The sequence below is a fragment of the Microbacterium sp. LMI13-1-1.1 genome (genome assembly GCF_040815625.1).
Taxonomy (GTDB): Bacteria; Actinomycetota; Actinomycetes; order Actinomycetales; family Microbacteriaceae; genus Microbacterium; species Microbacterium forte.
The window spans coordinates 388,855-445,812 of record NZ_JBFPNL010000006.1 but is presented as its reverse complement, the minus strand read 5'-3'; the positions used below and the strand labels follow the sequence as shown (position 1 = coordinate 445,812).

At 68.2% G+C, this 56,958-nt stretch carries 50 protein-coding genes and 1 tRNA gene (2 of these 51 cut by a window edge); 12 read left to right on the top strand and 39 right to left on the bottom strand.

Annotated features, from left to right (window positions below):
* Positions 1-296 carry the final stretch of a sensor histidine kinase gene (locus tag MRBLMI13_RS15580; RefSeq protein ID WP_414685986.1) on the top strand. It extends 1,177 nt beyond the left edge of the window, so the window shows 296 of its 1,473 coding nt (coding positions 1,178-1,473); its start codon lies beyond the left edge, outside the window; its stop codon occupies positions 294-296.
* Between the two features lie 137 nt (positions 297-433).
* Here the strand turns inward: MRBLMI13_RS15580 and MRBLMI13_RS15575 are convergent, their stop codons facing one another.
* From MRBLMI13_RS15575 to MRBLMI13_RS15550, 6 genes are all read right to left on the bottom strand, one after another.
* Entirely contained in the window at positions 434-2,008 is a 1,575-nt protein-coding gene (locus MRBLMI13_RS15575) for an FAD-dependent oxidoreductase (protein ID WP_367823332.1), read from the bottom strand.
* 27 nt (positions 2,009-2,035) lie between these two features.
* Positions 2,036-2,893, bottom strand: a complete 858-nt coding sequence (locus MRBLMI13_RS15570) for an FAD:protein FMN transferase (protein WP_367823334.1) — start codon at positions 2,891-2,893, stop codon at positions 2,036-2,038.
* 16 nt (positions 2,894-2,909) lie between these two features.
* On the bottom strand, positions 2,910-3,380 hold the full coding sequence (locus MRBLMI13_RS15565; protein ID WP_367823336.1) for an FMN-binding protein: 471 nt from the start codon (positions 3,378-3,380) through the stop codon (positions 2,910-2,912).
* An 86-nt stretch (positions 3,381-3,466) separates the two neighbouring features.
* Positions 3,467-4,501, bottom strand: a complete 1,035-nt coding sequence (locus MRBLMI13_RS15560) for a ribose-phosphate diphosphokinase (protein WP_042537432.1) — start codon at positions 4,499-4,501, stop codon at positions 3,467-3,469.
* Between the two features lie 8 nt (positions 4,502-4,509).
* A complete protein-coding gene (gene glmU, locus MRBLMI13_RS15555; RefSeq protein WP_367823339.1) occupies positions 4,510-5,940 on the bottom strand; it encodes a bifunctional UDP-N-acetylglucosamine diphosphorylase/glucosamine-1-phosphate N-acetyltransferase GlmU in 1,431 nt (476 codons plus the stop codon).
* A gap of 1 nt (position 5,941) precedes the next feature.
* Positions 5,942-6,013 (bottom strand) — tRNA-Gln (locus MRBLMI13_RS15550).
* Between the two features lie 71 nt (positions 6,014-6,084).
* Between MRBLMI13_RS15550 and MRBLMI13_RS15545 the strand changes: the two genes are divergently transcribed.
* Positions 6,085-6,579, top strand: a complete 495-nt coding sequence (locus MRBLMI13_RS15545) for a MarR family winged helix-turn-helix transcriptional regulator (RefSeq protein WP_042537429.1) — start codon at positions 6,085-6,087, stop codon at positions 6,577-6,579.
* A gap of 18 nt (positions 6,580-6,597) precedes the next feature.
* On the top strand, positions 6,598-7,521 hold the full coding sequence (locus MRBLMI13_RS15540; protein WP_197065946.1) for a pseudouridine synthase: 924 nt from the start codon (positions 6,598-6,600) through the stop codon (positions 7,519-7,521).
* Here the strand turns inward: MRBLMI13_RS15540 and MRBLMI13_RS15535 are convergent.
* The 7 genes from MRBLMI13_RS15535 to MRBLMI13_RS15505 form a co-directional block, all read right to left on the bottom strand.
* A complete protein-coding gene (locus MRBLMI13_RS15535; protein ID WP_309690064.1) occupies positions 7,508-8,167 on the bottom strand; it encodes a methionine ABC transporter permease in 660 nt (219 codons plus the stop codon). The genes MRBLMI13_RS15540 and MRBLMI13_RS15535 overlap by 14 nt on opposite strands.
* Positions 8,167-9,210, bottom strand: coding sequence for a methionine ABC transporter ATP-binding protein (locus tag MRBLMI13_RS15530; RefSeq protein ID WP_367823342.1), 1,044 nt, complete (start codon positions 9,208-9,210; stop codon positions 8,167-8,169). The genes MRBLMI13_RS15535 and MRBLMI13_RS15530 overlap by 1 nt, the downstream gene beginning before the upstream one ends.
* A gap of 98 nt (positions 9,211-9,308) precedes the next feature.
* A complete protein-coding gene (locus MRBLMI13_RS15525; protein ID WP_367823344.1) occupies positions 9,309-10,229 on the bottom strand; it encodes a MetQ/NlpA family ABC transporter substrate-binding protein in 921 nt (306 codons plus the stop codon).
* 91 nt (positions 10,230-10,320) lie between these two features.
* On the bottom strand, positions 10,321-12,120 hold the full coding sequence (locus tag MRBLMI13_RS15520) for a Na+/H+ antiporter (RefSeq protein WP_367823346.1): 1,800 nt from the start codon (positions 12,118-12,120) through the stop codon (positions 10,321-10,323).
* A 123-nt stretch (positions 12,121-12,243) separates the two neighbouring features.
* Entirely contained in the window at positions 12,244-14,055 is a 1,812-nt protein-coding gene (locus tag MRBLMI13_RS15515; RefSeq protein WP_367823348.1) for an ABC-F family ATP-binding cassette domain-containing protein, read from the bottom strand.
* 39 nt (positions 14,056-14,094) lie between these two features.
* Complete coding sequence (locus tag MRBLMI13_RS15510; RefSeq protein ID WP_367823350.1) at positions 14,095-14,244, bottom strand: hypothetical protein; 150 nt, start codon at positions 14,242-14,244, stop codon at positions 14,095-14,097.
* 657 nt (positions 14,245-14,901) lie between these two features.
* Positions 14,902-15,645, bottom strand: coding sequence for an alpha/beta fold hydrolase (locus tag MRBLMI13_RS15505; protein ID WP_367823352.1), 744 nt, complete (start codon positions 15,643-15,645; stop codon positions 14,902-14,904).
* A 103-nt stretch (positions 15,646-15,748) separates the two neighbouring features.
* Between MRBLMI13_RS15505 and MRBLMI13_RS15500 the strand changes: the two genes are divergently transcribed.
* From MRBLMI13_RS15500 to MRBLMI13_RS15485, 4 genes are all read left to right on the top strand, one after another.
* Positions 15,749-17,086 carry an HNH endonuclease signature motif containing protein gene (locus MRBLMI13_RS15500; RefSeq protein WP_367823354.1) on the top strand — a complete coding sequence of 446 codons (1,338 nt, stop codon included), beginning with the start codon at positions 15,749-15,751 and terminating at the stop codon, positions 17,084-17,086.
* Between the two features lie 154 nt (positions 17,087-17,240).
* Positions 17,241-17,768: a hypothetical protein gene (locus MRBLMI13_RS15495; RefSeq protein WP_367823356.1), complete on the top strand. Its 528-nt coding sequence runs from the start codon at positions 17,241-17,243 to the stop codon at positions 17,766-17,768.
* A 281-nt stretch (positions 17,769-18,049) separates the two neighbouring features.
* On the top strand, positions 18,050-18,616 hold the full coding sequence (locus tag MRBLMI13_RS15490; protein WP_367823358.1) for a hypothetical protein: 567 nt from the start codon (positions 18,050-18,052) through the stop codon (positions 18,614-18,616).
* Positions 18,617-18,820: 204 nt separating this feature from the next.
* Complete coding sequence (locus MRBLMI13_RS15485; RefSeq protein ID WP_367823360.1) at positions 18,821-19,747, top strand: hypothetical protein; 927 nt, start codon at positions 18,821-18,823, stop codon at positions 19,745-19,747.
* 146 nt (positions 19,748-19,893) lie between these two features.
* Here MRBLMI13_RS15485 and MRBLMI13_RS15480 read toward each other — a convergent pair whose 3' ends face one another.
* From MRBLMI13_RS15480 to rsmA, 7 genes are all read right to left on the bottom strand, one after another.
* The gene (locus MRBLMI13_RS15480; RefSeq protein ID WP_042537406.1) at positions 19,894-21,015 is read right to left on the bottom strand and encodes a sugar-binding protein; all 1,122 of its coding nucleotides are present in this window, start codon (positions 21,013-21,015) and stop codon (positions 19,894-19,896) included.
* 60 nt (positions 21,016-21,075) lie between these two features.
* Positions 21,076-22,431 carry a multiple monosaccharide ABC transporter permease gene (gene mmsB, locus MRBLMI13_RS15475; protein WP_042537404.1) on the bottom strand — a complete coding sequence of 452 codons (1,356 nt, stop codon included), beginning with the start codon at positions 22,429-22,431 and terminating at the stop codon, positions 21,076-21,078.
* Positions 22,428-23,948 carry a multiple monosaccharide ABC transporter ATP-binding protein gene (gene mmsA / locus MRBLMI13_RS15470; RefSeq protein WP_042537456.1) on the bottom strand — a complete coding sequence of 507 codons (1,521 nt, stop codon included), beginning with the start codon at positions 23,946-23,948 and terminating at the stop codon, positions 22,428-22,430. Before mmsA ends, mmsB begins: the two co-directional genes overlap by 4 nt.
* 155 nt (positions 23,949-24,103) lie before the next feature.
* Positions 24,104-25,117 carry a LacI family DNA-binding transcriptional regulator gene (locus MRBLMI13_RS15465; RefSeq protein WP_367823363.1) on the bottom strand — a complete coding sequence of 338 codons (1,014 nt, stop codon included), beginning with the start codon at positions 25,115-25,117 and terminating at the stop codon, positions 24,104-24,106.
* A 99-nt stretch (positions 25,118-25,216) separates the two neighbouring features.
* A complete protein-coding gene (locus MRBLMI13_RS15460; RefSeq protein ID WP_367823365.1) occupies positions 25,217-26,149 on the bottom strand; it encodes a 4-(cytidine 5'-diphospho)-2-C-methyl-D-erythritol kinase in 933 nt (310 codons plus the stop codon).
* Positions 26,150-26,162: 13 nt separating this feature from the next.
* Complete coding sequence (locus MRBLMI13_RS15455) at positions 26,163-27,230, bottom strand: aldo/keto reductase (protein WP_079113229.1); 1,068 nt, start codon at positions 27,228-27,230, stop codon at positions 26,163-26,165.
* Between the two features lie 9 nt (positions 27,231-27,239).
* Positions 27,240-28,109: a 16S rRNA (adenine(1518)-N(6)/adenine(1519)-N(6))-dimethyltransferase RsmA gene (rsmA, locus tag MRBLMI13_RS15450; RefSeq protein WP_309690095.1), complete on the bottom strand. Its 870-nt coding sequence runs from the start codon at positions 28,107-28,109 to the stop codon at positions 27,240-27,242.
* A 56-nt stretch (positions 28,110-28,165) separates the two neighbouring features.
* Here rsmA and MRBLMI13_RS15445 point away from each other — a divergent pair, with 56 nt between their 5' ends.
* Positions 28,166-29,443 (top strand): MFS transporter, encoded by a 1,278-nt coding sequence (locus tag MRBLMI13_RS15445; protein WP_228385542.1) that lies wholly within the window; start codon positions 28,166-28,168, stop codon positions 29,441-29,443.
* Here MRBLMI13_RS15445 and MRBLMI13_RS15440 read toward each other — a convergent pair.
* The 9 genes from MRBLMI13_RS15440 to MRBLMI13_RS15400 all read right to left on the bottom strand — a co-directional run bounded on the left by MRBLMI13_RS15440 (position 29,425) and on the right by MRBLMI13_RS15400 (position 40,626).
* Positions 29,425-30,294 carry a TatD family hydrolase gene (locus MRBLMI13_RS15440; protein WP_367823368.1) on the bottom strand — a complete coding sequence of 290 codons (870 nt, stop codon included), beginning with the start codon at positions 30,292-30,294 and terminating at the stop codon, positions 29,425-29,427. The two genes, MRBLMI13_RS15445 and MRBLMI13_RS15440, sit on opposite strands and share 19 nt — an antisense overlap.
* 2 nt (positions 30,295-30,296) lie before the next feature.
* Positions 30,297-31,889 carry a methionine--tRNA ligase gene (gene metG, locus MRBLMI13_RS15435; RefSeq protein WP_367823370.1) on the bottom strand — a complete coding sequence of 531 codons (1,593 nt, stop codon included), beginning with the start codon at positions 31,887-31,889 and terminating at the stop codon, positions 30,297-30,299.
* 38 nt (positions 31,890-31,927) lie between these two features.
* Complete coding sequence (locus tag MRBLMI13_RS15430) at positions 31,928-33,469, bottom strand: molybdopterin-dependent oxidoreductase (protein WP_367823372.1); 1,542 nt, start codon at positions 33,467-33,469, stop codon at positions 31,928-31,930.
* 43 nt (positions 33,470-33,512) lie between these two features.
* Positions 33,513-34,682, bottom strand: a complete 1,170-nt coding sequence (locus MRBLMI13_RS15425; RefSeq protein WP_042537386.1) for a glycoside hydrolase family 1 protein — start codon at positions 34,680-34,682, stop codon at positions 33,513-33,515.
* A gap of 32 nt (positions 34,683-34,714) precedes the next feature.
* Positions 34,715-36,436, bottom strand: a complete 1,722-nt coding sequence (locus MRBLMI13_RS15420) for an ABC transporter ATP-binding protein (protein ID WP_367823374.1) — start codon at positions 36,434-36,436, stop codon at positions 34,715-34,717.
* A gap of 5 nt (positions 36,437-36,441) precedes the next feature.
* Positions 36,442-37,356 (bottom strand): ABC transporter permease, encoded by a 915-nt coding sequence (locus tag MRBLMI13_RS15415; protein WP_056373462.1) that lies wholly within the window; start codon positions 37,354-37,356, stop codon positions 36,442-36,444.
* Positions 37,353-38,333 (bottom strand): ABC transporter permease, encoded by a 981-nt coding sequence (locus tag MRBLMI13_RS15410; RefSeq protein ID WP_367823376.1) that lies wholly within the window; start codon positions 38,331-38,333, stop codon positions 37,353-37,355. The genes MRBLMI13_RS15415 and MRBLMI13_RS15410 overlap by 4 nt, the downstream gene beginning before the upstream one ends.
* The gene (locus MRBLMI13_RS15405; RefSeq protein ID WP_367823378.1) at positions 38,330-39,994 is read right to left on the bottom strand and encodes an ABC transporter substrate-binding protein; all 1,665 of its coding nucleotides are present in this window, start codon (positions 39,992-39,994) and stop codon (positions 38,330-38,332) included. Before MRBLMI13_RS15405 ends, MRBLMI13_RS15410 begins: the two co-directional genes overlap by 4 nt.
* A gap of 179 nt (positions 39,995-40,173) precedes the next feature.
* Positions 40,174-40,626, bottom strand: coding sequence for a MarR family winged helix-turn-helix transcriptional regulator (locus tag MRBLMI13_RS15400; RefSeq protein WP_367823380.1), 453 nt, complete (start codon positions 40,624-40,626; stop codon positions 40,174-40,176).
* Between the two features lie 62 nt (positions 40,627-40,688).
* Here MRBLMI13_RS15400 and MRBLMI13_RS15395 point away from each other — a divergent pair, with 62 nt between their 5' ends.
* Entirely contained in the window at positions 40,689-41,057 is a 369-nt protein-coding gene (locus MRBLMI13_RS15395) for a VOC family protein (RefSeq protein WP_079113237.1), read from the top strand.
* Positions 41,058-41,065: 8 nt separating this feature from the next.
* Here MRBLMI13_RS15395 and MRBLMI13_RS15390 read toward each other — a convergent pair whose 3' ends face one another.
* The 3 genes from MRBLMI13_RS15390 to rsmI are packed head-to-tail and all read right to left on the bottom strand — an operon-like array spanning position 41,066 to position 43,669.
* The gene (locus MRBLMI13_RS15390; RefSeq protein ID WP_367823383.1) at positions 41,066-42,181 is read right to left on the bottom strand and encodes a LacI family DNA-binding transcriptional regulator; all 1,116 of its coding nucleotides are present in this window, start codon (positions 42,179-42,181) and stop codon (positions 41,066-41,068) included.
* Between the two features lie 49 nt (positions 42,182-42,230).
* A complete protein-coding gene (locus MRBLMI13_RS15385; RefSeq protein ID WP_367823385.1) occupies positions 42,231-42,851 on the bottom strand; it encodes a class I SAM-dependent DNA methyltransferase in 621 nt (206 codons plus the stop codon).
* On the bottom strand, positions 42,851-43,669 hold the full coding sequence (gene rsmI / locus MRBLMI13_RS15380; RefSeq protein ID WP_367823387.1) for a 16S rRNA (cytidine(1402)-2'-O)-methyltransferase: 819 nt from the start codon (positions 43,667-43,669) through the stop codon (positions 42,851-42,853). Before rsmI ends, MRBLMI13_RS15385 begins: the two co-directional genes overlap by 1 nt.
* Positions 43,670-43,717: 48 nt before the next feature.
* Here rsmI and MRBLMI13_RS15375 point away from each other — a divergent pair, with 48 nt between their 5' ends.
* Positions 43,718-45,271 (top strand): dolichyl-phosphate-mannose--protein mannosyltransferase, encoded by a 1,554-nt coding sequence (locus MRBLMI13_RS15375; protein WP_367823389.1) that lies wholly within the window; start codon positions 43,718-43,720, stop codon positions 45,269-45,271.
* A gap of 4 nt (positions 45,272-45,275) precedes the next feature.
* Here MRBLMI13_RS15375 and MRBLMI13_RS15370 read toward each other — a convergent pair whose 3' ends face one another.
* From MRBLMI13_RS15370 to hisC, 3 genes are read right to left on the bottom strand one after another with little or no spacing between them, the layout of a single operon-like run.
* Positions 45,276-45,755 (bottom strand): Lrp/AsnC family transcriptional regulator, encoded by a 480-nt coding sequence (locus tag MRBLMI13_RS15370; RefSeq protein WP_042537365.1) that lies wholly within the window; start codon positions 45,753-45,755, stop codon positions 45,276-45,278.
* 2 nt (positions 45,756-45,757) lie between these two features.
* A complete protein-coding gene (locus tag MRBLMI13_RS15365) occupies positions 45,758-47,167 on the bottom strand; it encodes an amino acid permease (protein ID WP_367823391.1) in 1,410 nt (469 codons plus the stop codon).
* Positions 47,164-48,237 carry a histidinol-phosphate transaminase gene (gene hisC / locus MRBLMI13_RS15360; protein ID WP_367823393.1) on the bottom strand — a complete coding sequence of 358 codons (1,074 nt, stop codon included), beginning with the start codon at positions 48,235-48,237 and terminating at the stop codon, positions 47,164-47,166. The genes MRBLMI13_RS15365 and hisC overlap by 4 nt, the downstream gene beginning before the upstream one ends.
* Positions 48,238-48,434: 197 nt before the next feature.
* On the opposite strand from hisC, the gene MRBLMI13_RS15355 reads away from it, so the two are divergent.
* On the top strand, positions 48,435-48,653 hold the full coding sequence (locus MRBLMI13_RS15355) for a hypothetical protein (RefSeq protein ID WP_367823395.1): 219 nt from the start codon (positions 48,435-48,437) through the stop codon (positions 48,651-48,653).
* A gap of 4 nt (positions 48,654-48,657) precedes the next feature.
* On the opposite strand, the gene MRBLMI13_RS15350 is transcribed toward MRBLMI13_RS15355, so the two are convergent.
* The 4 genes from MRBLMI13_RS15350 to MRBLMI13_RS15335 form a co-directional block, all read right to left on the bottom strand.
* The gene (locus MRBLMI13_RS15350; protein WP_367823397.1) at positions 48,658-50,457 is read right to left on the bottom strand and encodes a thioredoxin domain-containing protein; all 1,800 of its coding nucleotides are present in this window, start codon (positions 50,455-50,457) and stop codon (positions 48,658-48,660) included.
* 37 nt (positions 50,458-50,494) lie between these two features.
* The gene (gene msuE, locus MRBLMI13_RS15345) at positions 50,495-51,064 is read right to left on the bottom strand and encodes an FMN reductase (protein WP_042537450.1); all 570 of its coding nucleotides are present in this window, start codon (positions 51,062-51,064) and stop codon (positions 50,495-50,497) included.
* 76 nt (positions 51,065-51,140) lie between these two features.
* Entirely contained in the window at positions 51,141-51,977 is an 837-nt protein-coding gene (locus tag MRBLMI13_RS15340) for an aldo/keto reductase (protein ID WP_042537356.1), read from the bottom strand.
* Positions 51,974-53,161, bottom strand: coding sequence for a heparan-alpha-glucosaminide N-acetyltransferase domain-containing protein (locus tag MRBLMI13_RS15335; RefSeq protein WP_367823399.1), 1,188 nt, complete (start codon positions 53,159-53,161; stop codon positions 51,974-51,976). The genes MRBLMI13_RS15340 and MRBLMI13_RS15335 overlap by 4 nt, the downstream gene beginning before the upstream one ends.
* A 25-nt stretch (positions 53,162-53,186) precedes the next feature.
* Between MRBLMI13_RS15335 and hrpA the strand changes: the two genes are divergently transcribed.
* Positions 53,187-56,958 carry the 5' portion of an ATP-dependent RNA helicase HrpA gene (hrpA, locus tag MRBLMI13_RS15330; protein ID WP_367823401.1) on the top strand. It continues 116 nt past the right edge of the window, so 3,772 of the gene's 3,888 nt are visible here — the first part of the coding sequence; the start codon lies at positions 53,187-53,189; its stop codon lies off the right edge, out of view.

Here is a 56,958-nt window from a genome sequence, read left to right as displayed (position 1 = left end):
CCCCCGCGGGCACCTCGATCACGCTCAGCGTGAGTCGCGAAGGTGATGAGGCCGTGTTGCGGGTGCACGACGACGGGCCCGGTATCGACCCCGGCGTGCGCGATGAGCTCTTCGCCCGGTTCGCGCGTGGCGACAGCTCCCGCGCTCGTCAGACCGGCGGCACCGGCCTCGGACTGGCCATCGCGAAAGCGATCGTCGAGGGCCACGGCGGCCACCTCACCGTCGCCAGCCAACCCGGCGACACGACGTTCACGGTGCGACTCCCCCTGAGCCCGGCCACTGCATCCACCGGCTGACGTCCCGTCCCCAAGGCTGCGGGGTCAAAAGAACATCGGAAACAGGCGATCCCGGTGCGTTTTTGACCCCGCAGGACATGCCTCGGAGTAGACGGACCGGACGGACCAGACGCGACGGACGGGAGCGGAACCCCGGCTCAGTACCCGGCGAAGGCGTCTGTCGTGAGGGAGCGCGCCTTCTGCAGCGCGGGAGCGAGGTCGGCGATGAGCCGGGGAGGACCCGAGATGTACGAGTGCCGCTCGCCGATGTCGGGAACGTGACGCTCGAGGCCTGCGGCGTCGAGACGCGCGCCCTGCGCCCAGGTCCAGTGCGTCGGAAGGTTCGCAGGCTCATCGCGCGTGAAGACGATGACGCGCGCGCCGGTGGCGGCCAGCTCGTCTCGGAAGGCCAGCTCCGAGCTCTCCGAGGCCACATAGACCAGCACGATGTCACGCTGCTGCTCCGTGAGCTGGAGTTGCCGCAGCTGCGACACGAACGGCGTGACGCCGATGCCTGCGGCGACCATCAGGACGGGCGTCTCCGAACGCGGGAGGAGGAAGTCGCCCCACGTGCCCGTCACGGCGAGAGCTGAGCCCGGTTCCGCTGCAGCCAGTGCGCGCTTGTAGCTCGACGGATGCTTCTGATCGCCGTCCTTGTAGGCGATGCGGAGCGTCGGGAGGTCTGCCGGGGCCGAGACGATGCTGAACTCACGGCGGGTTCCGCGGGCATCCGGTCGGGCGTGCGGCACATCCAGTTCGAGGTACTGCCCCGGAAGGAATCTCAGCTTTCCCTGTGCGCGGAACGTCAGCTCCTGAGCGGTCGGCGTGATGAACTGCCGCTTCTCGAGCACGAGCCGCACCGACCCTCGCAGCGCGAAGGCGAACGCGAGCAGGTTTCCGATGAGCAGCGCGCGCTCCTGCCCGAGGGTGAAGAGGCCGCCGATCGCGATCGGCCACCCGGCGAGTGCTCCGACGAGAACCGCCACCGAGAACTGCTGCCACCGGCGCGGCGGCAGAGTCAGCGGTTCGGAGAGCATGAACGCTCCGAGGAACAGGAACGGGGACTGCAAGATCGCGAACGAGAGAGCGGCGCCGGGATCGAAGGCGATAGAGAACTCCTGAGCCTGCACGGCCTGCCGCAGCATCGCGACAGCGATCGCGACGATGAGGAAGACGACGACGACGCGCACCTTCTCGGTGCGCCAGAGGACGACGAGTCCGAGAATCAGGACGGGGACGAAGAGCGACGGTGTGCCGACCCACCACGACGAGGACGTCCCGAGCCACTCGAAGGCACCGAAGGATCCGAGGATCGACACGACGGCCGCACCGAAGGCGGCGGGGTTGAGGACGTGCCGACCCCGCCACACGATCAGATACTTCGACAGGCTCGCCACGACTCCGGCGATGGCCAGCCCGAGCAGGGCGTTCGGCTCGATGCCGGGGCGGAGTACGAAGAGCAGGATCAGTGCCGTCACCAGCGAAGACTCGATGCGCCACGGCAGCCGCAGGATGCGCTGGGCCGCCGCATCCACCAGCGATATGACCAGCGCAAGCACGACGAAGGACGCGGTGATCTCGAGCGGTGTCGGCGAGACGATCACGCCGAGAGCCGACAGCACCACGGCGATGAGCCCCAGCGCGAGCAGGGCGAACAGCACCAGACGGTACATGGAGATGCCGCCGAGCAAGGCGAGAACCCGCTGCCGCAGCGCGGTGATGGAAGTGATCACAGGTCTACTCTTCCCTACTTCGATGCCTCATCGGCGGGTGGTGAACAGCTGTGCGGGGCAGCCCGGCGAACGCTCGGCGCGTCCGTCGGTCGTCATACGCACCCACTCGACGCCCCACGATGCGGCGAGCTCGGGGCCGCCGTCGAAGAACAGGGCGGTCGCGACGGCATCCGCTCGCATCGCCTCAGGGGCGATCGCCCACGTGGCCGCCCAGGTGCGGACCGGCACCCCGGTGCGAGCGTCGAGCACGTGGTGGAGTCCATCACCCCACGCTCGGCGATTGATCGCCGAGGCACAGAGCGCGGCATCCTGCAGTTCGATCACGCCGATCGCTTTCGTCGGATCGTACGGATGCTCGAGTCCGACCCGCACCACGTCTCCGCGGACTCTCATGTCACCTCCGGCATCGACCACGAGGTCACCGGGCACGTCGGCGAGCACCCCGGCCACGAGATCGACCAGACGCCCTTTGCCGAGTGCCCCGACGTCGAGAAGAGCCGGCGCGGATGCCGTGGCCTCCCCCGCCGTCCAGCGCACCCGATCGGTCCAGTCTGCCGGGGCGGCGATCGGGGAGCTCGCGACGAGCGAGTACGACGCGTCGTAGCCGAGGGCATCCAAGCTCTCCGCGACGAGCGGGTTCACCGCCCCGGAGCTCGCCCTCGACAGGTCGCGGTAGGCGTCGAGCATCGCGCCCGCATCGGGAGACGAGATCGAGCCGCCGTCTCGGCCGACACGGGTGACCGATGAGTCCTCTCGGAACCGCGACCACTCCCGGTCGAATCGCTCGATCTCGGCCCCGACGCGTTCACGGTCGTCCGCGCCGAGCTGGTGCGACGTCTCGATCTCCCAGAGTGTGCCGATCGCGTCGAAACGCCAGATCGTCATGCCGTGGTCAGGCGCCTCAGGCGGCCGCCTGCTCCTTGATCGACTCGACGGCCTCGTTGAACCCGCCGCTGGTGAGCGACGAGCCCGCCACACGGCTGACCTCGATGTCGTCGAGGGACTTGCCCACGACCTCATCCGCGATGCCGCCGATGAACTCGCCCTGGTACTGCTCGCTCTCGCGGGCCTGCGGGTCTCCGGTCACCTCGACATCCGTCACCAGACCGTCGGCGACCGTGAGGGTCACGCTGATCGTCTCGACCGTCTCGGGGGTCTGGTACGAGCCGTCGGCGGTGTAGGTGCCGTCGGTGTAGTCGCCGCCGGCCGCCGCTCCGGAATCGGTCGATTCGCTGCTCGTGTCGGTCCCGGTGTCGGTCGACTGGTCTTCGGCGTCAGCCGTGCCGGAGCACCCCGCGAGGACGAGCAGTCCTGCGACGCCGGCCAGGGCTGCGCCCTTGCGAACAGAAGTCGGTACAGTCGTGCGGATCATGATGGTCCTCCCGGCCTTGATCGGTGTGTGTGATTCGACCGTAGGGACAGCATCTATGCGCGGGCTGTGTCCGAAGTATGGGTCGCCTAAGCGTCGCCGCCGAACATGCTCGTGACGGATCCGTCTTCGAAGACCTCGTGGATCGCGCGGGCGAGCAGCGGGGCGATCGGGAGGATCGTGAGCTTGTCCCACTGGCGCGACTCGGTCAGGGGGATCGTGTCGGTGATCACGACCTCGTCGATCGACGCGTCCTGCAGACGCTCGGATGCCGGGTCGCTGAAGATCGCGTGCGTCGCGGCGACGATCACGCGATGCGCACCGCTCGCCTTCAGCGCCTGCGCCGCCTTCACGATCGTTCCGCCGGTGTCGATCATGTCGTCGACGAGGAGGCAGGTGCGCCCCTCGACGGTGCCGACGATCTCGTGCACGGAGACCTGGTTGGCGACCTTCGGGTCGCGACGCTTGTGGATGATGGCGAGCGGTGCCCCGAGGCTGTCCGACCAGGTGTCTGCGACGCGGACGCGCCCCATGTCGGGCGAGACGACGGTGAGGATCTTTCGGTCCTCGGCGCTCAGCGTGCTCTTGAAGTACTCCATCAGCACGGGCTTGGCGAAGAGATGGTCGACGGGGCCGTCGAAGAATCCCTGGATCTGGGCGGCGTGCAGGTCGACGCTCATGACGCGGTCTGCACCGGCCGTCTTGAGCAGATCGGCGACGAGGCGGGCACTGATCGGCTCACGGCCGCGGCCCTTCTTGTCCTGACGCGAGTACGGATAGTAGGGGGCGACGACCGTGATGCGCTTGGCGGAGGCGCGCTTCGCGGCGTCGATCATGATGAGCGTCTCCATGAGCCACTCGTTGACCGGCTCGCCGAAGGTCTGGATGAGGAACAGGTCGCAGCCTCGGATCGACACCTCGAACCGTGCGTAGATCTCACCGGATGCGAAGGTGCGGTGCTCGGTCGGCACGACCTCTGTTCCGAGTGATGCGGCCACCGCTGCGGTCAGCGCGGGGTGCGATCGACCACCGGCGACCACGAGTCGCTTCTTGGTCTTGGCTACGAGACCCGGAGCGATGCCGTTGTCCCTGTCCAGATCGACCGTCTTCTTCTTGCGCGCCATCGTTCTGCCTACTCCGCCACTCGGGATCGGGCTGCGGCGTCTGCCGCGCCCGTGCCTGCCCTGTTCTTCTCGACCCAACCCTCGATGTTGCGCTGAGGGGCGACGCTCACGGCAAGGGAGCCGGCAGGGACATCCTTGCGGACGACAGCGCCAGCACCTGTCTTGGCGCCGGCTCCCAGCCTAACGGGCGCGACGAGGGTCGTGTGCGACCCGGTGTGCACCTCGTCTTCGACGATCGTTCGGTGCTTGTTCACATCGTCGTAGTTCGCCGTGATCGTGCTGGCGCCGAGGTTGACGCCTCGACCGATGGTCGCATCGCCGACGTACGACAGGTGCGGGACCTTGCTGCCTTCGCCGATCTCGGCGTTCTTCGTCTCGACGTAAGCGCCGATCTTGCCGCGGGCCCCGAGGACGGTGCCGGGGCGCAGGAACGAGAAGGGGCCGACGGTGGCCTCGGCGCCGATGACCGCGAGCGTGGCATCGGTGCGGCGGACGATCGCGTCTTCACCGACCTCGCAGTCGACGAGGGTCGTGTCGGGGCCGATGATGGCACCTTCGGCGATCGTCGTGGCGCGCAGGATGTGGGTGTTCGGGAGGATCGTGACGTCGGGCGCCAGGGTGGCGTCGTCGTCGATCCAGGTCGTCGCCGGGTCGATCACGGTGACGCCCTCGAGCTGCCAGCGCCGCACGATCCGGCGGTTGAGCAGACGACCGACCTCGGCGAGCTGAGCGCGATCGTTGACGCCGTAGGTGACCGTGACGTCGGAGACGACGGATGCCGCCACACGGCTGCCGTCGCGGCGGAGCAGCCCCGGAACGTCGGTCAGGTACATCTCGCCCTGCGCGTTGTCCACGCCGACGGACGGCAGGTACTTGCGCAGCGTCGCGACCCGGAACACGTACATGCCCGCGTTGATCTCGCTGACGGAGGCCTCGTCTGCCGTGGCGTCCTTCTGCTCGACCACTCGGTCGACACCGCCGTCTGCGTCGCGGATGACGCGGCCGTAGCCGGTCGGGTCGTCGACGACGGCGGTCATGAGTGTCGCTTCGGCGTCCGCCTCGCGGTGCGCATCGAGGAACGAGCGCAGCGTGTCGGCATCCGCGAGCGGGCAGTCTCCAGAGAGCACGAGCACGTCGCCGTCGAAGTCCGCGGGGAGCGCATCGACCGCGACCTGCACCGCTCGGCCCGTGCCGGGAACCTCGTCCTGGTCGATGAAGACGGCATCCGGGTAGTCCTCGGCAAGGGCGGCGACCACCTGGTCGCGCTCGTGCCGCACGACGACCTCGACGTGGTCCGCCTCGAGGCGACCGGCCGTCGTCAGGACGTGCCCCACCAGTGGGCGCCCGCCGATCGGGTGCAGCACCTTCGGCAGGCGCGAGCGCATGCGGGTTCCCTGGCCTGCGGCGAGGATGATGATCGCGAGATTGTTCCCAGTCATGCTCCGCCGCCAGGACTCGAACCTAGACCTAACAGCTCCAAAGGCTGTCGTGCTGCCATTACACCACGGCGGACCGCTGCTCCCGAGGGAGCCGCGGGTCAAGTCTGCCACGTCCGCCTGCGTGCTACCGGCGATAATGGACGGATGACTGAGGCGGATGAGGTTGATCGGATCGTCGGCGCCTGGAACACCCAGCGACCCGACCTCGACTTCTCACCCCTCGAGGTGCTGTCGCGGATGGATCGCCTGACCCGGCTGCTCGACCGCGCTCGTCGCGACGTGTTCCGCCGGAGCGATCTGGAGGCCTGGGAGTGGGACGTGCTGTCGGCGCTGCGCCGCGCCGGGGCGCCCTTCCAGCTCTCCCCCAAGCAGCTCCTCCAGCAGACGCTGGTGTCGAGCGGCACCATGACCAATCGCATCGATCGTCTCGTCGGGCGTCGTTTCGTGCGGCGTGAGGGCGACCCTGCTGACGGCCGCAGCGTGCTCGTGACGCTCACGGATGATGGGCGGATCCGGGTGGATGCCGCGATCACGCGTCTGGTCGACGTCGAGGACGACCTGCTGCGGGCCCTGTCGCGCGGCGACCGCGATCGCCTGGCTGCGCTGCTGCGCAAGCTGAGCCTCAGTTTCGACGCATGAGGAACTGACGACATGGCGATGCTCTCCCCTCTTCCCGTGCGCGACGGCGTCGGCGCCACGCGCCTGCACGTTCCGATGAGCGGCGACTGGCCGACGGTGGGCGCCTACATGATCGACCGCTTCTTCCACCTCGACCCCGAAGGTCTGCTCAGCCGCTTCGACCGCGGCGAGATCGTGGCCCGCGACGGCACTCCCCTGGCGCGGGACACGCCTCTGGGCGTCGAGGAGTTCATCTGGTACTACCGCGATCCTCCCGTCGAGACGCGCCTGCCGGTCGAGATCGAGGTCATCCACCAGGACGACGATCTGGTGGTCATCGACAAGCCGCACTTCCTCCCGACGATCCCCGGCGGGAAGTTCCTGCAGAACTCCGCGCTGATCCGCCTCCGCAACCTGCTCGGCAACGACGAGCTCGCACCGATCCACCGACTCGATCGCGCGACAGCCGGGGTGCTGATGTTCTCGGCGCGTCCGGCCACGAGAGGCCCGTACCAGCTGCTGTTCGAGACCCGACAGGTGCAGAAGGTCTATGAGGCGGTCTCCGCCCGTCCGGCCGACTGGGAGGCGGCGCGATTCCCCCTCGTCTACCGCAATCACATCGTGAAGCTGCGCAACGAGCTGAAGGTCCAGGTCGACGACGAACGCGAGCCCAACGCCGAGACGCTGATCGAGGTCCTCGGTGCCGACGAGCGCGTCGTGCACACGCTGCTGCGCCCGCACAGCGGAAAGATGCATCAGCTGCGGGTGCACCTCGCCGCTCTGGGCCTCGGCATCCTGAATGACCCGTTCTATCCCGAGCTGCGCGGCGAGCGGCCGGATGACTTCGATCACCCCATGCAGCTGCTCGCGCGCGAACTGCACTTCATCGATCCGCTGAGCGGCGCGCCGAGGGTGTTCTCCACGACGCGCACGCTGCAGGAAGCGCCGGTCAGCGGCGCATGATCTTGCGCGCGAGCCTCGTTCCGAGGATCTGCACGAGGTGCACGAACACCACGATCAGCACGATGGCCGTCCACATGACAACAGGCTCGAACTGCCGGAAGCCGTAGATCTGGGCGAACGCGCCGAGACCACCGCCGCCGATGAGACCGGCCATCGCCGTCATGTCGATCAGCGCGACCACGATGAAGGTGTAGCCCAGGATGAGCGGCCCGAGGGATTCGGGGATCGCGACGGTGAACAGGATGCGCCAGGGGCCGGCACCCATAGAGCGCGCGGCTTCGATCACGCCGGGCGGCACCGAGACGAGGTGCTGCTCGACGATGCGGCCGATCGCGAAAGACGCCGCGAGCGCGATCATGAACGCGCCGGCAGTCGTGCCGATGCCGGTGCCGACGACCACGCGGGCGAAGGGCTGTGCAACCGCGACGAAGAGCACGAACGGGATCGGCCGGAAGAAGTTGACGCCGAGGTTCGCGACGAGTGCCACACCGCGGTTCTCAGCCAGGCCACCAGGGCGAGTGACGTACAGGATCACGCCGATCGCCAGTCCGAGGATGCCGCCGAGCAGCAGCGCGAACGAGGTCATGTACAGCGTCTCGAGCGCGGCTTTCCAGAGCTCGGGCCACAGTTCGTTCAGACGATCCATCAGCTGGCCTCCTCTCGGGCGATCTCGGTGACTTCGACGCGTTCACCGATCGCCGCGAGCGCGGAGTCGACGGCCGTTTCGTCGCCGCGGATCGCGAGCGTGAGATGGCCGAATGCCCGACCACGGATGTCGTTGATCCCGCCGTACACGAGCTCGAAGTCGAGTCCGGCGGCAGCGAGGTCGAGAAAGACCTGCGCCTGCGATGAGTCGCCGTCGCGGAACGAGAAGGTGGCGAGGCGGCCCCGGTGCCGCTCGCGCAGCACGCCGAGCTCGGCCGGTGAAGGGATTCCCTTCACGACCGTGCCGACGAAGCGCTGCGACGCGGGGTTCTGCGGGGCGGAGAAGACGTCGAACACGTCACCCTGCTCGATCACGCGACCGTTCTCCATGACTGCGACCTTGGTGGCGATGGTCTGGATGACGTCCATCTCGTGTGTGATGACTACGATCGTGACGCCCTGCTCCCGGTTGACGCGTTTGAGGAGGTCCAGCACCTCGTGCGTCGTCTGCGGGTCGAGCGCGCTCGTCGCCTCGTCTGCGAGCAGGATCGCTGGGCGGGTGGCAAGAGCACGGGCGATGCCGACGCGTTGTTTCTGCCCGCCGGACAACTGCTCGGGGAAGGCCTTGGCCTTGTCGGCGAGCCCGACGAAGCCGAGGAGCTCAGTGACGCGAGCCTCGATGTCGGCCTTGGACCAGCCGGCGAGCTTGAGCGGATAGGCGACGTTGGCCCTGACGCTGCGCGAGGCGAACAGATTGAACTGCTGGAAGATCATGCCGATGCCGCCGCGAATCCGCCGCAGCTCTTTCTCTTTCAGCGACGTGATGTCTACGCCGTCGACGGAGATCGTCCCGCCTGTCGCCGGCTCGAGGGCGTTGATCAGGCGGACCAGCGTCGACTTGCCCGCACCGGAGTAACCGATGATGCCGAAGACGTCGCCTTTCTCGATCGACAGGGTTACGTCGTCGACGGCGATGATCTCGGGATCCCCCGGGGTGCGGGAGGGGTATGCCTTGGACACGTTGGTCAGGCTCACGATGGGCATTGTGCTGCTCCGGTGGGGTGTCGGGAGACGACGAATCGGGTGACGCGCGATGCGCCACCCGATTCTCGCATCAGTCGGCAGTGATCCTCCCGACAGGCTTATTTCTTGTCTGCGGCGTCCTTCTGAACCTTCGCGAGTGACTCGACCAGATCCGCCACCGGAACCTGGAGGGGAACCGCGACATCGCCCGATGACTCCTGAAGGCCCGCCTGCACGTCCTCGTTCGTCTGGAAGATCTCGACCAGCTTGAGGTACGTCTCGTTGTCGGCATCCTCGGCGCGGGCGGCGAAGATGTTCACGTACGGCAGCGCACCGGCATCCTCAGGGTCGTCCTGTGCGATCGCGTCATCGAACGACAGGCCTGCGTCCTCGACGAAGTCGTTGTTGATGATCGCCGCGGCCACGTCGGGCAGCGAGGTCGGGATCAACGCGGCCTCGAGCGCGGTGATCTTGACCTTCGACTTCTCGGTGTCGACCTGCGCCAGGTCGGAGTACGGGGTGCCGCCGTCCTTCAGCTCCACCAGACCGGCCTGCTGCAGCACGTTGAGCGCGCGCGCCTGATTGGACGCGTCGTCCGGAACGGCGACGGTCTCGCCCTTGCGGATGTCTTCGACGTCGTCGTACTTCTGGGAGTACAGACCCAGCGGGTAGATCGCGGTGGAGCCGATCGGCGTCAGGTCAGAGCCCGAGGCGTTGTTGTACTCGGCGAGGTAGACGATGTGCTGGAACTGGTTGAGGTCGATCTCGCCTTCGGTGAGCGCGGGGTTCGGCTGCTCGTAGGAGCCGAAGTCGACGAGCTCGACCGTGATGCCCTCTTCAGCGGCCGCCTCGACGAAAGGAGCCCACTGGGCGTCACCCTTGCTGACGACTCCGACCTTGACGGTCTCGTTCTCGGAGTCGCCGCCGCCTGCGCCGGCGTCGGATGATGCGGTGGCGCAGCCTGCGAGTGCGACGAAGAGCGGGACCGCGGCGAGCGCGGCGATGACGGATGTGGTCCGACGGGATGCTGTGATGGACATGAGTGTTCGGGTTCCTCTCTTGGGGGACTCGAATACGTTAGGCAGGGCGACGCAGTGCGCGACAATCGAGCGTCACAGAGCGTCACAGCTCTCAGTCGTAGTCCTCGATGCCCTGCAGCCTGACCTGCTCCAGGTCGAGTCGCGCCGAGATGCGACGCACGACGAGGTCGTCGACGGTGCCGTCCCTGCGCAGCCCGAGCAGCACCTCGCGCTTGCGGTCGAGGAGGGCGAGCTTGAGACGCGTGTGCTCCTCGTGGCGCAGCAGCGGCGAGCGCTGCATGACGTCGACGTCGACCGACGTCGCGAGCATCTGCAGGGTCCTCACCTCGCCCTCTGTGCCGTCTTCATCGTCGACGATGCGCGTCGCATCCGGCATCCGCACCGTCGTCGGCGCAGCATCCGCTCCTGCGTCCCCCGTCTCGGATATCGAGCCGCGGCCGAGGGGATCCGGCTCGTCGAGCATCACATCGAGCGCCTGCGCCTCGGCGTCGACGATGGCCTGTTCGCGGGCCAGGGCGCGCGCGTTCGAGAACTCGAGCATCTGATATCCCTCGGCGCGCACCTTGTCGCGGATCTCCTGTCCGACGCCGTGCTCGACCGCGAGGTCATCGAGGGCTGCGAGTGCCGCGCCCGAGATGGTCCGCTCGGCCAGCTCGTACTCCTCGTCTTCGGCGTGGTCGACCGGGAATCGGGCCCAGCGTACGATGGCCGGAAGGAGCGGCCCCTGCACGAGCAGGCTCAGCAGGATCACCCCGGCGGTGACGAAGACGATCTCGTCACGCCCCGCGATCTCGCCTTCGGTCGCACTGGCGGCAGGCACGGACAGCGCGATCGCGAGCGAGACCGCACCTCGCATGCCTGCGACGGTCGACACCGCCATCGAACGCGCCCGCGCACCGCGCGACGGGCGCGCGGGGTTGCGTCGCTGGAACGGGGCGTTCATCACCTGGAAGAGGTAGCGCACGACGAGCAGCGTCATCCACACGGCCAGCGTGATCAGCACCAGGCGGCCGATCGCCGCGGCCGAGATCTCGTGCGCGACGAACTGCACCTCGAGCCCGATCAGGACGAAGAGCGCGCCGTTGAGCAGGAAGACCCCGAAGGGCCAGGCCGCCGCGACCTGACGTCGAGACGAGGCGGTCGTCACCCGAGGCGACACATAGGCGACGATCAGGCCGGCGACCACGACGGCGAGGACGCCGGACGCGTGCACGATCTCGGCCAGCAGGAACGCCGAGAACGGGATCAGCAGAAGTGTGACGTTGATGACGATCGTCGAGGAGGTGCGACGCAGCAGTAGGTATCCGAGCGCGGCGACCACGACACCGGCGGCGATGCCTCCGACGTACGAGGTGAGCACCGACATGGTCACCGACAGCGGCGTCACGTTGCCCCCGAGGGCCAGCGAGATGGCGATCGCATAGAGCACCAGGGCGGTGCCGTCGTTCGTCAGGCTCTCCGCCTTGAGCTTCATGAACATGCGCGTCGGCAGCAGGCGTCCGAGGGCGGCGACGGCCGTGGCGTCCGGTGGGGCGACGGCAGCGCCGAGAATGAGGGCGGTCTCCCACGGCATCCCGAACAGCAGCCCGATGCCGGCGACGGCGAAGGCGGATGCCACGACGAGCAGCGTGCTCATCGGCAGGATGTAGCGGAAGTCGCGGCGGATCGACCGCAACGACGTGGTCAGGCTCTCCCAGAACAGCATCACCGGGAGGAACAGCAGCAGCACGGTCTCCGGCGGCAGCTGGATCTCGCGCAGCTGCGGCACGAAGCCGAGCAGCAGCCCCAGGATGACGAGCACGAGCGGCAGTGCGAGCCGCACACGCGGCGCGAGCATCGTGCCAACGAGGATCGTGAGTCCGATCAGGACGGTGACCTCGAGTCCTTCCATCTGAACCTCCCGGGTACCGCAGGATCAAGCTGTGCGATCCCAGATGGCATCGAACCCCGCCCAGAGCACAGCGCATCGCACTGCCACCGTATTCCCGCTACGGCCGAATGGCGAGACCCCGAATCAGTCGAGTTCTTCGGTCAGCTCGAACCAGCGGAGTTCGAGCTGCTCGATCTCCGCCTGCTGATCGCTGATCGCCTTCATCTTGTCGCCGAGGCCCGCGAAGTCGGACTGGTCGTGTTCCGCGAGAGCGGACTTCGCCTTGTCGACCTGCTGGGTGAGCTTCTGGATGCGGCGCTCGAGCGACGAGACCTCCTTCTGCGCCGAACGCAGGGCGGCGCCGTCGAGGCTGGAGGCCGTCTTCTCGGTGTTGACGGCAGTCTGAGACTTGCCGGGCGCCGAGGTCTGCAGCTGACGCAGCCGCAGGTATTCGTCGACGCCGCCGGGCAGATGCCGAAGGTGGCCGTCGAGGATCGCGAACTGCTGGTCGGTCACGCGCTCGAGGAAATACCGGTCATGGCTGACGACCAGCAGGGTTCCCGACCACGAGTCCAGGAGATCCTCGATGGCCGCGAGCATGTCGGTGTCGAGATCGTTGGTCGGCTCGTCGAGGATCAGCACGTTGGGCTGGTCGAGGAGCACGAGCAGCAGCTGCAGTCGCCGCTGCTGGCCTCCCGAGAGATCCTTCACCGGGGTGGAGAGCTGCGCGGAGTCGAAGCCGAGCCGCTCGAGCAGCTGCCCGGGCGTGAGCTCCTGCGCCTTCGAGCCCGACCCCATCGTGTACGAGGTGCGCAGCCGCGAGATCACGACTCGCACCGGCTCGCGCCGCACATCTTCGAGTTCGTCGAGGCGCTGCGTGAGCGTCTTGACCTTCACGGTCGAGCCGCGCTTCACGCGGCCGACGGTCGGCTCGACGGTGCCGGCGATGAGGCCCAGCAGCGTCGACTTGCCGGCGCCGTTGACGCCGAGGATGCCGGTGCGCTCCCCCGGCGCGATGCGCCATTCGACGTCACGCAGCACCTCTCGCGTGCCGCCGTCGACGGTCGGATAGGTGACTCCCACGTCGAGCAGGTCCACGACGTCCTTGCCCAGGCGCGACACCGCGAGCGACTGCAGAGAGATCTTGTCGCGGATCTCGGGCACGTCGGCGATGAGCTCGTTGGCGGCGTCGATGCGGAACTTCGGCTTCGCGGTGCGAGCAGGGGCGCCTCGGCGCAGCCACGCGAGCTCCTTCTTCGCGAGGTTCTGTCGCTTGGCCTCGGTGGCGGCCGACATCCGGTCGCGTTCGACGCGCTGCAGAATGTATGCGGCGTACCCGCCCTCGAAGGGCTCGACGATACGGTCGTGCACCTCCCAGGTCTCGGTCGAGATCTCGTCGAGGAACCATCGGTCGTGAGTCACGACCATGAGCGCTCCGGAGTTCGGGCTCCACCTCTTCTTGAGGTGCCCGGCCAACCAGGTGATGGCTTCGACGTCGAGATGGTTGGTGGGCTCGTCGAGCGCGATGACGTCCCAGTCACCCGTCAGCAGCTTGGCGAGCGAGACGCGACGACGTTGACCACCGCTGAGAGAGCCGATCTCGGCATCCCACGGCAGGTCCTTCAGCAGTCCCTCGATGACATCACGGATGCGGGGGTCGCCCGCCCACTCGTATTCCGGGGTGTCTCCGACGACCGCGGCGCTGATCGTGAGGTCGTCGCTGAGGGTGTCGGCCTGGTCGAGGACGCCGATGGTCGTTCCGCCGCGCACCGTGACGCGGCCCGAGCTCGGCTCCTTGAGGCCTGCCAGCATCCCCAGGAGGCTCGACTTGCCGTCGCCGTTGCGGCCGACGATGCCGATGCGGTCACCTTCTTCGATGCCGAGGGTCACGGAGTCGAAGACGACCCTCGTCGGATATTCGAGATGAAGGGCTTCTGCCCCGAGAAGATGTGCCATATCACTCCCCAGGGTAGTCGGGCACGCTGGGTGAGCCGGTCAGCTGAGCGCTGCGGTGACAGCGGAAGCATGGCGCGCCTCCATCTCGGCATCCCAGACGCCCAGGAGCTGGAAGGTCGCGATGCGGAACACGAGGGCGCGGATGATGTGCTGGCGCCCGTCTGCTCTCTCGTCTGCGAGCCTCAGCATGTCCGCCGGTGCGAGACGATGCCAGCACGCGGCATCGGCCAACACGATCGCGTCGGCGAAGCCAACCCGGACGCCAGTAAGGAGCCCAGTCGATGATCACCGGGGGTTGCCCCCGTTCGAACATCACGTTGCCGAGAAGATCGCCGTGGATGATCTGGGCCGGGGCGGTGACGGGGCGGAAGGCGGCAGCGAGTCGCCGGAGTGTGTCGCCGGGCGGCAGGTCTTCTTCTTGCCAGGCGATCCTGTCCGACCGCGCCCAGGGGTCGCGTGCGGCATCGAGGACGTCCGGACGATCGATGTCTGCGACAGCTCCATGAAACGCCGCGGCGGTGGCGAGCACGTCGGACACGCGGGTCTCATCCGTGTGACCGGGCAGCCACTCCCAGGCCTCCCAGCCGGCGATCGTCCACGCTCCGGATGCCGACGGGATCGGGCGCGGCGTGCGGAATGCCGAGGTGTGCGGCAGATGCGCGAGGACGTTCGCCTTCCACAGCGTCTCGCCGTCTCCGGCCGAGGGGCGCAGGACTGTGTCGGCCGCGCGCCAGGTGAGACCGCGGCCTCCGGGGAGGTTCCGGAGGTCCTCGTGATCCGCAGCGGGGATCCCGAAGTCCGCGAGCACCGCGTTCGAGGGTGACATCGCGGTCGTCTGATCCGAGGCTATGACAGCGCGTGCGGTGGCGGTGGCGGTGGGCCGAAGAGTTCGGGGAGGGACGCGGTGAATGCGTCGAAGTGGCTGTACCAGATGGTGTGCGCGGCCCCGGGGATGCTGCGGACATCAGCGCCGTTCGCCGCGAATCTGCGGGCGTCGTCGTCGCTGACCCATGCGCTCGGTTCTGCCCGCAGGACGATCGAGCCGGCTTCGGGAAGCCAGGAGTGATCCGTGTCGCAGGAGATCGACACTGTCGTCGCCGGGTCGAAGAGTGCGGCGGCGCGAGCCTCCACCTCGGCATCCTGCGCGGAGTAGAAGGGGCGGGATCTGAGCAGATCTTCCGGAGACAGGCGCGCTCTGCGGTCGCGTGCATACTGCGCCGTGAGAGCCGCGCGGTCGTGTCCCCCGGTCAGACAGAGCGCCGAGTCGACATACACAGACAGGTCGGGCTGCAGCATCTCGGCGGACGCGGCGAGAACGGTCGCGCCGTAGGAGTGGCCGATGGCTGCGAGTGGGCGCCCGGGGGCGAGGTGCCCGACCGTCTCGACCACCGAGGCCGCGGCACGCGCGACCGTGAGCTGCGGGTCGCGCTCCGACAGGCCGTGACCGGGCAGATCGAGAGCGATCACGCGGTGGCCGTTGGCTGTGAGCGGCGGGATCAGGCGCCACCAGCTCTCGGACGACCCCATCATTCCGTGCAGCAGGAGCACCGTGCCTGGGCCTGTTCCGGTGTCGATCGCGTGGAGGAGCATCCCGTCAGTGTTGCACGCTTCCGTTACTCTTCCGTGATCATATCCAGATCGGAATGTTTCGTATTTATCTTCGAATGTCGGTGGTCTCTGATCTACTTATGACATGACAGCACTGCTCGACGCGACGGACGCACAGATGGCGACACTCGCCGATCTCGTCGACGCGCTGCAGGTCGCGGAGGCGACGCTGAGCAGCATGAGCGCCGCACGCGACGGGCTGCTGGCCATCGCCGGACGACTGGCGGTGGACATCGCCAAGCAGGGCGATCACCCCGACAGAGGCGACCACTCTCTTCGCACCGTGGCTGCCGAGATCGGTGCAGTGCAGCGCGTCAGCGATCGCACGATCGAGCGCCGGATGGCGGCCGCAGAGCTGCTGGTCGACCAGTTTCCGGCCGTGTGGGCGGCGCAGGGGGCTGGGCGGATCAGCTCGGCTCATTCTCGGGTGATCGTCGACGCGGGGTCGGGTATCGAGTCGCCCAGCGATCGTGAGAAGTACTCCGCGGTCATCCTTCCGATCGCCGAGGCGGAGTCGCCCAACCGTCTGCGCACCCTGGCGCGACGAGTGGCCGAGCGGTTCGCTCCGACGACGGTGTCGGAGAGACACCGTCGAGCGAGGTCTCAACGACGCGTCTGGGTGACGGATAGCGAAGACGGGATGGCGGCGCTGCACACGCACGCGCCCGCCGCGCTCGTCCACGGCATGTTCGACCGTCTCTCGCAGATGGCGCACGCACTGCGCAACGAGAACCTTCGCGCGAGGCGACAGGCAGCTCGCGACGGCAGCGAGTTCGAGCCGGACGATCGGACGGTCGATGAGATCCGTGCCGATCTGCTCGCCGATCTCGTGCTCAGCGGGCAGCCGACAGGTCACGACAGCGAAGACGGGCTGCTCGGTGCCATCAACGCCCGGATCGAGATCACTGTTCCGGTGACGACGCTGATGGATGATGACGCGCACGCCGCGCCTGATGCCGATGCGGCACCGCCGGCCGAACTCGATGGGCGGACCCCGATCGATGTCGACACGGCGCGCAAGATGGCAGGCCAGACGAAGGGGTGGGACCGAGTGCTGACGCATCCGATCAGCGGTCGAGTCCTCGCGGTCGACCGGTATCGACCGAGCCGTCACCTGCGCAGGCATCTGCGTGCGCGTGACCAGCGATGCCGCTTCCCCACCTGCGGGATCGTGGCTCGCAAATGCGATCTAGACCACAATCATGCTGCCTCGACGGGTGGCGCGACCTGCGAGACGAACCTCGCGTCCTTCTGTCGCCGACATCATGTTCTGAAACACCACTCCCCCTGGCACGTCGAGCAGAAGCCAGGCGGAGTCGTGGAGTGGACGAGTCCCACCGGCCGAACCTATGTCGACACTCCTCCTGCACCGAACACGGTGACGTTCACCGTGACGGAGGATGCTGTGCCCGCGCCGTTCTGAGGTGTGCGCTCATGCTGGTTCTGACCTGTGGAGAACTGCGACGCGGTCGAGCAAGATTTCACTACGGTGGCGCGGTGACCCCTCCTCGCTCGCGACCCTTGCCGACGCTCCCGACTCGACCGACATCAACAGCTGCCCCCGGGATGAGACGGCGATGACGACGCATCGGAGAAGTGCGGGTGTCGTGATCGTCGGGCTCACGCTGGGCCAGGTGCTCGGGTGCGCTCCGGCGCCTGCCCCTGCTCCCACGCCGACACCCGCCTTCGCCAGTGAGGCGGAGGCATTCGCGGCAGCGGAAGAGGTGTACCGGGCGTACTTCGACGCCCTAAGCGCTCGGGTGCGTGGTGAATCAGAGCCAGACCCACAGGAATTCCTCACGTCGAGCGCGCTCGAAAGTGACATCGACGCTCAGAGGTCACTGCGCGAATGGGGGTTACGGGCTAGCGGAGAAGCAAAGATCTTGTCGTTCCGCGGCACCGAAGCAGGCGGTGACGAGCCGACCACGACGGTTGAAGGGATCGTGTGCATAGACGTATCCCAGTTTCGAGTCGTTGATGCGGGTGGCACCGACGTAACGCCTCCTGACCGAGGCGACGTTGTTGCGCAGCATGTGGAGTTCGCCGGCGACGGCAATCATCTACTTATCGCTCACGAGGATTCCGCAGACGAGGAAGCGTGTTGATCAGTGCAGTGACAGCGTTGATGACGCTCATGCTTATGCTGGCCGCACCAAGTGCCCCTGCCGAGCTTGCTTCGGCCTGTACCACGTCGTCGCAGATGATGGGCCTCTGCGGCTCAACCGATGGCTCGTCTCTCACGATCTCGGGCACGCAACAGCAGCCGAGCACAGATCCTGGCACGAACTCGCGCAAGAGCAACGGCAGACCAGGCAGCCCAGGCGGTCCATCCGGCCCCGGCACGCCGTCGGGGCCGAGCCAGGAGGCGATCGATCTCGCGGCGTGCATGGACGACTCGGGCACCACGCGATGCGCACCCCGTCCGAACAGGCCCGCAGCCCCGGCGACCACCCCGCCGGCGACGGGCACTCCGACGATCACCATCTCCGACCTCGCGCGGTTCGCCCCGGCATCCGTCCTCGCCACCGCCGAACCCGGAAACGTCGGGATCGCTGGGATGCCGACCAACTTCACCGGTGCTGCGACACCGCAGATCCAAGGCGGCGAGCTGTTCGGCGTGCCACTGCGCGTGCGATTCGTCCCGGCCGGATACGACTACACCTACGGCGACGGCAGCTCCGCGACGCTGACAACGCCGGGGCAGACGTGGGAGGCGCTCGGCCAGGCGCAGTTCACACCGACCCCGACCAGCCACGTCTACCGCGAACCCGGCGTGTACCCGGCCCGGGTGGACATCCGATACACCGCGCAGGTGGACCTCGGCGGCGGATGGATCGACGTTCCCGGGCAGCTCACCACCAGTGGCGCCACGCAGGAGATCCGCATCCTCGAAGCCCGCACCGCGCTCGTCGCCCACACCTGCGACGAGAACCCGGCCGGCGTCGGCTGCTGAAGGACGCACCACAGCAGCACGCCAATAAGGAAGACCCCCTAACCCCGAAGGTCCGAGCGGCCCTGTTCTGCCAGATGGCTGATCGCTTTCTCGTGCGACTCGACGATCTCGAGGAGGTTCGGCCTTCCGAGAGCGAGTTCGCCTACGGCGCTCTGCTCCTCGAGAGGCAGCCGCCGACCGATCCCCTCCGCCTAAACTAGACAGGTGCCATGGAGTCGCCGGGTGTTCTCGCTCTCACTAGCCGACCGCAAGGCAAAGCTGGTGCAGTCGAGAAGGCGACCCGGTCGCTTCGAGCTCAGCGTGGATGGAATTGCGCAGTCCGTCGTCTCGATCACCGAACCCACCTCCCTCGAGTACAGCTACACCCAACACATCGCCCGCGCAATGGATGCCGCCGCCGAGCCGAAAGCGCCGCTGTTCACCGTGCATCTGGGGGCCGGAGCACTCACGCTGGCACGCTACGTCCAGGCGACGCGCGCCGGATCACCTCAGCTGGTGGTGGAGTTCGAACCCGCGCTCTACGCCGCCGTCATCGACGCGCTGCCATTGCCTCCCGGGTCTGACATACGAGTCATCCTCGGTGACGCTCGTACGGTCGCGGACGCCGCTTTTCCGAATGAGAAGACACCGCCGGTGCAGTCATCTCCGTCCCCCGGACTTGACGACGCAGTGAGTTATCGCACCGCAATCGACACCGATTGGGTGGAGGCGTGCTTCACCGTCGTCGATCTCTGGGATGCCGCCGTCATCCGGCATCGTGTGGCCAGCCAGGAGTTCTACCGCCGGGTCGCCGCGCGCTCCGCAGCAGCGGGCGTGGTCGCCGTGAACCTGCTCGACGGGCATCCGTTCGAATACTCACGACGACAGGCCGCGACCCTGAGCACCGTGTTCGATCACGTCGCTGTCGTGCTCGACACAGAGCCGGAGGATGCGGAAGGGCCACTCGGCAACGTCCTCATCTTCGCGAGCGATGAGCCGCTGGACAAGGTGACCGCCTCCGTTTTGCTCGACACACCGCGACCTCATCTCCTCCGCGATGGCGCTCTGACGTCGTGGATCGCTGAAGCGCGCATCATGACAGATGCCGACGGCACAGACTCTCCCGATCCCGACGACCCCCTCTGGGGCTAGCGCACCGTGTGCGGACGTCCTCCGACAGGACGTCCGCTTCCCGCCAGCGGCTCGCCCGCGCGAGGTGTGAAAAGTCGACCCGACATGGCGAAGAGCCGCCCGGACCCGAAGGTCCGGACGGCTCGTCGTTGTTCGAGCGGAATCGCTTACTGGTACGACTTCACGATCTCGAGGAGGCTCGGCACGTTGGCGTACGCCTCAGCGGCGTTCTCCTTCGTGACGATGATCGGGTCGAGCAGGTATGCCGGAACGATCTTCGCGCCGTTGTCGTACGACTCTTCGTCGTTGACATCGACGGTCTCGCCTGCCTGCAGCTGGCCGACCATCTTGATCGACTGCTCGACGAGCAGCGCGGTGTCCTTGTTGATCGTGGAGTACTGGATGCCCTCCATGATCGACTTCACCGACTCGACCTCGGAGTCCTGACCCGTGACGACCGGAACCGGCTTGCCGGCCTGCTGCACCGACGTGATGATGGCGCGAGCAAGGGTGTCGTTCGGCGACAGCACACCGTCGACCACCGTGTCACCGCTGTACGACGAGGTCAGCAGCGTGTCCATGCGGTTCTGCGCGTTCTCCGGAAGCCAGCCCTCGGTCGCGGTCTGCGCGATCTCGGTCTGACCGGACACGACGACGAGGTTGCCGTTGTCGATCTCCGGCTGGAGCACATCCATGGCACCGTCGAAGAAGACCTTCGAGTTGGCGTCGTCCGGCGAGCCCGAGAAGAGCTCGATGTTGTACGGAGCCTCGTGGCCTGCGCGCTCGGCGAGTCCGTCGAGCAGAGCCTGGCCCTGCAGCTGGCCGACCTTGAAGTTGTCGAACGCGACGTAGTAGTCGACGGCCTCGGTGTTCTCGATCAGACGGTCGTACGCGATCACGTACGCGCCGGCATCCTTGGCGGCCTGCACCTGGGTGGCGAGCTGCTTGCCATCCTTCGCGCCGATGATGATGACCTTGGCACCGTTGGTGACCATGGCCTGGATCTGGTTCTGCTGCTCGGCGACCGTGTTGCTCGCCGGAGCGTACTGCACGTCGGCCTTGAAGCCGGCCTCTTCGAGGCCGTCGGTGAAGAGCTGACCCGCGAGGACCCAGTTCTCACTGGTCTTGTCGGGAAGCGCGACACCGATCGGGGAGCCTGCTTCGAAGCCTGCTTCGGCCTCTTCGCCGGATCCCGTGTCGGTTCCGCCGCCGCGCTCACCGGAGCAGCCCGTGAGTGCGAAGGCAGCCGTCGCGACGAGCGCTGTCGCTGTGACGATGATCTTCTTCATGTGATCTCTTTCTGTGTGATGTGACGGATTCTGCGTGCGAGCACTGCGCGGAGATTCCGCTTACTCGGCCCTTGTCTTGTCGACGGGAGGGGCTTGGTAAGTCCTGTTGGGTTCGAACGTCTCGGTGGCCGGGTCCTGCTGGCGGCTCGAGCGACGCATCATGAAACCGATGAGAGACGGGCGGCCCTGCTGCTTGTTCCAGACGTCGATGCCGACCGCGAGCAGGAGCACGAGGCCCTTGATCATCGAGACGACGTCGGCACCCTGGCCGAGCAGAGCGAGACCGTTGTTGAGGAACGCCATGACCAGACCACCGATGATCGATCCGATCACGGTGCCGATGCCACCGGCGACGGCGGCGCCACCGATGAACACGGATGCGATGGCGTCGAGCTCCCAGCCGGTGCCGTCGTTCGGTCCGGACGCCTGCGAACGGGCGACGAAGATCATGCCGGCGAGGGCGGCCATCATCGACATGTTCATCATGACGAAGAAGTCGACCCAGCGGTCCTTCACACCCGAGAGGCGGGCTGCCTGACGGTTGCCACCCACGGCGTAGATGTGACGGCCGAACACGGTGTTGCGAGTGATGAACGAGTAGATGATGACCAGGGCGAGCAGGATCAGACCGGGAACCGGGAAGCTCGTGCCGGGGCGACCGGTCGCGAACATCCACGCCGCGGCGAGGACGACGACCGAGAGCAGCACGACCTTGACCACGCTGACCCACAGAGGCGCACTGTCGGAGCCCATCTTGTGCTGCTGGCGACGGGTGCGGATCTCCCAGAAGACCAGCCACGCCACGGCGACCAGGGCGAGGAGCATCGTCGGAACGTTGAAGTCGAGCGGAAGCCCGACCTCGGGCAGATAGCCGGTGCCGATCACCTGGAAGCCCTTGGGCACCGGAATCGTCTGAGCGTCGCCGATCCACTGCTGCGCGCCGCGGAAGAAGAGCATGCCGGCGAGCGTCACGATGAACGCGGGCACCCCGACATATGCCACCCAGAATCCCTGCCAGGCACCCACGAGGGCACCCACACCGAGGCCGAGGAGGATCGCCGCCGGCCAAGGGAGGTTCCAGTCGGCCATCGACTTCGCGACGATGATGCCGGTGAACGCCGCCACCGAGCCGACCGACAGGTCGATGTGCCCCATGATGATGACCATCACCATGCCGATCGCGAGGATCAGGATGAACGAGTACTGGTTGATGACGTTGATCAGGTTGCCCGACGTCAGCGTCGCGCCGTTCGGCCCGTTGCGCAGCAGCGTCAGGATCTCGAAGAGGGCGATGATGACGATGAGGCTGCCCAGGATGCCGAACTGGCGCAGCGACGAGGTGCCGTTGCTTCCGAACATCTTGCGGATGTCGCCGAAGTGGAAGCCGCGCTTCGTTGTCGTGAGGTCGGTGGTCATGCTGATGCTTTCTGAGTCGCGGAGGTCATGCTGCGCATGAGGGCCTCGGGTGTCGCCTGGTCGGCCGGGATGCAGTCGGTGACCCGACCTTCAAAGACTGTGTAGATGCGGTCGGAGATGCCGAGCAGCTCGGGCAGCTCGCTGGAGATGACGATGACTCCCTTGCCCTGCGAGGCGAGCTCGTTGATGATCGCGTAGATCTCGTACTTCGCCCCCACGTCGATGCCGCGGGTGGGCTCGTCGAGGATCAGCAGGTCGGGGTCGGTGAACATCCACCGCGCCAGCACGACCTTCTGCTGGTTTCCTCCCGAGAGCTTGCCGACGCCCTCTTCGACGCTCGGCGTCTTGATGCGCAGCGCCTTGCGGTAGCGCTCGGCGACCGAGTACTCCTCGCGCTCGTCGACGACGCCGCGCTTCGAGATCTTCGACAGCTTGGCCGCCACGACCGACCGCTTGATGGTGTCGAGCAGGTTGAGGCCGAGCACCTTGCGGTCCTCGCTCACGTACGCGAGTCCGTGCTTGATGGCGGACGAGACGTCGGGGATCGAGATCTCCCGGCCGTCCTTGATGATCTGTCCGCCCTGGAAGTTGCCGTAGGAGCGGCCGAAGATGCTCATCATGAACTCGGTGCGGCCCGCGCCCATCAGCCCGGCGATGCCGACGACCTCGCCGCGGCGGACGTTGAGGTTCGATCCCTTGACGACCATGCGCTCGGAGACGGTCGGGTGCTGAACCCACCAGTCCTTGACCTCGAAGAAGACCTCCCCGATCTCGGGGGTGCGGTCTGGGTATCGGCTCTCGAGCGAGCGTCCGACCATCCCGCGGATGATCCTGTCCTCGTTGATCTCACCGCGCGAGATGTCGAGCGTCTCGACCGTGCGACCGTCGCGGATGATCGTGATCTCGTCGGCGATCTGCTCGATCTCGTTGAGCTTGTGGCTGATCATGATCGACGCGATGCCCTTGGCCTTGAGACCCAGGATCAGATCGAGCAGGTGCTGCGAGTCGTTCTCGTTCAGTGCGGCGGTGGGCTCATCGAGGATGAGGAGCTTGACGTCCTTGTTGAGGGCCTTGGCGATCTCGATCAGCTGCTGCTTGCCGACACCGAGCGTCTTGATGGCCACGTCGGGGTCTTCACGCAGGCCGACGCGAGCCAGCAGCTCGACCGTGCGCTGGCGCTGTGCGCGCCAGTCGATCTTGCCGAAGCTGCGGATCTCGTTGCCGAGGAAGATGTTCTCGGTGATCGAGAGCTCGGGGATCAGCGCGAGCTCCTGGTGGATGATCGCGATTCCGGCCTGCTCGCTCGCCGCGATGTCGCGGTAGCGCTGCTCCTCGCCGTAGAGCAGGATGTCCCCCTCGTACGTGCCGTAGGGGTACACGCCGGAGAGGACCTTCATCAAGGTCGACTTCCCGGCGCCGTTCTCCCCGCAGATCGCATGGATCTCGCCTGCGCGGACGGTGATGGACACGTCGGACAGCGCCTTGACACCCGGGAACTCCTTGGTGATGCTGCGCATCTCCAGGATGGGGCCTGACACGACCGGCAACGTTGCTGTGGTGCTCACAAGATCTTCCTCGCGACGGGCGGTCACCTTCGATGTGACCGTTCACATTGGATTACATAGTCTACGCTCGCCGAGACGCTGTCAAGACCACGAGCCAAATTGTGGCTCTATCGAGGTGCGGACGATTCCCTCGTGCGCAGGGTGGTCTGGAGCGGCCCGAACTCGGGCACCTGCTCACCCCGGATCTGCGCGAGCAGGATCCGCACCGCCCGACGCCCGAGCTCGGGGAAGTCCTGATGCACGGTGCTCAGAGTCGGCGCGACATGCGCGGCGACGGGGATGTCGTCGAAGCCGACGACGCTCACATCCTCGGGCACGCGGACGCCGGCATCCCGGAAGCCGTGCATCAGACCGATGGCCATCTGGTCGTTCGCGACGAACACGGCCGTGAAATCGCGGCGGCGCGACAGTTCCTTGCCAGCGAAGTAGCCGAAGTCGGCCGTCCAGTCGCCGCGGATCGGCGGGAAGGTAGGAAGATCGGCTTCGCGCAGCGCGTCCAGGTACCCGCGCATGCGCGATTCGGCCTCGATCCAGTCCTGGGGCCCGGCGATGTGGATGATGTCGCTGTGACCGAGCCCGATCAGATGCTCGGTGGCGGCGCGGGCACCGGCGACCTGGTCTGCCGACAGTGTCACCCCGTCGGAGCCCGAGGCGGTCTGCAGCGACACGAACGGCATCTCGACCGCCATGCCCTTGAGCACATGGAAAGCCCGCACCTGCGGGGCGAGCACCACGATGCCGTCGACCTGCTCGCGCGCCAGCTGGCGCAGGGCGTTGCCGATCGCCTCCGGCGTCGTGGCCGAGAGGTTCAGCGTCGAGACCGAGTACCCCTCCTCGCGCGCGGCATCCTCGATGCCGACGATCGAGGACGTGGGTCCGAACTCCCCCACGGTGGCCGCGAGGATGCCCAGCATGTTGGACCTGCTGGTCACCAGTGCCCGGGCTGCGAGATTGGGCCGGTAGTCGAGCACCGCGATGGCGTCGAGCACCTTGGCCTTGGTCTCGGGACGGATGCTCGCGTGATCGTTCAGCACCCTCGAGACGGTCTGGTGCGACACCCCCGCAAGTCGAGCGACGTCGCGGATGCTCGGCATCCGGGCACGCTCGGAGGCAGTCGACATCACAGACCTCCTTGTATGTGCACGGTCACATCGTCACTTCATTATGTACGCCAGGCGCGCCGAACGCACGTCGCCGACGTGAGGGGGCGGCGGGGCGGGTCAGGCGAGGATGCGCGCGCCCGGCACCGGGCCATGCACGTGCAGCGACTCGAGCCCGTGCTCGCGCAGCAGCGACTGCACTTCCTGCGCACCCTCGGGGCTCGCGCAGAGGAGTGCGACGGTGGGCCCTGAACCGGACACGATCCCCTGCAGCGCACCGGCATGGATGCCACGCAGGATCGTCGTCTCGAGTTCCGGCCGCTCGCGCAGGGCGGCTTCCTGCAGGTCGTTGTAGATGCTCTCGGACAGCAGATCCGGGTCTCCCGAGCGCAGCGCCTGCAGCACGGGCGCCGGAACCTCGAGCGACAGCGGCGGATCGTCGGCGAGCGCGCCCTCGGCATCACGCAGGGCATCGAGCCGCGCGTACACGACCGGCGTCGACAGGCCCTCGTCACTCGGGACGAGCACCCAGTCGAAGCGTCCCCTCGCCAATGCCGGGTTCAACTGGTCTCCCCGACCGGTGCCGACGGCGGTGCCGCCGTGCAGCGCGAAGGGCACATCGGCACCGAGGCGTGCCGCGAGCTCGTGCAGGCGCGCCGTCGAGAACCCGGTGCCCCACAGCGCATCGCAGGCCACGAGGGCGGCAGCGGCATCCGCGGACCCGCCTCCCATTCCTCCGGCGACCGGCACGCTCTTGCGGATCTCGAGCGCCACCCCGCCGCCGTACTCGGCTGCGGTCGCGAGCAGCTTCGCCGCCCGCATCGCGAGGTTGCGGTCGTCCAGCGGCACCGTGTCGGGATCGTCCACGCCCGACACCGTGATCGAGAAGTCGTCGGCGTGCCGGGCGATCACGTCCTCATAGAGCGACACCGCCTGGAACACGGTCGCCAGCGCGTGGTACCCGTCGTCGTGACGGCCGCCCACGCCCAGGTAGACGTTGATCTTGCCTGGCGCGCGCACGTGCACGGAATCGACGGGGGCGGCGAAGCTCATCTCGGTGTTCCCGTCACAGCTCCGTGGACGACGCCCACAGGTCGACGTCGATGGCGCCGGCCGCCTCATCGATGCGGCTGAGCTCGTCGGCCGTGAATGCCGGTCCGTTGACGGCGGCGATGTTCTCGTCGAGCTGCTCGGGGCGCGATGCCCCGACCAGTGCGGAGGCGACCACCGGGTTGCGCAGCGTCCACTGGATCGCCATCTGAGCCAGCGACTGCCCCCGCCCCTCGGCGATGGCGTTGAGCGACCGGAGCGTCTCCACAGCGGCATCCGACAGCGGAGCATCGGGCAGCGACCCGCGCTTCTGGGCCCGGGCTGCGGTGCCGTCACCGAGGTACTTGTCGGTGAGGAGCCCCTGTGCCAGCGGCGTGAAGGCGATCGCGCCGACGCCGGACTGCTCGAGCTTCTCGGTGAGCCCGTCTTCGACCCAGCGGTTGAGGATCGAATAGGCGGGCTGGTGGATGACGAGCGGGGTGCCGAGCTCGGTGGCGACGGCGACGGCCTCGGCCGTGCGCTCGGCGCTGTACGACGAGATGCCCACGTAGAGCGCCTTGCCCTGACGCACGAGTGTGTCGAGTGCTCCGATGGTCTCGGCGACCGGGGTCACCGGGTCTGCACGGTGCGAGTAGAAGATGTCGACGTGGTCGAGACCCATGCGCGTGAGCGACTGCTCGGCACTCGCGAGGATGTACTTGCGGCTCCCGAGGTCGCCGTACGGCCCCGGCCACATGTCCCAGCCCGCCTTCGACGAGATGATCAGCTCGTCGCGATAGGGGCGGAAGTCCTCGGCGAAGATGCGACCGAAGTTCTTCTCGGCGGAGCCGTAGGGCGGCCCGTAGTTGTTCGCGAGGTCGAAGTGGGTGATGCCCCGGTCGAACGCGTGACGCAGCAGTGCGCGCTGGTTGTCGAGCGGGATGTTGTCGCCGAAGTTCCACCACAGGCCCAGCGAGATCGGCGGCAGGTAGAGCCCCGAGGAGCCGACCTGGCGGTACTCGAACTGCTGGTAGCGGCTCTCGTCGGCAGCGTACGGCCGGTGGAGCTCAGGGACATTGGGACGGAAGCGGGGAGACTCGGTCACCGTGCCAGGTTAGCCGGTGATGACGGTGTCTTCGATCTGGGCGACGTGCCGCGCAATACGGTGATAGTCGTCGACCGTGAGATCCTCGCCGCGGGCGGTCGGCGCGACTCCTGCCGCGATCAGGATCTCGGATGCCGCGGCCGAGCTGCCGAAGAGCTCGGACAGCGCCTGACGCAGCATCTTGCGGCGCTGGTTGAAGGCGGCATCCACGATCTTGAAGGTGAGTCGGCGTTCATCCTCCGTGCCGCGCTCGCCCTCCGACCGGTCGAAGCCGACGAGGAGGCTGTCGACGTTGGGCACCGGCCAGAAGACCTGACGGGACACGGTGCCCGAGAGCCTCCATTCGCCGTACCAGGCCGCCTTGACGCTCGGGGTGCCGTAGATCTTCGACCCTGGCTTGGCCGCGATGCGCTCGGCGACCTCGGCCTGCACCATCACGACGCCGCGCTTCAGGTACGAGAAGTTCTCGAGGAAGTGGAGCAGCACGGGGACGGAGACGTTGTAGGGGAGATTCGCGACCAGCACGGTGGGTTCGCCGGGCAGCTCGGTGATGCGCAGCGCGTCGGCATCGACGACCGTGAGCCTCTCGGCGGGAACGCCGTGCTCGACCGCGGTCTGGGCGAGTCGGGCTGCGAGCCGGTGGTCGATCTCGACGGCGGTGACGGATGCCCCGGTCTCGAGGATCGCGAGGGTGAGCGAACCGAGCCCCGGCCCGACCTCGACGACCCGCTCCCCCGGCTGCACGCGGGCGGCGTGCACGATCTTGCGCACGGTGTTCGCGTCGACGACGAAGTTCTGTCCGAGCTTCTTGGTCGGGGTGACGTCGAGCTCAGCGGCGAGGCGGCGGATCTCGGTGGCGCCGAGCAGGGTGACTGTCATTGCTCCATTGTCCCCCACCCCTCACCGGTGTCCGAACCCGCCAGTAGTCTTCTGTGGTGCCCTCCCTCGGTGAACTGATCGCGCCCCGTCGGATGGGCAGGGATTTCCGCTGGCTGCTCGCATCGTCGTGGACGAGCAACGTCGGAGACGGCGTCGCTCTGGCGGCCGCTCCCCTGCTCATCGCCTCGATGACGTCATCGCCGATCCTCGTCGCCGCCGGCGCGATCATGCAGTTCCTTCCGTGGCTGCTGTTCGGGCTGCACGCCGGTGCGATCGCCGACCGGTTCGACCGCCGACGCCTCGTGATGTTCGCCAACGCGGCGCGGGCCGTGGTGCTCGCAGGCCTCTGCGCGTTCCTGCTCACGGGTACGGCGAACATCTGGATCGTGCTCGCTGTGGCCTTCCTCTACGGCACGGCAGAGGTCTTCGTCGACACGGCGGGAAGCACGCTGCTGCCGATGCTCGTGAAGCCCGCCGATCTGGGCATCGGCAACGCGCGTCTGCAGGCCGGGTACCTCGTCGCGAACCAGTTCGCGGGTCCTCCGCTGGGAGCCTTCCTCTTCGCCGCGGGCACGGCCTGGCCCTTCCTGCTCGAGGTCCTCTGCGTGCTCCTCGCGGTCGTGCTGATCTCGCGCATGGCCCGCACGCCGGTGCCGCCCCGGGCGACGGGCGACGCCGAGAAGACGCACGTGCACACCGACATCGCCGAGGGCCTGCGGTGGCTCTGGCAGAACCCGCCGGTGCGGATGCTCGTGCTCATCATCCTGGTCTTCAACGTGACCTGGGCGGCCCCCTGGGGCGTGCTCGTGCTCTACGCCACCGAGCACCTGAACATGGGCGCCGTCGGCTATGGAGCGCTGACCACGGCCTCCGCCGCCGGTGGCATCCTCGCCACGCTGTGCTTCGGGTGGCTCGAACGACACGTGTCGTTCGCGACGCTCATGCGTGTCGTGCTGTCTCTCGAAGTGCTGATGCACCTCGCCTTCGCGCTCACCAGCACCGGGTGGGTCGCGCTCGTGATCATGTTCGTCTTCGGCGCCTACGCGTTCATCTGGGGCACGATCTCGACGACCGTCCGTCAGCGCCTCGTGCCGCCCGAGCTGCAGGGCCGGGTCGCCTCGGTCAACATGGTCGGCGTGTTCGGCGGCATGGTGATCGGACAGGCACTGGGCGGCGTGATCGCGCAGTTCTGGGGTCTCACCGCTCCGTGGTGGTTCGCGTTCGTCGGCGCTGCGCTCACACTGCTGTTCGTGTGGAAGCCGATCTCGCAGATCGTGTCGGCGAAGCCGGTCTCCGACACGCAGGCGATCGAGACTCAGTCGAACGAGCCGTAGACCTGCAGGGTGTTCGCGGCGAGCTGGGCAGAGAGCTCGTCGACCTCGATGCCGAGCTCGGCGGCCATGAACCGCACCGTGATCGGCACGAGATACGGGGCGTTCGGCCTTCCGCGCAGCGGCGTCGGGGTGAGGAACGGCGCGTCGGTCTCGACCAGGATGCGATCCAGCGGTGTCACCTTCAGCGCGTCGCGCAGATTCTGTGCGTTCTTGAACGTGACGTTGCCCGCGAACGACAGGTGATATCCGGCATCCGCACAGATCCGGGCCATCTCGTCGTCACCCGAGAAGCAGTGGAACACGGTCCGGTCGGGGGCACCCACCCGCGTCAGCGTCTCGAGAACCGCGTCATGCGCGTCGCGGTCATGGATCTGCATCGCGATGCCATGCTTCTTGGCGAGCGCGATGTGCGCCTCGAAGGACTCGAACTGCGGTGCTCGGCGCTCGGGCTCGGTGCGGAAGAAGTCGAGCCCCGTCTCGCCGATCGCCCGCGTGCGGGGGTGCGCGGCGAGCTCGTCGATCACCGCGATGGCCTCATCGAGGCGCCCCTCTTCGGCGTAGGCAGGCGCGTCGTTCGGGTGGATCGCGACAGCCGCGAGCACACGGGAGTCCGATTCCGCCGCCTCGACCGCCCACCGAGAAGACTCGATGTCACCCGACGCCTGCACCACGCCGGCGATGCCCACGGCCTGGGCCCGATCCAGCTGCTCGGTCAGAGACAGCGGCTCATCGCCGTCGAGGATCTCGAGATGCGCGTGGTTGTCGTACACGGGCACGGAGAGCGGCTCGGGGGCCGCCGGATACCGCAGGTTCTTGCGTCCCTCGCCGTCTCGCTGCTGCACGTACGTCATGCTCAGGCGTTGGACTCCACACGCGGGAACAGCGGGCTGAGACCGTTTACGCTGGTTCCGGGGCGCAGCGCTCCCCAGGCTCCGGCCTTACGGATCGGCTGATCCTGCAGACGTCCGAGGCTCTCGGCAGCGCCGAGGGCGACCCAGAGCTTCTCCGTCGACTGCGGCATCACCGGCGAGAGCAGCACCGCGAGGGCACGCAGGCCCTCGGCGCAGGTGTAGAGCACCGTGCCCAGACGGCCGCGCTGAGCCTCGTCTCCGCTGTTCGCCTGCTTGGCCAGCGCCCACGGCTCGTTCGCGGTGATGTAGCCGTTCAGGGCGTCGACGATGGTCCAGATCGACGAGATGGCCTCGTCGATGCGGAACTGCTCGATCGCGGCATCCGCGTTCGACGCCGCATCCGCGACGATCCTCTGGATCTCGAGATCCTTCTCGGTGTAGTCGGCGGGGGCCGGCACGATGCCCTCGAAGTACTTCTCGATCATCGCCGTGGTGCGCGAGGCCAGGTTGCCGAAGCCGTTCGCGAGCTCGGCCTGGTAACGGGCCGAGAGGTCCTCCCACGAGAACGACCCGTCCTGACCGAACGCGATCGCGGAGAGGAAGTAATAGCGGTACGCGTCGGAGCCGAAGACGTCGGTGATCTCGGTCGGTGCGATGCCGGTGAGCTTCGACTTCGACATCTTCTCTCCGCCGACCAGCAGCCAGCCGTGCGCGAACACGCCCTTGGGTACGTCGAGACCGGCGGCCATCAGCAGCGCGGGCCAGATCACCGCGTGGAAGCGCAGGATGTCCTTTCCGACCACGTGATAGGCGGGCCAGCGGCGGTCGAACGTCTCCTGATGGGAGCCGTACCCGACGGCGGTGGCGTAGTTGAGCAGCGCGTCGACCCACACGTAGATGACGTGCGACTCGTCCCACGGCAGCGGGATGCCCCAGTCGAACGTCGAGCGCGAGATCGAGAGATCCTTCAGCCCCTGGCTGACGAAGGAGACGACCTCGTTGCGCGCGGAGTCGGGGCGCACGAAGTCGGGCTGTGTCTTGTAGAGCTCGAGCAGGCGGTCCTGGAACTCGCTGAGCTTGAAGAAGTAGTTCTTCTCCTGCAGGAGCTCGAGGGGCTTCGAGTGGATCACGCACACCTTCAGACCCTCGAACGGACCTGTGCCGTCGACGATCTCGGACTCGGGCTTGAACTCCTCGCAGCCGACGCAGTACAGCGCCTCGTACTCGCCCGCGTAGATGTAGCCGCGGTCGTACAGACGCTGGAAGAACGTCTGCACGTTGGTCTCGTGGCGCTCCTGCGTGGTGCGGATGAAGTCGTCGTTCGCGACATCGAGGGTCTTCAGCAGCGGGAACCACGCCTCGGTGACGAGCTTGTCGACCCACTCCTGCGGGGTGACGTTGTTCGCCGCCGCCGCGCGGAGCATCTTCTGGCCGTGCTCATCGGTGCCCGTGAGCATCCACGTGTCATCGCCGCCCTGACGGTGCCAGCGCGCGAGCGCGTCGACCGCCACCGAGGTGTACCCGTGACCGATGTGAGGCACATCGGAGGGGTAGTAGATGGGCGTGGTGATGTAGAACGATTCGCCTGCGGGCATGGGGACAATTCTAGGTGGGATGCAGGGGGTCGTTACGCTCAGGCGACCGAGACCTCGATGCGATGCCACCCCTGAGCGCCGTCGGGCACGACGTCGGCCGGATTCGAGGTCTGCGTCTCGCCGTCGGCGCTGATCGCCCGGCACTCGATCGTGTGCGCTCCGCTCTCGGCCGACCAGTCGAGACGCCACTGCACCCAGGTGTCGTCGGAGATCGCGGTGGCGAGCTCGGCCCGACGCCACGCACCGTCGTCGATCCGCACCTCGACGCCCTCGACTCCCACATGCTGCTGCCATGCCATGCCGGCGATCACGGCGTCACCCGCCTCGATCCGAGTCCCGCGACGGGGCACGTCGATGCGCGACTGCAGCTTGATCGGTCCGCGCTCCGACCACCCGCGGTCGGTCCAGTACGCGGTCGCCCGGTCGAACCGCGTGACCTCGAGGTCGGTCACCCACTTGGTCGCCGAGACATAGCCGTAGAGCCCCGGCACCACCATGCGCACCGGAAAACCGTGCTCGATGGGCAGCGGATCACCGTTCATGCCGACCGCGAGCAGGGCGTCGCGGTCGTCGGTGAGAGCCTCGAGCGGTGTCGAGGCCGTGAATCCGTCGGACGAGGTCGACAGCACCATGTCGGCGTCCGGGTCGACGCCCGCGCGCGCGAGGAGCTCGCGGACCGGATGCCCGAGCCACAGGGCGTTGCCGATCAGGTCTCCGCCCACCTCGTTCGACACGCACGCGAGCGTCACATGCGACTCCTGCATCGGCAGGGCGAGCAGTTCGTCCCACGTGACCACGATCTCTCGGTCGACCATCCCATGGATGCGGATCGACCAATCGGCCGGGTCGATGCGCGGCACGATCAGAGCGGTGTCGATGCGGTAGAACTGCGCATTCGGGGTGACGACGGGCGCAAGCCCCTGGATGTCGAGTTCGGCGGCGACCGGCACTGCCGGGGCCGGCGTGGCGGCCTTCGGCAGGCGCAGTGTGGACCGCACCGCCTCGATCGACCGGGTCACGCCGCGGGCCGCGTTGCCGATGGCGAGCGCCACGATGCCGGTGGCTGCGACACCGACGGTCCACAGGAGGAACTGTCGGCGCTCCTCATGCTCGGCGCGGAGATACGGCACCGGGTGCACCTTGCGCATGAGCAGCCGCAGCGCGACGACCGCCGTCACTCCCGCGACGAGGCCGGGGAGCCAGGCGAACGGCCCCGCACCAGGACGGATCATCGCGGCCACCAGAGCGAGCACGCCGAGAGCAGCGAGGATCGTCGACCCCACTCCCGCCCGGCGGGATTCCAGGATGCCGGCGAGCGCCGCCACACCTGCCAGCACGATGGCGATCCCGGTGAGGAGCGCAGCCTTGTCGCCGGTGCCGAACAGCGCGATCGCGGTGTCCTTCGCCCAGCTGGGCGCGAGGTCGATGAGCCCGCTGCCGATCACGGCGAACGGACTCGCGCTCGGTTCGACGATGGCGGCCACCAGCTCCGCCAGGCCGACCGCGACGACCGCCGCGCTCAGCCCGGCGGCCGCCGATCGGAGCCTGTCACCGCGCGTCGTACGGGTTGCATGGCTCATGATCCGAGGGTAACCCCGGGGCAGAGCCCCGGGGTCGTCCGGCTCAGAGCCCGTTACGACGCGCGACCTCGCCGAGCCAGGCGAGCGACGGCTTCGGCGAGCGCTCGAACGTCTCGTGGTCGAAGCCGATCAGGCCGAAGGTCGGACGGAATCCGCTCGCCCACTCGTAGTTGTCGAGTGCACTCCAGTGCTGGTACGCCTTCACCTCGATGCCGTCGGAGATCGCCCGGTGCAGACCCTCGAGTGCGCCCTGCGTGTAGGCGATGCGACGAGTGTCGTCGGCGGTCGCGATGCCGTTCTCGGTCACGAGCACAGGAACTCCACCGCTGCGCTCCCAGGCGCTGCGCACGCCCATCTCGAGCGCCTCGGGGAAGAACTCCCACCCGGTGAGCGTCGTCTCGACATCGTCGGCGACCGGCCGCGGCCCCTCGGGTCCGATGAAGGTGCGCGTGTAGGCCTGCACGCCGACGAAGTCGTCGCCCGCCGACTGGTCGAGGTACCAATGATCACGCGGGTCGCCGTACTCGGCGAGCATCTCGTCTGCGCCGGGCTCGCCGGTGGAGTGGAAGGCCTGCGTGGCGATCGTCCATCCGGCCTGCACGCCCGAGACGGAGTGCAGGATCTCGGTCGCACGGTGGTGCGCGTCGAGCAGCGTGTCGGCGACAGCGAGGTCGGGGTTCGGCAGTCCGAACGCGACGAGGTTGGCCGCATCCTCTCCCCCGGCGAGCATCGCCGCGATGTTCGGCTCGTTGATCGTGCAGACGTAGGTCACGCCCTCGAGGATCGGCAGCACCGTCTCGACGTAGCGCGAGAACAGGTCGACCGCGTCGTCCGCACGCCAGAAGCCGTCCTTCTGGAACCACTGCGGCACGGTGAAGTGCATCAGGGTCACCGTGGGGTCGAGCCCGTTCTCGCGAGCCGTGTCGATCATGCGGCGATAGTGATCGAGCATCGCCCGCGAGACGAACCCGCGCTCGGGCTCGATACGGGCCCACTCCATCGAGAAGCGGTACGAGTTCAGACCGGCATCCGCCAGCAGCCGCATGTCCTCCGGGTACCGGTGGAAGTGGTCGGCGGCGTCGCCCGAGGGCTCCACCATGGGCGAGCCGGGAGCATGCTCCATGGCCCACCAGTTGCTGGTCGTGTTGTTCCCCTCCACCTGATGGGCTGCGGTCGCAGCGCCCCAGAGAAAGCCGTCAGGGAATGTGAGCACGAGTGCTCCTTTCGTCTTGCGATGGTCTTCGGTCAGCGTTCGGCCCGTGCCGGGTTCGGCACCGCATCCAGCAGCTGGACCGTGTACGGGTCCTCCGGATGCTGAAGCACCTGAGATGTCTCGCCGCGTTCGACGACGCGGCCGCTGTTGAGCACGAGGATGTTCTCGGTGACGAGACGCGCGCTGAGCAGGTCGTGCGTGATGTAGAGCATGCTGATGCCCCACCGTTCGCGCAGATCCTCGAGGAGCGCGAGCACGCCGGCTCGGAGCGACACGTCGAGCATCGACACGGGCTCGTCGGCGATCAGCACCTGCGGATCACTGGCCAGCGCCCGGGCGATGACGACACGCTGACGCTGGCCGCCCGAGAGCTGGTGCGGCAGCTTCGCCGCGAACTGCTCGACCGGCGTCAGCCCCACCGTCTCGAGCAGCTCGAGCACGCGGGCTCTCGCCTCCTGCCCTCGCAGCGGCGTGTAGTTGCGGATCGGTCGGCTGAGCGCGTACTCGACCGTGTGCAGCGGATTCAGCGCGGCATACGGATCCTGGAACACCATCTGCACGTCCTTGCGCAGATCGCGGAGGCCCTTGCGGCCCAGCGTCGCGACGTCGACGTCACCGAAGCGCACGGTGCCCTCGGTCTGCTTCTCGACCCCGGTGATGAGCTTCGCGATCGTCGACTTGCCCGACCCCGACGCACCCACGAGCGCCAGCGCCTCACCGGGCTCGAGACGGAACGACACGTCGTCGACCGCCGTCACGGGCTTCTCCCCCCGACGGGGGGCCGGGTAGCGCTTCGACACCCCCTCGACCACGATCGCGGCATCGGCCCGTCGGGTGTCTCGCTGCGACACCGTGGGAAGGGTCTCGGTGAGGTCGGTGCGCGAGTGCCCCTCGCGACGCCGGGTGCCGAGGTCGACGAACCCGGGGATCGAGATCGACTCGGCCCGAGGGTCGGCGTAGTGGCTCAGCAGCATCCGCGTGTACTCGTCCTGCGGGCGCTGCAGGATGTCGAGGCTCGGCGCGTCTTCGACGATCCGCCCCTCGTGCATGACCATCACGCGGTCAGTGGCCTCGAGCACGATGCCGAGGTCGTGACTGATGAGGATCGCGGTGAAGTGCTCGGAGCGCTGCAGGTCCCGGATGGTGTCCATGACCGCGTGCTGCACGAGCACGTCGAGCGCTGTGGTCGGCTCGTCGAACACCATGAGCTGCGGCTCGAGCGAGAGAGCCAGGGCGATCGACGCGCGCTGGCGCATTCCGCCCGACAGCTCTCCCGGGTACCGCGACAGCACGAGAGGGTCGAGACCCACCTTGCCGACCAGTTCCTTCGCCCTCGCATCCCGGGCGTCTCGGGCCACATGCCCGTGCGCGGCGAAGATGTCGCGGAAGTGGTTGCCGATCGTGCGGACGGGGTTCAGCGCGTTCATGCCCGACTGCAGCACCATCGCGAACCCGCCCTGACGCTGTCGACGCAGCTCCTCGGCGTCGAGGTCGCGGATGTCGCGGCCGTCGAACAGGATCCGCCCGTCACTGATGCGAGCCGGCGGCTTCTGCAGCCGTGTCAGCGCGAAACCGAGCGTGGACTTGCCCGAGCCCGACTCGCCGACGAGGCCGACGAACTCGCCCCGACGCAGCGTGAACGACACGTTCTCGACGGCGGTGACCGGCGTCGCACCCGGCGAGGCGTACTCGACGGACAGTCCCTGGACATCGAGCAGGACGTCGTTCGTGGTCGCGGGGGTGTTCGCTTCCATGGCGCTCATCGTCCCTTCCCCTCTCGCAGGCGCGGATTGGAGATGCCGTCCACGCCGAAGTTGATCAGTGTCAGGCTCAGAGCGAGCAGGGCGATGCAGAGACCGGGGGCGAACAGCAGCAGCCACTGCCCGGTGAGCAGGGAGTTGGAGTTCTGCGCCCAGTAGAGCATCGTTCCCCAGCTGACGATGCTGGAGTCGCCGAGCCCGAGGAACTCGAGTCCGGCCTCGGCGAGGATCGCCGCGGTCGCTGCTCCGAAGAGCGTGCCGGCGATGATCGACGTCATGTTCGGCAGGATCTCGCGGAACACGATGCGCGCCCGGCTGTCACCCGAGAACTGCGCCGATGTGACGAAGTCGTTGCCTCGCAGCGACTGGGTCTGGCTGCGCAGCACGCGCGCGCCCCACGCCCACCCGGTGACGACGATGACCGCGATGATCATCAGGATGCCGCCATTCTGCAGGTACGCGGCGATCACGATCATGAGCGGGAGACCGGGGATCACGAGGAAGAGGTTGACGATGAAGCCGACCACCTCCCCCAGGAAACCGCGCATGTAGCCCCAGCTGAGACCGATCAGCACGGCGACGATCGTCGAGAGGAGGCCGGCGGCCATGCCGACCAGCAGACTGACCTGCGAACCGTAGATCAGCTGGCTCAGCACGTCCTCGCCTGCAGCGGTGGTGCCGAGCCAGTGGGCGGCCGATGCATCGGCGTTGCGCTCGAACGTGTTGACCTTGGGGCCGTACGGGGCGAGCAGCGGTGCGAACACCGCGACCACGACGAACAGCCCGAGGATGATGAGGCCCAGTCGGGCCTTGCCGTTGGACCAGAGGGTGCCCACCATCCGGGCGAACGAGCGCCACGGGCTGGGAGCCGCGATCCGGTCGGAGGGAACCTTGACATTCATGGTGGAGGTCATCGGCGGGTCCTTGGATCCAGCACGCCGTACAGGATGTCGACGAGGAAGTTGGCGATGAGCACGCTGACGGTGATCATCAGGAAGAGCGCCTGCATGAGCGGGTAGTCCTGCCCGATCACGGCGTTGAAGAGCAGATAGCCGATGCCCGGGTATCCGAACACCTGCTCCACGAGGATCGATCCGCCGACCACACCGCCGAGCGTGAGCCCGAAGCCGGTGAGGTTCGGCAGGATCGCGTTGCGCGCGGCGTAGCGGAGGGCGATCGTGCGACCGTGCAGACCGTTCGCCTCGGCGAACGTCACGTAGTCCTCACCCAGCGTGTTGATCATCGCGTTGCGCATGCCGATGATCCACCCGCCGAGCGAGGTCAGCAGGATGGTCAGCGCGGGGAGAACCGCATGCTGCGCGAGGTCGACGATGAAGTCCCAGGTGAACCCGGGCGTGGTCGTCGCCGCATACGCTCCCGTCGTCGGGAACCAGTGCAGCACGTAGCCGAAGAAGAACAGCAGCAGCAGCGCCGTCCAGAAGTACGGGAAGGTGCTGAGGAACGACCCCGTCAGAGTCGGCAGGCTGTCGAGCCATGTGCCGCGGCGCCAGGCCGCGGCGGTGCCGATCAGGGTGCCGATCACGAACGCGAGGATCGTGACGATGCCGACGAGGCCGATCGTGTAGGGCAGTGCGGTCGAGACCATGCTCGAGACGCTCTGCGGATAGAACGTGTACGAGACACCGAAGTCGAGTCGTGCGACCTGACCGACGTACGCCACGTACTGATCCCAGATCGATCCGGTCGGCACGCCGAGCTGGGCCTCGATCGCGGCCCGCGTCGCATCCGACACCGGACCGTTCTGCGAGAGCTTCGCGATCGCGGCGTCTGCCGGCGAACCGGGCATGAGGCGCGGAAGGAAGAAGTTCAGCGTGATCGCTGCCCACAGCGTGAGCACGAACAGGCCGACCTTCTGGAGGACGTACTTCATCGGTCATCCTCCTTGACGCGCTCGAGCCGGGTGAAGATGCCCAGCGGCGCCGAGTCGTAGTTCTGCGGAATCATGTACGGGTCGTCCTCTGTGGGCCAGCCGGTGAACTTGGAGTCGTTGAAGAGACCCCAGATCCCGCCGTAGTAGAGGCCGATGACGGGCAGGTCGTCGTAGACGATGCCCTGCAGCTCCTCGACGATCTCGGTCTGGCGGGCGGGGTCGACGGTCTCGCGGTACTCCTTGAGCAGGGCGTCGGCCTCGTCCGAGCGGTACCGCTCGAAGTTGTTCGCGGTCGCCTCGCCGGACGGCACGTAGAACTCGCTCGAGAGCAGGTTGTTGAACGCCTGGTAGACATTGCCGTTGCCCATGCCGCCGATGGCCATCTCGAAGTCGCCGTTGCTGATGGCGCTCTGATATCCCGCCGGCTGCGGGAGCTTGAGAGTCACCTTGACGCCGACGTCTGCGAGCTGGCTCTGCACGGTCTGCGCCGCGCGGGTCCAGTCCGAGAAGCCGTTGGCGGTCGTCAGCGCGAACTCGAGCTGCGCGCCGTCGGCGCCCACGAGCCGGTCACCGTCGAGGGTGTACCCCGCCTCGGCGAACGCGGCGAGTGCGGCATCCGTGTCCTGGGTGATCATGCCCTGGTCGGGGATGCTCGGATCGAGGTACTCCTCCTGGTTGGGGAGGATGAGCCCGGTCTGCCCGGCAGGTTCCATGTATCCCTCGGATGCGGTCTCGGCGATCTCCTCGCGATCGAGCGAGAGGGCGATGCCGCGGCGCACGTTCACGTCGTCGAACGGAGCGACCTCGAGGTTCGGCATGAGCGCGATGACCCCACCCGGCGGGAACCACCAGGCGTTGTGCTCGCTGGCCGCGCCCCAGGTGCCCTCGACGTCGGAGATGAACGAGTATGCCCAGTCGTAGCCGCGGGTGACGGTGTCGAGCTGCGAGTTCGTGGACGGCAGGATGATGTGCTCGATCTCGATCTTGTCGGCCTGCCAGTAGTCGGGGTTCTTGTCGACCGAGTACTGCTGGTCGTTGTAGTTGCCGAGCACGAACGGTCCGGTGCCGACCGGGTTCTCGTTGCGGTAGGTGCCCGGATCCTTCACGTCGGCCCAGAGGTGCTCGGGCACGATCATGGTCTGACCGAGGATCGGCAGCGACGGGGCGTCGTCTGTCTGAAGGTGCATGATGACGTCGTCGCCGTCGACCTCGACGGTCTCGAGGTGCTGCCAGGCGCCCTTGATGTCGAGCGAGGGATTGTCCTTCAGCAGCTGGAAGGTGAACGCCACGTCATCGGGCGTCAGCTTCTCGCCGTCGCTCCATTCGACGTCGTCGCGGATCGTCATCACGACTGTGCGGGCGTCGGGCTGCGACCATTCGCTCGCGAGCCACGGGTTCTCGGTTCCGTCGAGCGGGTTCACCAGGATCAGAGGCTCGTAGATCCACCTCGACGCCGTGCGCGTGTTGGTGAGGTACGGATTGAAGTTCCGCGTGAAGAACGGGTTCCCCTTGTCCGCATTGATGAGCATCGTGTCGTCGCCGATCGATGGATCGGGCTGCGAACTGATCTGGATGCTGCAACCGCTGAGCACGACGGCTGCTGCCGCCAGTCCCACGATCGCGGCTCTCCGCCAGCGCCGGAGCATGTGCGTCTTCGCCACACTGCCACCTCATGTCGTCTGTGTCATGAAGGGGGGTCCCGGGGGTCGGGGCACCCCGCGGCCGAAGCCGCATGAGTGATTGTAAGCGCATACATTTTGCGAGCGCAACCCCTCGACCACCACACAACGAGGGCGACTTCCCCACCGTGACGAGGATGGGAGCGGTGCCAAACCTGTCTTTATCGCGGTGAATCGCGCAGGGAGCGCACCATGCTCCGCAGCACCCGGAGCGCAACCGCCTGCTCGTCGTCGGTCATGCCCGCGAGCATCCGCACCTCGACGGATCGCACCGCGGCCGTGGCCTGCGCCAGACTGCTCCTCCCCCGCGGCGTGAGCGTCGTCGGCAGCGCCTTGCCCACCGGAGCCTCGGGCGGTCTCGTGACGAATCCATCCCGCTCGAGCGCCTGCAGCAGCACGTTCATCGACTGCCGCGTCACGAACGCTCCGCGGGCCAGCTCGGAGTTCGAGAGGCCGGGCCGCTGGGCGAGCAGTTCGAGACACGAGTAGTGCGTGATGGTCATGCCGAGCGGACGCAGCACCTCCTCCATCGCCGAACGCAGCGCACTGGAGGCCTCCTTCAGGAGGTATCCGAGCGATGTGTCGAGGTCGATGCCGCCGCCGTCTTGACTCATGTCAGTATTCTGACATACATTGATCCGTGTCAGATAACTGACATCACAGGAAAGAGCACATCATGCCCGTCACCGGACCCGACTTCATCTCCCTCCAGACTCGCGACCTCGCCGCGTCGCAGGCGTTCTACGAGCAGTACCTCGGCCTCGTCCGCTCGCCGACGGGCCCGCCGCATGCCGTCGTCTTCGAGACCACACCCATCGCGTTCGCACTGCGCGATATCGCCCCCGGCACAGACCTCGACGGCGTCGACCAGCCGGGGATCGGCGCCGCGATCTGGCTGCATGCCAGCGACGTGCAGGCGATCCACGACGCTCTCGCCGCCGCAGGACACACGATCGTCGCGGATCCGATCGACGGCCCGTTCGGCCGCACCTTCACGTTCGCCGACCCCGACGGCTACCGCATCACGCTGCACGATCGCGCCTGAGCGGGTCGTCAGACCGCTCGGGCGGGGCGCTGCGAGCTCTCGCGGACGAGGATCTGCAGCGGCAGGCGCACCGTCATCGGCTCGGCATCCGGCTGCTCCAGTCGTCTGGCGAGCAGCTGCACGGCGGCGCGGCCGAGGTCGATCATCGGCTGACGCACCGTGGTCAGTGTCGGCCGCGAGAGCGCGGCAGCCTCGATGCCGTCGAATCCGGTGACCCGCACGTCATCGGGAACCCGGATGCCGGCCGATCGGAAGGCATCGATCGCGCCGAGAGCCATCTGGTCGTTCGCCGCGACCAACGCGGCCGGTGCGCCGCGGGCGATCAGCTCCTCGGCGGCGCGGCGTCCCGATGCGCGCGTGAAGTCACCGCGCAGCACTGTCACATCGTCCGCCGCGATGCCCGCCTCGGCTATGGCGGCAGCGAAGCCCTCCCAGCGCTGCGCACCGTCGGGCGAGTCCTCGGGGCCTGCGAGGAAAGCGAGGCCTCCCGGGTCGGCCTGCGCGAGCACCAGACGCGTGAGCTCCGACATCGCCTCGGCGTTGCTGACGGTCACGTGGTCGTAGCTGTCACCCCGCGCCGGCCCCGAGAGCACGACCACGGGGATCCGCTGGGCGAGCCGAGCGAGCACGTCGTCCGGCACGCTCTGCGCCAGCACCATCAGCCCGTCGACCCGGCCGGCGATGTCGCGCACCGTCTCGCGGGCGGGGTCTCCCCGCCCGACGCCGATCATCAGCACGAACCCCTGCTTCCAGGCCTCCAGCTCGGCACCGCGCAGCACCTCGTCGAGGAAGAGCATGGTCGGATGCGGCGCCCCCGCGTCGGCAGAGGCCTGCTCGACCGTGAAAGGCGGCACCTCGGCCTGATCCCCGGCGAGCACATCGAACACGGGAGCGTCCTCCGAGGCATCGAAGCCCGGGAAGTACAGTCCCAGCACGCCGGTGCGGCGTTCGGCCAGGCCGCGCGCGCTGCCGCTGGGCACATAGCCGAGGGCAGCCACCGAGTCGAGCACCCGCTCGCGGGTGACCGGACGCACCGCATCGGGCTGCCGCAGCACACGGGAGACCGTCGCGATCGACACGCCCGCGCGCTCTGCGACGTCGTAGACGGTCGCCTTCTTGGTCACGCTCGGTCCTCCTCCGGTTGCGTGTGCACCAGGGTACCCGGGGCGAGACTCACCGTCGGCGCGCGACGAGCGAGCCATGGGGCCTGGCGCTGATCTCGCCCTGCTCCCGGCTGCGGGTCTCACGGGACACGACCTCGAAGCCTGCATCGGTGAGAAGCTCCGCGAGCGCGTCGGCAGACCAGAAGAATGCCGGAGCGACGGCGTGCGCGAACGACTCGCGCGGCTCGCCGTCGAAGAATCCGATGAGGATGCTGCCGCCGGGGACCAGCACGCGACGGAACTCGGCGAGGATCTCGGGCAGGTCCGCCGGAGGCGTGTGGATCAGCGAGTACCAGGCGAGGATGCCGCCGACGGAACCGCCGTCGAGCGGCAGGTCGCGGAACGTCCCGAGATCGAAGGGGACATCGGGGTGCCGTGTCCGCGCGGTCGCGATGAACTCGGCCGACAGGTCGACTCCCCGCGCCTCGCGCCCGCCCGTGCCGAGGAACTCGGTCCAGTGCCCGGGTCCGCATCCGGCATCGAGCAGCCGTCCAGGGGTCGCGTCACGCCAGGCAGCGATGACCGCCGCATCCCGTGCATCCATCTGTTCGATCGCGCCGGCCAGCTCGACGTACTCCGCGGCCCTCGCGTCGTAGGCGGAGCCGATCGCGGCGTCAGTGCCCTGCACCATCAGCTGCGGGCGGCGAGCGCTGCCTGATACAGGTCGCGCGACGACAGACCGGTGGCCGCGGCGACCTCGGCGCACGCCTCTTTCAGGCGCACCCCGGATGCGACGAGGCTCTGCACCTGCGCGAGCGCGTCTTCCGCAGACGCCTCACGATGCGGCGCCCCCTCGACGACGACGACGATCTCACCCTTGACCCCCGCCGTGGCCCACTCGACGAGCTCGGCCGAGGTGCCTCGACGTACCTCCTCGTAGAACTTGGTCAGCTCACGGCACACGGCGATGCGGCGGTCGGCACCGAACGCAGCGCCCATGTCGGCGAGCGACGACGCCAGCCTGGCGGGGGATTCGAAGAAGACCATGGTGCGGGGCTCTGCGGTGAGCGCCCGCAGGGTCGACCGCCGCTCCCCCGGCTTGCGGGGCAGGAACCCCTCGAAGGTGAAGCGATCGGTCGGCAGCCCGGAGATCGAGAGGGCCATCAGCACCGCACTGGGTCCGGGGATGGCCGTGACCGTCACGCCCTGCGCGACGGCTTCGGCGACGAGACCGTAGCCGGGATCGCTGATGGCCGGCATCCCCGCGTCGCTCACCACGACGACGTCGGTCTCGATGGCGAGGGTCGCGAGCTCTGCCGCCTTCTGCTTCTCGTTGTGATCGTGCAGCGCGATCAGCCGCGGACGGTTCGCGATCTGCAGAGCCTGCATCAGCTTATGCGTGGTGCGGGTGTCCTCGGCGACGATGACCTCCGCGTTCTCCAGCACTTCGACGAGGCGACGCGAGACATCCCCCAGGTTTCCGATCGGTGTTGCGGCGAGGATGATCACCCGCCCAGCTTATGCGGGCCCCATCGACGAAGTGTCTAGGCTGGTGCGGTGACCGCGCCCCTGCCCCTGCTGCCTCCCCCCGAGCAGCGACCGACGCGCTACGAGCGACTGCGCGACCGCGTGCTGCAGGACCCCGACTGGGGGCGCATGATGCGCTGGTTCGCACCTCTCGTGGTGACCGCCCTGGCTGCGGTGCTGCGCCTGGTCAACCTCGGGCACCCGCACCAGCTCGCGTTCGACGAGACCTACTACGTCAAGGACGCCTGGTCGCTCTGGACTCTGGGATACGAGGGCACCTGGGGCAAGGACGCGAACGAGGCGTTCATCACGCTGCAGCAGCTGCCGCTGTCGGATGCAGGGGCGTTCATCGTGCATCCGCCCCTCGGCAAGTGGCTCATCGCCCTGGGGATGGCCGTCGGCGGCCCCGACAACACAGTGGGCTGGCGCATCGCCACGGCTCTTCTCGGCGCGGCCACCGTGCTGCTGACCTACCTGGTCGCCCGCAGACTGACCGGCTCGATCGTCGTGGCCACCGTCGCCGGCTCTCTGCTCGCCATCGACGGCCTCAGCATCGTGATGAGCCGCACCGCGCTGCTCGACGGCCCGCTGACGTTCTTCCTGATGCTCGGCGCGCTGTTCATCCTGATCGACCGCGACCGATCGATACCTCTGCTCGAACGCAGCGCCCCCGACTCCCCCGAGCCGATGTGGGGCCCCGTGCTCTGGCGGCGCCCCTGGCTGATCGCCGCGGGTGTCGCGCTCGGCGCTGCCTGCGCCGTGAAGTGGTCGGGGCTCTACGCACTGGCGGCGTTCGGCCTGTACACGGTGGTGACGGATGCTCTGGCGAGACGCCGCGCCGGAGTCGTCCTCTGGCCGACCGCGGCGGCGTTCCGTCAGGGGCCGGTCTCCTTCGTGCTGCTGGTCCTGCCGGCGCTCGCCACCTACCTCGTGAGCTGGACGGGGTGGCTCGTCACAGACGGCGGCTATGCCCGTCAGAGTGACCCGAACCCGCTGATCGCACTGTGGAACTACCACGAGGCGATCCTGAACTTCCACGTCGGCCTCAGCAAGGGGCACCCCTATGCGAGCCCTGCGTGGGAGTGGCCGCTCCTGCTGCGGCCCACGGCGGTCTGGGTGGGCAGCGATCCGGGGCCCTGCGGTGTCGACCACTGCATCGCGGTGATCTCGACGATCCCCAACCCGATCATCTGGTACGCCGGTGTCGCCGCCGCCCTCTACCTGATCTACCGACTCGTGCGCGGGTGGATCGAACGCACGCCGGTCGGCCCCGCGTTCACGTTCCCGCTGGTCGGGCTCGCGGCGACCTACGTGCCCTGGCTGCTGTTCCCCGAGCGCACGATCTTCCAGTTCTACACCGTCGCCATGGCGCCGTTCCTCGTGATCGCGCTCGCCGTCGCTCTGCGTCAGATCGCGGGGCGACGAGACGATCCGCTGCATCGCCGCCAGTCAGGCGAGCGCACGGTGATGATCTTCCTCGCCGTGGTGCTGCTCGTCTCGGTGTTCTTCTACCCGGTGTGGACCGGCATGAGCGTGCCCTACGACTTCTGGCTGCTCCACAACTGGCTGCCCGGCTGGATCTGACCTGTCAGCCGGCGTCACCGGCGACGTGCTCGACCAGCGGCAGCACGCGCCCTGACAGGTGGGTGCGCATCGCGATCGATGACGCCGTGCGCGAGACCCCCGGCACGAGAGCCACCCGGTCGAGCACCTCCTGCAGCTGGGTCGCATCGCGAGCGACGAGTCGCAGCTGCATGTCGCTCGCACCGGTCACGGTGTGCATGTCGACGATCTCGGGCACCGCATCGGCGAGCGCCGTGGCGACATCGTCGTGACCCACCTTCTGGTCGATCTCGACGAGGCAGAACGCGACGACCCCGTAGCCGAAGCCCGCGGGGTCGACGCGTGGCACGATCGCCTCGATCACCCCGCCCTCATGCAGGCGCGCGAGACGGCTGGTCGCGGTGCCCCTGGCGACCCCCAGCCGTCGCGCGCACTCGAGGATCGGCAGCTGCGGCGACTCGGTGAGCATGCGGATGAGCTCGGCGTCGAGGCGGTCGATGTGCACGGTCAGTCCACCACCGCGCTGTCGCGCTCGCTGGTGACACCGGGGCGGGAGGCGTTCCGTGTGAGTCGCGCGACGATCAGGAGCACGACGGTCAGGCCGATGGTGAGCAGCAGCTGCACGCGCGCGGCGCCGTCGATCATCGTGAGCGCGATGACACCGGCGAGGAGCGCCAGACACAGCCACGACAACCAGGGGAAGCCCCACATGCGCATCGGCATGTCCTCCCCGGCCCGATCGGCACGGCGGCGAAGGATGATCTGCGACACGGCGGTCGCCGTCCAGATGACCAACAGCGTGGATCCGACGACGTTGAGGAGCGCGGGGAGCACCACGTCGGGGAACGCCCAGTTCAGTCCCACGGTGACGAAGCCGAACGCGACGGAGGCGAGCACGGCGACCACCGGCACGCCCTTCGACGTCGTGCGGGTCGCAGCGAGCGGAGCCAGACCGCGCTCCCCGAGCGAATAGGCCATGCGCGATGCGCCGTAGATGTTCGCGTTCATCGCCGAGAGCAGCGCGATCACCACGATGAGGTCCATCACGAGCCCGACGCCGGGCAGCTGCAGGGTATCGAGCACGGCGGAGAACGGTCCGTCCTTGACGGCCGGGTCGTTCCACGGCAGCACCGACACGATGACGAAGATCGAGCCGACGTAGAAGATCAGGATGCGCACGAGCACCTCGCGCACGATCCGACGGATGTTGCGCGCGGGGTCGTCGGACTCGGCAGCCGCGATCGCGACGACCTCCGTGCCGCCGAACGCGAAGACCACGATCAGCAGCGCGGCGGCGATGCCGGTCAGCCCGTTCGGCGCGAACCCGCCGTTGTCGACGAGGTTGCCGATGCCGGTCGCCGGCACTCCGGGGATGAAGCCGACGATGGCGCACACGCCGACGACGAGGAACACGATGATCGCGGCGACCTTGATCGCGGCGAACCAGAACTCGAACGTGCCGTAGTTGCGCACCCCGAAGAGGTTCACCGCGGTCAGTGCCACCACGAAGACGAGCACCCACACCCAGGCCGGGATGCCAGGGATCCAGGCAGAGATGATCCCTCCGGCTCCGGTCGCCTCCGCCGCGATCACCACGACGAGCTGGATCCAGTAGAGCCAGCCGACGGCGCTGCCGGCGCTGCGTCCCATGGCCTTCTGCGCATACGAGCTGAAGGCACCGGAGCTCGGTCGGGCGGCGACCATCTCGGCGAGCATCGCCATGATCAGCACCACGATGCCACCCGCGACGAGGTACGAGATCAGCACAGCGGGGCCGGCGATGCTGATCGCCTGGCCCGAACCCACGAACAGCCCGGCGCCGATCGCGCCGCCGAGTCCCATCATCGAGATCTGCCGGCGGGTCAGCCCGGGGTGCAGACCTTTCGTCGTGGTCGTCGTGGTCGGAACCTCGGTCATGCGCGTGCCTCCTGCAGTGCGGTCTCAGCCTGGAGCGCTGACTGCACCCGGTCTATGTCCTCCATTGAACCCGATGAGATGCGGATCCCCTCACCGGCGAAGACCCGCGTGATCACCCCGCCCTCGTTCAGCAGGGACTCGAGTTCGTCGGTGCGGTCACCCGCGGGGACCCAGACGAAGTTCGCCTGCGAGGTGACGGCGGGCCAGCCGGCATCGACGAGCAGCGCGCACAGGCGATCGCGGTGCGCGACGACCTCGTCGATGCGCACCGCGAGCTCGTCCTCCGCATCGAGGGATGCGAGCGCCGCGGCCTGGGCGAGGTCGGTCACCCCGAACGGCACGGCGACCTTGCGCTGGCTGTCGGCCACCGCGAGCGGCGAGAGCGCGTAGCCGATGCGCAGACCGGCGAGGCCGTACGCCTTCGAGAAGGTGTGCAGCACCGCGACGTGCGGATGACGGTGGAAGAGCTCGACGCCTGCCCCGTGCGACCCCGTGCGGTCGAAGTGCACATAGGCCTCGTCGATCACGACGAGCACGTCGCGGGGCACCGCCGCGACGAATGCCTCCAGCTCTGCCGCTCCGACGACCGTTCCGGTCGGGTTGTTCGGGTTGCACACGAAGATCAGCCTCGTGCGCGGGGTGATCGCGGCGAGCATGGCGTCGAGATCGTGGGCATGCTCGGCGTTCAGCGGCACGGCGACAGGAGTCGCTCCGGCGATGCGCACGAGTGACGGGTAGGCCTCGAACGACCGCCACGCGAACATGACCTCGTCTCCCTCACCGGCCACGGCGTGGATGAGCTGAGAGGCGATCTCGACGGACCCGGCACCCACGGTGACGGCCGCCGGCTCGACGCCGTATCGCTCCGCCAGGCGCTCGCGCAGAGCGGCGGCGCTCATGTCGGGATAGCGATGGATGGTCGCGAGGCGCTGCTGCACCGCCACGACGACGGACGGGAGCGGCGGGTGCGGAGACTCGTTGGAGGAGAGCTTCGAGGCACCGGCCGGGGCGGAACGCCCCTGGCGGTAGGCAGGCACGGCGTCGAGTCCGGCACGGGTGGGAAGAGTCATCGTCTGAGCGTCCTTGCTGAGATGCGGTGGCGTCCGGGCGGCGCCTGCTGTCGCGCAACACTAGACCGGATGATGAGAGGTGGGCAATCGGTGCAGCATCCGGTGCGCAACACGCGCAACTGGCGGGGTGGAATCGCGGAACCGGCGAGCAGACTGCACAGTCATACGCGGCGCGGCGGGCGGGCTACGATCACAGCATGGGCAGCCCCTCAGGTTTCGAGTTCACGGTGCGTGGCGATGACGTCGTGATCCGTCACCACGGGGTCACGGCGACCGTGCTGCGCGGAGCCACGGCGAGCGGGTTCCTCGCTCAGGTGGATCAGGGCGATGCGCAACTGCTGATGGCCCGGCTGACCGGGAACTACCGCCGCGGCACCGAGCGCACCGCGCGGGAACACCCGCGCAACGCTCGCTGAGTGCTCACCGCGCGAGAGGAAGCTCGGCGGGATCGCTCACGGGGAGCCGGCACACGAACGATCGGCAGTCGAACGCCTGCTCGCCCGGACTCCCCTTGCCCTCGAACAGCTCGAAGCCGGCGTCCGCGAATGCCCCCGCCTGCTCCGGGGTGACGATCGCGACGACATCGGCGTCTGCCCGACGAGCGGCGGACGCGAGGGCACCCTGCGGCGCCTCGGTGACGACGACGACCTGCCTGGGGGCATCGACGAGCCCCGCGGCGACCCGCAGCAGACTGCCGTGAGCGAACGGCTGACCGATCGCCGAGCCGGCGTGCTCGCGCACTCGCGCTGCCGCGGCTTCGCGATAGCGGTCCCCTGCACCGAGCCGCCAGGCCGTGAGCGATGCGGCGGCGACCGCGGCCGCATCCGAAGGCAGGTCTCCGTCGGTCTGATCGGGCGCGGCCGCGATGCCGTGCTCAGCGAGCAGCGGATCGCCCTGGATGCCGGAGAGGACCACATCGAGCAGGTCGCGCCCCTCGACGGCCCACCGAGGATCGCCGGTCGCGGCGGCGAGCGAGAACAGCCCGTCGGCGAGCAGCGCGACATCAGCGGCGGTCGCGACGGCCTGCGACGCGACGCCGTCGAGAGACGCGCGCACCAGAGCGCCCGCCCTGTCGCGGTTCACCCGCAGCACGTATGCCGCGGCATCCTCCGCCTCGGCGACCCAGGTGGGCTCGCCGAGCCTCGACCCGGCGCGCGCCAGCGCCCCGACGGCGAGCCCGTTCCAGCCCGTGATGACCTTGCCGTCGACAGCCGGGGGCTCGAGTCCCGCCCGTTCGGTCACCGGTCGCAGGTAGTACCCGCCCTCGCTGCGCTGACCGTCGATCCACGACTCCGAATCCTGAGCGGCGCCGAAACCGCCGCCCTCGCGGCGCAGAGTGCCCACGAGGAAGTCCGCGATACCGCGCGCGGTCGACTCGTCCCCCGCATCCAGTGCCACGAGCAGCAGCTGGGCGTTGTCGGTCAGCATCCGCTCGTAATGCGGCACGGTCCAGTCGCGTTGCGTCGCGTAGCGGAAGAAACCGCCGTCGGCATCGCGCAGATCGGATGCCGACATCGCGGCGAGCGCCCGATCGGCCGCGGCCGCGGCATCCGGAGCCTCCCGCCGCACCAGCGGCGTCTGCAGCAGGCCCAGGGTCGTCGCGACGGGGAACTTCGGGGCGCCGCCGAATCCGCCGAACTGCCGATCCTCGCGTGCAGCGATGGCCTCGGCCGCCCCGGCGAGCGCCGCGGCGTCAGGCAGATCCGAGGGCACGGCGGCCCCCGCTCTGGCGAGCGCATCGGTCACGGCATCCGCCGACTCCTCGGCCTGCACCCGGCGCAGGGTCCAGGCCTCGTTCACGGCCGCGAGGACGTCGCGGAACGCGGGCAGGGGCTGTCGCGCCTCGGGCGGCCAGTAGGTGCCTGCATAGAACGTGCGGCCCCGCGGAGTCGTGAACACCGTCAGCGGCCACCCCAGGTTCTGCGTGAACGCCGACGCTGCGGCCATGTAGGCACCGTCGACGTCGGGGTGCTCCTCGCGGTCGACCTTGATCGCCACGAAGTCGCGGTTGATCAGGGCGGCCGTGTGCGGGTCGGCGAACGACTCCCTCGCCATCACGTGGCACCAATGGCATGTCGAATAGCCGATGGAGATCAGCAGCGGCACGTCGCGCCGCTGCGCTTCGGCGAAGGCCTCCGGCCCCCAGGGATACCAGTCGACGGGGTTGTCCGCGTGCGCACGGAGGTAGGGGCTGAGCGTGTCGGCGAGCCGGTTCGTCATACCCCCACGCTACGCCGGTCGGGCCTCGACGAGACGGTCAGGAGACGAGCAGCTCCACGGGCCGGGAAGCGGCGTAGCCGACGAGAGGCAGCGCGCGGTCTGCGGCGAGCTCGATCCGTGCGCGGAGCACGTCGGATGCGATCACGTAGCCGTCGAAGTCGGTGTCGCTGGCGTAGACGCCGAGCGGCAGCGTCAGCGCCTGGAAGAAGGCGAACAGCGGCCGCAGCTGGTGCTCGATGATCAGCGCGTGGCGCTCTCCTCCTCCGGTCGCCGCGAGCAGCACCGGCTTGCCGACGAGCTCGTACTGGCCGACGAAGTCGAACAGATGCTTGAACAGGCCGGTGAAGGACGCGCGGTAGACGGGGCTGCCCACGATCAGCAGGTCTGACGCCTCGATGGCCACGAGCTTCTCCTCGACGCTCGCCGGCAGCTGGTCGCGACGAAGCGCCCCCGCGAGCGACGGACCGATGTCGGTGAGCTCGATGACCTCGATCTCGACCTCGGCGCGCTCGGCGATCGCCCCCGCGATCGCACGGATGAGGGCCGTGGTCTTGCTGGGCTCGTGCAGAGAACCGGAGACGGCGACGACGCGGTAGGGAGCAGTCATGCCGTTGACGCTACTCACGACGACGCCCCGTGTCGCGCGAAGCGACACGGGGCGTCATCTGTCGAAACGGGACGCCTCAGTTGACGTCGTCGGGGTGCGAGCCGACGCGGCCCGAGCCGTCGAGCGGGTCGAGCGCGTCGATCTTCGCGATCTCGGCGTCGGTCAGCTCGAAGCCGAAGACGTCGAGGTTCTCGCGCAGACGCTCTGCCCGCACCGACTTCGGGAAGACGATGAAGCCCTTCTGCAGGTGCCAGCGCAGCACGGCCTGGGCGGGGGTGACGCCGTGCGCCGCTGCAGCCTCGGCGATCGCCGGCGTGCCGAACAGGTCGTACTTGCCCTGGCCGAGCGGCCCCCACGATTCGATGCGGATGCCGTGCTCGGTCGCCCAGTCCACGACGTCGCGCTGCTGGTAGGCGGGGTGCAGTTCGATCTGGTTGACCGCCGGGGTGACGCCGGTCTCGGCCACGACGCGCTCGAGGTGCGGCACCAGGAAGTTCGAGACGCCGATGCTGCGCGTGAGGCCGGCGTCGCGCAGCTCGATGAGCTTGGCGAACGCGTGCACGTAGTCGTCCTTGGCCGGGGTGGGCCAGTGCACGAGGTAGAGGTCGACCGCATCCAGACCGAGCTTCTCGAGGCTCTCGCCGATCGCCGCACGCGGCTCCTCGCCGTGGTGCCGGTCGTTCCAGAGCTTCGTGGTGATGAACAGCTCGTCGCGGGCGATGCCGGATGCGGCGATGGCCGCGCCGACGCCCTCTTCGTTGCCGTAGATGGCGGCCGTGTCGATGTGGCGGTAGCCGATCTCGAGCGCCTCGCTCACGGCGCGCTCGGTCTCGTCGGCCGGAACCTTGAACACCCCGTAGCCGAGCTGCGGGATGGAATGGCCGTCGTTCAGTTCGAGTGCAGGAATCGTCATGGTCCCACCCTACGACCTGTGATGACAGGTGGCCCCGGGGGAACCGCGGCCATCCTCGTCGCAGCCCAGCCGACGAGTCGTTCGAGCGGCCCTCGCCCGAACAGGATCGACCACAGCGTCGTGGCGAGAAGGAGCACGATCGCGGTGGCGGCCCAGAACGCGTTGCTCGAGAAGAAGCCGCCGGGTCCTGCGATCAGCGCGACCGACGCGACGTGCACGCTGTAAGCCGACAGCGGCATCGATCCCAACGCCCCCAGCGGAAGCAGCACCGCGCGCAGCGGTCCGCTGAGCAGCACGCACAGCGCGATGACCGACAGGGCGAACCCGCCGGACCCCAGGATCTCGGCCGTTCCGCCGGAGTGCGGATCTACGGCGGAGATCGCCCGGATGACGGCCCCAGCCGGGTCCGCCGCGGCCAGCGCATCGGGGTAGGTGCTCCATCCTGCGGCGCCCTCTCCGCCTGTCATCCACGAGGAGGATCTGATGCCGGTGACACCCCCGACGAGGCCGAGCCCATAGCCGACGAGCATGAGCCCCACGCCGACGCCGAACGTGATCGCCGCGGTCTCGAGCTTCTCGACGTGCAGGCGCCCGAGAGCCATGCCGGCGAAGACGAACGCGAGCCACGCCGTGATCGGATACGAGCCGTAGAGCACGAGGCTGATGCCCGCTCCGGTGGGGTACAGCGTGAGGGCGGCCAGCAGCGCGAGTACGGCCGGCGCCGCGAGCGCCAGGATGCCGGCGGCGATCAGCAGCTTCCAGGGCTGCCACCGGAGGAACGGGATGACGGCCACGTAGAGAAGGCCGTAAAGGGTGAGGATCACCGCGATCGGCGTGTTCAGCATCTCGAGCGCCAGACCGATCAGGAAGATCACCGCTCCGCGACCGACGAGCTGCAGGCGGATGCTCGGCATCCGCTCGGGGTCCGGCAGCGCGCTGCGCCCGGTCATCAAGGCGATCGAGATTCCGGCGAGCACCGCGAACAGGATCGACGAGCGCCCGTGCACCAGGTCGGTCCACGTCGACAGGTCGAACGGATCGAACGCCTCGGTCTCGCCGATGTGCGCGCCGGCCATGCCGAGGATCGCGAGGCCTCGGGCGACATCGAGGCCGAGGATGCGCGGGGGCCGCCCGAACTCACGAAACCACCGCGTTGCAGGAAGGGGCTTCGACACAGTGCTCACGGATGAATCGTACGATGGGAGTTCTATGCCTTCCCCCGTGATCTTCTATCCTCCCGAGCTGCCCGTCAGCGCTGCGCGGGACGAGATCGCCGACGCCATCCGCGACAACCAGGTGGTCATCGTCGCCGGAGCCACCGGGTCGGGCAAGACGACTCAGCTTCCGAAGATCTGCCTCGACCTCGGGCGCGAGCGCATCGCACACACGCAGCCCCGTCGACTGGCCGCCCGCACGATCGCCGAACGCGTCGCTGAGGAGCTGCAGGTCGAGCTCGGCACCCTCGTCGGTTACAAGGTGCGCTTCACCGACAAGGTGTCGGACGAGACGCGCATCGCGCTGATGACCGACGGCATCCTGCTCAACGAGATCCACCGCGACAGGCTGCTGCGTCGCTACGACACGATCATCATCGACGAGGCGCACGAGCGCTCGCTCAACGTCGACTTCCTGCTCGGCTACCTCGTGCGAATCCTCCCCGAGCGCCCCGATCTCAAGGTGATCATCACCTCGGCGACGATCGATCCCGAGAGCTTCGCCCGGCACTTCGCCTCGCCCGACGGCGTGCCTGCGCCGGTCATCGAGGTGTCGGGACGCACCTTCCCCGTCGAGATCCGCTATCGGGCCCAGACGGACGAGACGGAGAACGCCGAGGAGGCCGACGAGGTCACCGCGATCGTCGCCGCGCTGCGCGAGCTCGACCGCGAGGAACCGGGCGATGTGCTCGTGTTCCTGCCAGGCGAGGCCGAGATCAGGGACGCGGCGGATGCCGTGCGCGGCGCCTATTCGAAGGACCGCTCCCCCACCGAGGTGCTGCCGCTGTACGGCCGGTTGTCGGCCGCCGAGCAGCACCGGGTGTTCGAGAAGAGCCGCGTCGCCGGGGTGCGGCGCCGCGTCGTGCTCGCCACGAACGTCGCCGAGACCAGCCTCACGGTTCCCGGCATCCGCTATGTGATCGACACCGGCACCGCGCGCATCTCGCGCTACAGCAACCGGTCGAAGGTGCAGCGGCTGCCGATCGAGGCGATCTCGCAGGCGTCCGCGAACCAGCGCTCCGGCCGTGCCGGGCGCACGAGCGACGGCATCGCGATCCGCCTCTACAGCGAAGAGGACTTCGAGAGTCGGGCGGAGTTCACGGAGCCCGAGATCCTGCGCACGTCGCTCGCCTCGGTCATCCTGCAGATGCTGTCGCTCGGGTTCGGCGACATCACGGCATTCCCGTTCCTCACTCCGCCGGACTCCCGCGGCGTGAAGGCCGCCGTCGATCTGCTCACCGAACTCGGCGCCGTGACAGGAAGCGGCGACAGCCCCCGCCTCACCCGCATCGGCCGGGACATCTCGCGCATCCCGATCGACCCCCGCTTCGCCCGCATGCTCATCGAGGCCGGCCGCCCCGGCGGGGCGGATGTCACGCGCGACGTGCTCGCGATCGTCGCCGGCATGTCGATCCAGGACGTGCGCGAGCGTCCGTCGCAGGAGGCGCCCCAGAGCGTGCGCGACGAGGCCGACCGGATGCACGCGCGATTCGCCGACCCGACGAGCGACTTCCTCTCGATCCTGAACCTCTGGAACCACCTCAGAGAGCAGCAGCGCGAACTCGGCTCGAGCGCCTTCCGTCGACTCTGCCGGTCGGAGCACCTCAACTACGTCCGCGTGCGCGAGTGGTTCGACGTGCACCGACAGCTGCGGTCGCTGGTGAAGGACAAGGACTCAGGGCGCTCGGGAAGCGCGGATCCGGAGGCGATCCACCGCGCCCTGCTCGCGGGTCTGCTGTCCCAGATCGGCATCCTCGACGAGCGCAACACCGGCAAGGGCATCGATCCCAAGAAGAAGAGGATGGCGGAGTACCGCGGCGCCCGCGGCATCCGCTTCTCGATCTTCCCCGGCTCTGCGCTGCGCAAGAAGGCCCCGCAGGCGGTCATGGCCGCCGAGATCGTCGAGACCTCACGCACCTACGCCCGCACGGTCGCCGCGATCGATCCCGCCTGGGCCGAGGCGCTCGCGGGCGACCTCGCGAAGCGCCAGATCACCGAGCCGCACTGGTCGAAGGATGCGGGGGCCGCTGTCGCCTACGAGAAGGTGACGCTGTTCGGGGTCGAGATCATCCCCCGCCGTCGCGTGCAGTTCGCCCGCATCGACCGCGCAGCCTCGCGCGAGATGTTCGTGCGGCATGCGCTCGTCGAGGGCGAGTGGGACCCGACCCGCATCGACAAGCGGGTCAGCGCGTTCTGGCGCAGCAACGCCGAGCTGCGCAAGCGCCTCGAGAAGCTCGAGGAGCGCGAACGCCGCCGCGACATCCTCGCCGGCGACGAGGCGGTCTTCCGCTTCTACGACGAGCGCATCCCTGCCGACGTCTTCGACGTGCGCTCGTTCGAGAAGTGGTGGCGCGAGACCCTGGCCGCCACACCGAAGCTGCTCGTGATGCGCGAGGCGGACCTGCTCGACGACGAGAGCAGAGCGGATCAGAGCGAGTTCCCCACCCGATGGACCCAGGGCGATCAGGTGCTCGGACTCGCCTACCGCTTCGAACCGGGAGCCGCGGACGACGGCGTCAGCGTCGTGATCCCGCTCCCCCTTCTCGCGCAGATCGAGGATCGCGGGTTCGACTGGCAGGTACCCGGCCTGCGAGCGGAACTCGTCACCGGACTGCTCCGCGCGCTGCCGAAGGCGATCCGCCGCCATGTGGTGCCCGCCGCCGACTGGGCCGACAAGTTCGGGGTCGAGCTCGCCGGAGACGGGCCCGAGTCGCACGGCGGCCTCCCGAACCGCACGCTGAAAGAGGCGCTCGCACGCCTCATCCAGCCCCTCGCGAATCAGCTCGTGTCGGCTGCCGACTTCGAGGACGACCGTGTGCCCGGGCACCTGCGCATGAACTTCCGCGCCGTCGACGAGCGCGGACGCGTCGCCGGATCGAACCGCGACCTCAGCACCCTGCAGGCGGAGCTCGCCGATCGGGCCCGCAGCAGCGTGGCCCGGTCGATCGCAGCCCCGCCTCGCCGACCGGGGCCGTCGAACGGCCCGCGGCCCGTGGCCGCTGCCGCATCGATCGAACAGGACGGCCTGACATCCTGGACGTTCGGCGAGCTCCCCGAGGTGCTCGACACCCGCGTCGCCGGCGGTGTCGTCCGCGGCTATCCGGCGATCGTCGATCAGGGCAAGACCGTCTCGGTGCGCGTGGAATCGACAGCCGACGCTGCGATCACGGCCACTCGCGCCGGCGTGCGGCGACTGGTGCTGCTCGGCGTGCCCTCGCCCTCGTCGTATGTGCAGCAGCACCTCACCAGCCAGGAGAAGCTCGCGCTCGCCGCGTCGCCGTATCAGTCCGCGGCGGCCCTCATCGAGGACTGCCGTGCCGCCGTGGTGCAGAAGCTGATCGACCGCGAGGCTCCCGGCGGGATCGTGCGCACCCAGGTCGATTTCGAGCGCGTGCGCGACGCCGTCTCGGCCTCCCTCGTCGACGAGCTGTTCGCCTGCGTCTCGCTCGTCGCCCGCATCCTCACGAAGGCGCGTGACGTCGAGCGCGGCATCAGGTCGCAGAACTCGCTCGCTCTGCTCGGGCCGCTCAACGACATCCGCACGCAGCTCTCCGGCCTCCTGCACCCGGGCTTCGTCTCTGCCGCGGGCGTCGATCGCCTCGCGCACTTCCCCCGGTACCTCGACGGGATGCTCGACCGGCTGAAGACCCTGGCGAACGAACCGGGCAAGGACCGCACCCGCATGAGCGAGTTCGAGCGCATGGCGAAGGTGTTCGAGGATGCCGGTGGGACGATCCCGCTCGAGCCCGGAGCCCCCGCTGCGCTCG

What these genes read in the sequence shown, in the direction of transcription:
- MRBLMI13_RS15570 (WP_367823334.1), bottom strand. Translation starts at nt 2,893, where the DNA reads ATGACGATCTGGCGTTTCGACGCGATCGGCACACTCTGGGAGATCGAG.
- MRBLMI13_RS15565 (WP_367823336.1), bottom strand. Translation starts at nt 3,380, where the DNA reads ATGATCCGCACGACTGTACCGACTTCTGTTCGCAAGGGCGCAGCCCTG.
- MRBLMI13_RS15560 (WP_042537432.1), bottom strand. Translation starts at nt 4,501, where the DNA reads ATGGCGCGCAAGAAGAAGACGGTCGATCTGGACAGGGACAACGGCATC.
- glmU (WP_367823339.1), bottom strand. Translation starts at nt 5,940, where the DNA reads ATGACTGGGAACAATCTCGCGATCATCATCCTCGCCGCAGGCCAGGGA.
- MRBLMI13_RS15545 (WP_042537429.1), top strand. Translation starts at nt 6,085, where the DNA reads ATGACTGAGGCGGATGAGGTTGATCGGATCGTCGGCGCCTGGAACACC.
- MRBLMI13_RS15540 (WP_197065946.1), top strand. Translation starts at nt 6,598, where the DNA reads ATGCTCTCCCCTCTTCCCGTGCGCGACGGCGTCGGCGCCACGCGCCTG.
- MRBLMI13_RS15535 (WP_309690064.1), bottom strand. Translation starts at nt 8,167, where the DNA reads ATGGATCGTCTGAACGAACTGTGGCCCGAGCTCTGGAAAGCCGCGCTC.
- MRBLMI13_RS15530 (WP_367823342.1), bottom strand. Translation starts at nt 9,210, where the DNA reads ATGCCCATCGTGAGCCTGACCAACGTGTCCAAGGCATACCCCTCCCGC.
- MRBLMI13_RS15525 (WP_367823344.1), bottom strand. Translation starts at nt 10,229, where the DNA reads ATGTCCATCACAGCATCCCGTCGGACCACATCCGTCATCGCCGCGCTC.
- MRBLMI13_RS15520 (WP_367823346.1), bottom strand. Translation starts at nt 12,120, where the DNA reads ATGGAAGGACTCGAGGTCACCGTCCTGATCGGACTCACGATCCTCGTT.
- MRBLMI13_RS15515 (WP_367823348.1), bottom strand. Translation starts at nt 14,055, where the DNA reads ATGGCACATCTTCTCGGGGCAGAAGCCCTTCATCTCGAATATCCGACG.
- MRBLMI13_RS15510 (WP_367823350.1), bottom strand. Translation starts at nt 14,244, where the DNA reads ATGCTGAGGCTCGCAGACGAGAGAGCAGACGGGCGCCAGCACATCATC.
- MRBLMI13_RS15505 (WP_367823352.1), bottom strand. Translation starts at nt 15,645, where the DNA reads ATGCTCCTCCACGCGATCGACACCGGAACAGGCCCAGGCACGGTGCTC.
- MRBLMI13_RS15500 (WP_367823354.1), top strand. Translation starts at nt 15,749, where the DNA reads ATGACAGCACTGCTCGACGCGACGGACGCACAGATGGCGACACTCGCC.
- MRBLMI13_RS15495 (WP_367823356.1), top strand. Translation starts at nt 17,241, where the DNA reads ATGACGACGCATCGGAGAAGTGCGGGTGTCGTGATCGTCGGGCTCACG.
- MRBLMI13_RS15490 (WP_367823358.1), top strand. Translation starts at nt 18,050, where the DNA reads ATGGACGACTCGGGCACCACGCGATGCGCACCCCGTCCGAACAGGCCC.
- MRBLMI13_RS15480 (WP_042537406.1), bottom strand. Translation starts at nt 21,015, where the DNA reads ATGAAGAAGATCATCGTCACAGCGACAGCGCTCGTCGCGACGGCTGCC.
- mmsB (WP_042537404.1), bottom strand. Translation starts at nt 22,431, where the DNA reads ATGACCACCGACCTCACGACAACGAAGCGCGGCTTCCACTTCGGCGAC.
- mmsA (WP_042537456.1), bottom strand. Translation starts at nt 23,948, where the DNA reads ATGCGCAGCATCACCAAGGAGTTCCCGGGTGTCAAGGCGCTGTCCGAC.
- MRBLMI13_RS15465 (WP_367823363.1), bottom strand. Translation starts at nt 25,117, where the DNA reads ATGTCGACTGCCTCCGAGCGTGCCCGGATGCCGAGCATCCGCGACGTC.
- MRBLMI13_RS15460 (WP_367823365.1), bottom strand. Translation starts at nt 26,149, where the DNA reads ATGAGCTTCGCCGCCCCCGTCGATTCCGTGCACGTGCGCGCGCCAGGC.
- rsmA (WP_309690095.1), bottom strand. Translation starts at nt 28,109, where the DNA reads ATGACAGTCACCCTGCTCGGCGCCACCGAGATCCGCCGCCTCGCCGCT.
- MRBLMI13_RS15440 (WP_367823368.1), bottom strand. Translation starts at nt 30,294, where the DNA reads ATGACGTACGTGCAGCAGCGAGACGGCGAGGGACGCAAGAACCTGCGG.
- metG (WP_367823370.1), bottom strand. Translation starts at nt 31,889, where the DNA reads ATGCCCGCAGGCGAATCGTTCTACATCACCACGCCCATCTACTACCCC.
- MRBLMI13_RS15430 (WP_367823372.1), bottom strand. Translation starts at nt 33,469, where the DNA reads ATGAGCCATGCAACCCGTACGACGCGCGGTGACAGGCTCCGATCGGCG.
- MRBLMI13_RS15420 (WP_367823374.1), bottom strand. Translation starts at nt 36,436, where the DNA reads ATGGAAGCGAACACCCCCGCGACCACGAACGACGTCCTGCTCGATGTC.
- MRBLMI13_RS15415 (WP_056373462.1), bottom strand. Translation starts at nt 37,356, where the DNA reads ATGACCTCCACCATGAATGTCAAGGTTCCCTCCGACCGGATCGCGGCT.
- MRBLMI13_RS15410 (WP_367823376.1), bottom strand. Translation starts at nt 38,333, where the DNA reads ATGAAGTACGTCCTCCAGAAGGTCGGCCTGTTCGTGCTCACGCTGTGG.
- MRBLMI13_RS15400 (WP_367823380.1), bottom strand. Translation starts at nt 40,626, where the DNA reads ATGAGTCAAGACGGCGGCGGCATCGACCTCGACACATCGCTCGGATAC.
- MRBLMI13_RS15395 (WP_079113237.1), top strand. Translation starts at nt 40,689, where the DNA reads ATGCCCGTCACCGGACCCGACTTCATCTCCCTCCAGACTCGCGACCTC.
- MRBLMI13_RS15385 (WP_367823385.1), bottom strand. Translation starts at nt 42,851, where the DNA reads ATGGTGCAGGGCACTGACGCCGCGATCGGCTCCGCCTACGACGCGAGG.
- MRBLMI13_RS15365 (WP_367823391.1), bottom strand. Translation starts at nt 47,167, where the DNA reads ATGACCGAGGTTCCGACCACGACGACCACGACGAAAGGTCTGCACCCC.
- hisC (WP_367823393.1), bottom strand. Translation starts at nt 48,237, where the DNA reads ATGACTCTTCCCACCCGTGCCGGACTCGACGCCGTGCCTGCCTACCGC.
- MRBLMI13_RS15355 (WP_367823395.1), top strand. Translation starts at nt 48,435, where the DNA reads ATGGGCAGCCCCTCAGGTTTCGAGTTCACGGTGCGTGGCGATGACGTC.
- MRBLMI13_RS15350 (WP_367823397.1), bottom strand. Translation starts at nt 50,457, where the DNA reads ATGACGAACCGGCTCGCCGACACGCTCAGCCCCTACCTCCGTGCGCAC.
- msuE (WP_042537450.1), bottom strand. Translation starts at nt 51,064, where the DNA reads ATGACTGCTCCCTACCGCGTCGTCGCCGTCTCCGGTTCTCTGCACGAG.
- MRBLMI13_RS15340 (WP_042537356.1), bottom strand. Translation starts at nt 51,977, where the DNA reads ATGACGATTCCTGCACTCGAACTGAACGACGGCCATTCCATCCCGCAG.